53 protein-coding genes and 3 tRNA genes (1 of these 56 only partly in view) are annotated in these 56,916 nt (G+C 59.5%); 26 read left to right on the top strand and 30 right to left on the bottom strand.

Annotated features, from left to right (window positions below; all coding sequences use genetic code 11):
• The 6 genes from H7688_RS17455 to H7688_RS17430 all read left to right on the top strand — a co-directional run.
• Positions 1-1,459: the 3' portion of an AMP-dependent synthetase/ligase gene (locus H7688_RS17455; RefSeq protein WP_183362477.1), read on the top strand. It extends 344 nt beyond the left edge of the window; 1,459 of the gene's 1,803 nt are visible here — the last part of the coding sequence; its start codon lies off the left edge, out of view; its stop codon occupies positions 1,457-1,459.
• 30 nt (positions 1,460-1,489) lie between these two features.
• Positions 1,490-3,877, top strand: a complete 2,388-nt coding sequence (locus tag H7688_RS17450) for a 3-hydroxyacyl-CoA dehydrogenase/enoyl-CoA hydratase family protein (protein ID WP_183362476.1) — start codon at positions 1,490-1,492, stop codon at positions 3,875-3,877.
• A gap of 137 nt (positions 3,878-4,014) precedes the next feature.
• A complete protein-coding gene (locus H7688_RS17445) occupies positions 4,015-5,190 on the top strand; it encodes a thiolase family protein (protein ID WP_183362475.1) in 1,176 nt (391 codons plus the stop codon).
• Between the two features lie 89 nt (positions 5,191-5,279).
• Positions 5,280-7,058, top strand: a complete 1,779-nt coding sequence (locus H7688_RS17440) for an acyl-CoA dehydrogenase FadE (protein WP_183362474.1) — start codon at positions 5,280-5,282, stop codon at positions 7,056-7,058.
• 79 nt (positions 7,059-7,137) lie between these two features.
• The gene (locus tag H7688_RS17435) at positions 7,138-8,064 is read left to right on the top strand and encodes an MBL fold metallo-hydrolase (protein ID WP_246329864.1); all 927 of its coding nucleotides are present in this window, start codon (positions 7,138-7,140) and stop codon (positions 8,062-8,064) included.
• A 134-nt stretch (positions 8,065-8,198) separates the two neighbouring features.
• Entirely contained in the window at positions 8,199-9,506 is a 1,308-nt protein-coding gene (locus H7688_RS17430; RefSeq protein ID WP_183362472.1) for a response regulator, read from the top strand.
• Here H7688_RS17430 and H7688_RS17425 read toward each other — a convergent pair.
• Complete coding sequence (locus tag H7688_RS17425) at positions 9,479-9,910, bottom strand: MerR family transcriptional regulator (protein ID WP_183362471.1); 432 nt, start codon at positions 9,908-9,910, stop codon at positions 9,479-9,481. The two genes, H7688_RS17430 and H7688_RS17425, sit on opposite strands and share 28 nt — an antisense overlap.
• 215 nt (positions 9,911-10,125) lie before the next feature.
• Positions 10,126-10,824 carry a GntR family transcriptional regulator gene (locus H7688_RS17420; protein ID WP_183362470.1) on the bottom strand — a complete coding sequence of 233 codons (699 nt, stop codon included), beginning with the start codon at positions 10,822-10,824 and terminating at the stop codon, positions 10,126-10,128.
• 461 nt (positions 10,825-11,285) lie between these two features.
• Here H7688_RS17420 and H7688_RS17415 point away from each other — a divergent pair, with 461 nt between their 5' ends.
• The 4 genes from H7688_RS17415 (at position 11,286) to H7688_RS17400 (ending at position 15,584) form a co-directional block, all read left to right on the top strand.
• Positions 11,286-13,274 carry a heterodisulfide reductase-related iron-sulfur binding cluster gene (locus H7688_RS17415; protein WP_183362469.1) on the top strand — a complete coding sequence of 663 codons (1,989 nt, stop codon included), beginning with the start codon at positions 11,286-11,288 and terminating at the stop codon, positions 13,272-13,274.
• Between the two features lie 42 nt (positions 13,275-13,316).
• Complete coding sequence (locus tag H7688_RS17410) at positions 13,317-13,499, top strand: hypothetical protein (protein WP_183362468.1); 183 nt, start codon at positions 13,317-13,319, stop codon at positions 13,497-13,499.
• Positions 13,500-13,583: 84 nt separating this feature from the next.
• Positions 13,584-14,402, top strand: coding sequence for a bifunctional DNA-formamidopyrimidine glycosylase/DNA-(apurinic or apyrimidinic site) lyase (mutM, locus tag H7688_RS17405; RefSeq protein ID WP_183362467.1), 819 nt, complete (start codon positions 13,584-13,586; stop codon positions 14,400-14,402).
• A gap of 114 nt (positions 14,403-14,516) precedes the next feature.
• Complete coding sequence (locus tag H7688_RS17400) at positions 14,517-15,584, top strand: NADH:flavin oxidoreductase/NADH oxidase (protein WP_183362466.1); 1,068 nt, start codon at positions 14,517-14,519, stop codon at positions 15,582-15,584.
• 8 nt (positions 15,585-15,592) lie between these two features.
• Here H7688_RS17400 and H7688_RS17395 read toward each other — a convergent pair whose 3' ends face one another.
• The gene (locus H7688_RS17395; protein WP_183362465.1) at positions 15,593-15,949 is read right to left on the bottom strand and encodes a hypothetical protein; all 357 of its coding nucleotides are present in this window, start codon (positions 15,947-15,949) and stop codon (positions 15,593-15,595) included.
• A 141-nt stretch (positions 15,950-16,090) separates the two neighbouring features.
• Between H7688_RS17395 and H7688_RS17390 the strand changes: the two genes are divergently transcribed.
• Positions 16,091-16,765, top strand: coding sequence for a Bax inhibitor-1/YccA family protein (locus H7688_RS17390; RefSeq protein ID WP_183362464.1), 675 nt, complete (start codon positions 16,091-16,093; stop codon positions 16,763-16,765).
• A 72-nt stretch (positions 16,766-16,837) separates the two neighbouring features.
• On the opposite strand, the gene H7688_RS17385 is transcribed toward H7688_RS17390, so the two are convergent.
• Complete coding sequence (locus tag H7688_RS17385) at positions 16,838-17,662, bottom strand: CvfB family protein (RefSeq protein WP_183362463.1); 825 nt, start codon at positions 17,660-17,662, stop codon at positions 16,838-16,840.
• Between the two features lie 239 nt (positions 17,663-17,901).
• Between H7688_RS17385 and H7688_RS17380 the strand changes: the two genes are divergently transcribed.
• Together H7688_RS17380 and H7688_RS17375 are read left to right on the top strand one after the other, a co-directional pair.
• Positions 17,902-21,261 carry a PAS domain S-box protein gene (locus tag H7688_RS17380; protein WP_183362462.1) on the top strand — a complete coding sequence of 1,120 codons (3,360 nt, stop codon included), beginning with the start codon at positions 17,902-17,904 and terminating at the stop codon, positions 21,259-21,261.
• A gap of 106 nt (positions 21,262-21,367) precedes the next feature.
• Entirely contained in the window at positions 21,368-22,087 is a 720-nt protein-coding gene (locus H7688_RS17375) for a creatininase family protein (protein ID WP_183362461.1), read from the top strand.
• Between the two features lie 532 nt (positions 22,088-22,619).
• On the opposite strand, the gene H7688_RS17370 is transcribed toward H7688_RS17375, so the two are convergent.
• Both H7688_RS17370 and H7688_RS17365 read right to left on the bottom strand, forming a co-directional pair.
• Positions 22,620-23,054 carry a hypothetical protein gene (locus H7688_RS17370; protein WP_183362460.1) on the bottom strand — a complete coding sequence of 145 codons (435 nt, stop codon included), beginning with the start codon at positions 23,052-23,054 and terminating at the stop codon, positions 22,620-22,622.
• Positions 23,051-23,455 (bottom strand): hypothetical protein, encoded by a 405-nt coding sequence (locus H7688_RS17365; RefSeq protein WP_183362459.1) that lies wholly within the window; start codon positions 23,453-23,455, stop codon positions 23,051-23,053. The genes H7688_RS17370 and H7688_RS17365 overlap by 4 nt, the downstream gene beginning before the upstream one ends.
• A gap of 244 nt (positions 23,456-23,699) precedes the next feature.
• On the opposite strand from H7688_RS17365, the gene H7688_RS17360 reads away from it, so the two are divergent.
• A complete protein-coding gene (locus tag H7688_RS17360) occupies positions 23,700-24,401 on the top strand; it encodes an FRG domain-containing protein (protein ID WP_183362458.1) in 702 nt (233 codons plus the stop codon).
• A gap of 11 nt (positions 24,402-24,412) precedes the next feature.
• On the opposite strand, the gene H7688_RS17355 is transcribed toward H7688_RS17360, so the two are convergent.
• Positions 24,413-25,174 (bottom strand): rolling circle replication-associated protein, encoded by a 762-nt coding sequence (locus H7688_RS17355; RefSeq protein ID WP_183362457.1) that lies wholly within the window; start codon positions 25,172-25,174, stop codon positions 24,413-24,415.
• Between the two features lie 317 nt (positions 25,175-25,491).
• Positions 25,492-25,701 carry a hypothetical protein gene (locus H7688_RS17350; protein WP_183362456.1) on the bottom strand — a complete coding sequence of 70 codons (210 nt, stop codon included), beginning with the start codon at positions 25,699-25,701 and terminating at the stop codon, positions 25,492-25,494.
• A 744-nt stretch (positions 25,702-26,445) separates the two neighbouring features.
• Between H7688_RS17350 and H7688_RS17345 the strand changes: the two genes are divergently transcribed.
• Complete coding sequence (locus H7688_RS17345; RefSeq protein WP_183362455.1) at positions 26,446-27,666, top strand: MFS transporter; 1,221 nt, start codon at positions 26,446-26,448, stop codon at positions 27,664-27,666.
• Between the two features lie 10 nt (positions 27,667-27,676).
• Positions 27,677-28,060, top strand: coding sequence for a VOC family protein (locus H7688_RS17340; protein ID WP_183362454.1), 384 nt, complete (start codon positions 27,677-27,679; stop codon positions 28,058-28,060).
• Between the two features lie 132 nt (positions 28,061-28,192).
• On the opposite strand, the gene H7688_RS17335 is transcribed toward H7688_RS17340, so the two are convergent.
• The 12 genes from H7688_RS17335 to iorA form a co-directional block, all read right to left on the bottom strand.
• A complete protein-coding gene (locus H7688_RS17335) occupies positions 28,193-28,507 on the bottom strand; it encodes a c-type cytochrome (protein ID WP_183362453.1) in 315 nt (104 codons plus the stop codon).
• Between the two features lie 74 nt (positions 28,508-28,581).
• Positions 28,582-29,883 (bottom strand): phenylacetate--CoA ligase family protein, encoded by a 1,302-nt coding sequence (locus tag H7688_RS17330; RefSeq protein WP_183362452.1) that lies wholly within the window; start codon positions 29,881-29,883, stop codon positions 28,582-28,584.
• An 8-nt stretch (positions 29,884-29,891) separates the two neighbouring features.
• Positions 29,892-30,635, bottom strand: coding sequence for an ABC transporter ATP-binding protein (locus H7688_RS17325; protein ID WP_183362451.1), 744 nt, complete (start codon positions 30,633-30,635; stop codon positions 29,892-29,894).
• Between the two features lie 33 nt (positions 30,636-30,668).
• Positions 30,669-31,421, bottom strand: a complete 753-nt coding sequence (locus H7688_RS17320; RefSeq protein ID WP_183362450.1) for an ABC transporter ATP-binding protein — start codon at positions 31,419-31,421, stop codon at positions 30,669-30,671.
• On the bottom strand, positions 31,414-32,367 hold the full coding sequence (locus H7688_RS17315) for a branched-chain amino acid ABC transporter permease (protein ID WP_183362449.1): 954 nt from the start codon (positions 32,365-32,367) through the stop codon (positions 31,414-31,416). Before H7688_RS17315 ends, H7688_RS17320 begins: the two co-directional genes overlap by 8 nt.
• Before the next feature lie 182 nt (positions 32,368-32,549).
• The gene (locus H7688_RS17310) at positions 32,550-33,434 is read right to left on the bottom strand and encodes a branched-chain amino acid ABC transporter permease (protein WP_183362448.1); all 885 of its coding nucleotides are present in this window, start codon (positions 33,432-33,434) and stop codon (positions 32,550-32,552) included.
• 6 nt (positions 33,435-33,440) lie between these two features.
• On the bottom strand, positions 33,441-34,580 hold the full coding sequence (locus H7688_RS17305) for an ABC transporter substrate-binding protein (RefSeq protein ID WP_183362447.1): 1,140 nt from the start codon (positions 34,578-34,580) through the stop codon (positions 33,441-33,443).
• Positions 34,581-34,604: 24 nt separating this feature from the next.
• Entirely contained in the window at positions 34,605-35,741 is a 1,137-nt protein-coding gene (locus H7688_RS17300) for an ABC transporter substrate-binding protein (RefSeq protein ID WP_183362446.1), read from the bottom strand.
• Positions 35,742-35,921: 180 nt separating this feature from the next.
• Positions 35,922-36,353: an ACT domain-containing protein gene (locus tag H7688_RS17295; protein ID WP_183362445.1), complete on the bottom strand. Its 432-nt coding sequence runs from the start codon at positions 36,351-36,353 to the stop codon at positions 35,922-35,924.
• A gap of 13 nt (positions 36,354-36,366) precedes the next feature.
• Entirely contained in the window at positions 36,367-37,671 is a 1,305-nt protein-coding gene (locus tag H7688_RS17290; protein ID WP_183362444.1) for a phenylacetate--CoA ligase family protein, read from the bottom strand.
• Between the two features lie 46 nt (positions 37,672-37,717).
• Entirely contained in the window at positions 37,718-38,299 is a 582-nt protein-coding gene (locus tag H7688_RS17285) for an indolepyruvate oxidoreductase subunit beta (RefSeq protein ID WP_183362443.1), read from the bottom strand.
• On the bottom strand, positions 38,296-40,059 hold the full coding sequence (gene iorA / locus H7688_RS17280; protein WP_183362442.1) for an indolepyruvate ferredoxin oxidoreductase subunit alpha: 1,764 nt from the start codon (positions 40,057-40,059) through the stop codon (positions 38,296-38,298). The genes H7688_RS17285 and iorA overlap by 4 nt, the downstream gene beginning before the upstream one ends.
• A 426-nt stretch (positions 40,060-40,485) precedes the next feature.
• Here iorA and H7688_RS17275 point away from each other — a divergent pair, with 426 nt between their 5' ends.
• A complete protein-coding gene (locus tag H7688_RS17275) occupies positions 40,486-40,818 on the top strand; it encodes a phage holin family protein (RefSeq protein WP_183362441.1) in 333 nt (110 codons plus the stop codon).
• Here H7688_RS17275 and H7688_RS17270 read toward each other — a convergent pair.
• On the bottom strand, positions 40,815-41,555 hold the full coding sequence (locus tag H7688_RS17270; RefSeq protein WP_281379507.1) for a methyltransferase: 741 nt from the start codon (positions 41,553-41,555) through the stop codon (positions 40,815-40,817). The genes H7688_RS17275 and H7688_RS17270 overlap by 4 nt on opposite strands.
• A 111-nt stretch (positions 41,556-41,666) precedes the next feature.
• On the opposite strand from H7688_RS17270, the gene H7688_RS17265 reads away from it, so the two are divergent.
• The 3 genes from H7688_RS17265 (at position 41,667) to H7688_RS17255 (ending at position 44,294) form a co-directional block, all read left to right on the top strand.
• Positions 41,667-42,614, top strand: a complete 948-nt coding sequence (locus H7688_RS17265; protein WP_183362440.1) for a DUF72 domain-containing protein — start codon at positions 41,667-41,669, stop codon at positions 42,612-42,614.
• Positions 42,615-42,759: 145 nt separating this feature from the next.
• On the top strand, positions 42,760-43,290 hold the full coding sequence (locus tag H7688_RS17260) for a type II secretion system protein (protein WP_371873203.1): 531 nt from the start codon (positions 42,760-42,762) through the stop codon (positions 43,288-43,290).
• Between the two features lie 92 nt (positions 43,291-43,382).
• Positions 43,383-44,294, top strand: coding sequence for a hypothetical protein (locus H7688_RS17255; RefSeq protein ID WP_183362438.1), 912 nt, complete (start codon positions 43,383-43,385; stop codon positions 44,292-44,294).
• 95 nt (positions 44,295-44,389) lie between these two features.
• Here the strand turns inward: H7688_RS17255 and H7688_RS17250 are convergent, their stop codons facing one another.
• The 6 genes from H7688_RS17250 to H7688_RS17225 all read right to left on the bottom strand — a co-directional run bounded on the left by H7688_RS17250 (position 44,390) and on the right by H7688_RS17225 (position 50,625).
• Positions 44,390-45,178 carry a tRNA threonylcarbamoyladenosine dehydratase gene (locus H7688_RS17250; RefSeq protein ID WP_183362437.1) on the bottom strand — a complete coding sequence of 263 codons (789 nt, stop codon included), beginning with the start codon at positions 45,176-45,178 and terminating at the stop codon, positions 44,390-44,392.
• Between the two features lie 321 nt (positions 45,179-45,499).
• A complete protein-coding gene (locus H7688_RS17245) occupies positions 45,500-45,757 on the bottom strand; it encodes a hypothetical protein (RefSeq protein WP_183362436.1) in 258 nt (85 codons plus the stop codon).
• 165 nt (positions 45,758-45,922) lie between these two features.
• Complete coding sequence (locus H7688_RS17240) at positions 45,923-47,410, bottom strand: TolC family protein (protein ID WP_246329862.1); 1,488 nt, start codon at positions 47,408-47,410, stop codon at positions 45,923-45,925.
• A gap of 21 nt (positions 47,411-47,431) precedes the next feature.
• Positions 47,432-48,661, bottom strand: coding sequence for an ABC transporter permease (locus H7688_RS17235; protein WP_183362435.1), 1,230 nt, complete (start codon positions 48,659-48,661; stop codon positions 47,432-47,434).
• A complete protein-coding gene (locus H7688_RS17230) occupies positions 48,658-49,383 on the bottom strand; it encodes an ABC transporter ATP-binding protein (RefSeq protein ID WP_281379506.1) in 726 nt (241 codons plus the stop codon). The genes H7688_RS17235 and H7688_RS17230 overlap by 4 nt, the downstream gene beginning before the upstream one ends.
• On the bottom strand, positions 49,384-50,625 hold the full coding sequence (locus H7688_RS17225; RefSeq protein ID WP_183362434.1) for an efflux RND transporter periplasmic adaptor subunit: 1,242 nt from the start codon (positions 50,623-50,625) through the stop codon (positions 49,384-49,386).
• A 729-nt stretch (positions 50,626-51,354) separates the two neighbouring features.
• Between H7688_RS17225 and H7688_RS17220 the strand changes: the two genes are divergently transcribed.
• The 3 genes from H7688_RS17220 to H7688_RS17210 all read left to right on the top strand — a co-directional run bounded on the left by H7688_RS17220 (position 51,355) and on the right by H7688_RS17210 (position 53,970).
• On the top strand, positions 51,355-52,035 hold the full coding sequence (locus tag H7688_RS17220; RefSeq protein ID WP_183362433.1) for a phosphatase PAP2 family protein: 681 nt from the start codon (positions 51,355-51,357) through the stop codon (positions 52,033-52,035).
• 269 nt (positions 52,036-52,304) lie between these two features.
• Positions 52,305-52,895: a superoxide dismutase gene (locus H7688_RS17215; protein ID WP_183362432.1), complete on the top strand. Its 591-nt coding sequence runs from the start codon at positions 52,305-52,307 to the stop codon at positions 52,893-52,895.
• 106 nt (positions 52,896-53,001) lie between these two features.
• Entirely contained in the window at positions 53,002-53,970 is a 969-nt protein-coding gene (locus tag H7688_RS17210; RefSeq protein WP_183362431.1) for a hypothetical protein, read from the top strand.
• A gap of 46 nt (positions 53,971-54,016) precedes the next feature.
• Here the strand turns inward: H7688_RS17210 and H7688_RS17205 are convergent.
• Positions 54,017-54,101 (bottom strand) — tRNA-Leu (locus H7688_RS17205).
• A 119-nt stretch (positions 54,102-54,220) separates the two neighbouring features.
• Here H7688_RS17205 and H7688_RS17200 point away from each other — a divergent pair.
• The 3 genes from H7688_RS17200 (at position 54,221) to H7688_RS17190 (ending at position 55,565) form a co-directional block, all read left to right on the top strand.
• A tRNA-Ala gene (locus H7688_RS17200) sits at positions 54,221-54,296 on the top strand.
• A gap of 124 nt (positions 54,297-54,420) precedes the next feature.
• Positions 54,421-54,496 (top strand) — tRNA-Ala (locus H7688_RS17195).
• Positions 54,497-54,707: 211 nt separating this feature from the next.
• Positions 54,708-55,565 carry a sensor histidine kinase gene (locus H7688_RS17190; protein WP_183362430.1) on the top strand — a complete coding sequence of 286 codons (858 nt, stop codon included), beginning with the start codon at positions 54,708-54,710 and terminating at the stop codon, positions 55,563-55,565.
• 9 nt (positions 55,566-55,574) lie between these two features.
• Here the strand turns inward: H7688_RS17190 and H7688_RS17185 are convergent, their stop codons facing one another.
• Both H7688_RS17185 and H7688_RS17180 read right to left on the bottom strand, forming a co-directional pair.
• Complete coding sequence (locus H7688_RS17185; RefSeq protein WP_183362429.1) at positions 55,575-55,862, bottom strand: hypothetical protein; 288 nt, start codon at positions 55,860-55,862, stop codon at positions 55,575-55,577.
• A 12-nt stretch (positions 55,863-55,874) separates the two neighbouring features.
• Positions 55,875-56,843 carry a hypothetical protein gene (locus H7688_RS17180; protein ID WP_183362428.1) on the bottom strand — a complete coding sequence of 323 codons (969 nt, stop codon included), beginning with the start codon at positions 56,841-56,843 and terminating at the stop codon, positions 55,875-55,877.
• Positions 56,844-56,916: the final 73 nt, after the last annotated feature.

Below are 56,916 nucleotides of genomic sequence, written 5' to 3'. Positions count from 1 at the left end.
GAGCCGCGCCCAGTACCGCAAGCTCCTGAAGTATCACGACGCCTTCCCCCAGGTGAAACTGGTGGTCTCCTTCGAGCGATTCCTTGGCGAGCCGGGGCTGCCGGTCACCACCTTCTACCAGCTCTCCGAAATCGACGATCCTATCCTCGATGCGGAACGTCGCGAGATCGAGGCCATGATGGACGGCATCCGGCCGGATGACCTCGCCACCATCATCTACACCTCCGGAACTACCGGAATTCCCAAGGGGGCCATGCTGAGCCACGGCAACCTCCTCTTCGACGCCTGGTACACCATCAAGAAGGCCGGGGTTCTCGGCGACCACGAGGTGCTCCTGAGCTTTCTCCCTTTGAGCCACGTGCTGGAGCGCACGGTAGGCTACTACCTGCCGGTCCTCCAGGGCGGCCTCATCGCCTTCGCCGAGAGTTTCGAGAAGATCGCCGAGAACATGGTCGAGGTGAAACCTTCCCTCATCGTCAGCGTGCCGCGTCTTTTCGAGAAGATCTACTCGCGCATCTTCGAGAGCGTGCACCAGCTCTCCCTGTTCAAACGGACCATGTTCCGGCGGGCCCTGGCCATCGGCAGGCGCTATATCTACGCCCGCTACATCGAGCACAACGTCGGCTTTCTGCTGCAGGCCCAGTACCTCCTGGCGGACCGGATCATCTTCGCCAAGCTGCGTCGTCGTTTCGGCGGCAACCTGAAACTCTGCTGCTGCGGCGGGGCCCCGCTGGACAAGGAGATCGACGAGTTCTTCTGGATCATCGGGATCCCGATCATCGAGGGGTACGGGCTCACCGAAACCAGCCCGGTCATCTGCATCAACACCTTCCAGCAGTTGCGCTTCGGGTCGGTGGGGACTGCGCTGGAACAGACCGAGATAGCGATCGCGCCGGACGGCGAGGTGCTGGTGCGCGGTCCCCAGGTGATGCAGGGGTACTACAAAGACCCGGAGGGGACCCGGGATTCGCTCGAGGACGGCTGGTTCAAGACCGGGGACATCGGTTACCTCGAAAACAGTTTCCTGTTCATCACCGACCGCAAGAAGGAGCTGATCATCACCGCCGGCGGCAAGAACATCGCGCCTCAGCCGATCGAAAACCTCCTGAAGCGCGACAAGTACATCTCCCAGGCCATCGTATTTGGCGACCGCAAGCCGTACCTGACCGCGCTGGTGGTGCCGACGCTCGAGCGGCTCATCGAGTTCGCCCTGGAAAACAAGATCGCCTACAACGACGTGGCCGACCTGGTGGTCCACGAACCGGTGCGCAAACTCTACGAGCAGCGGGTCGCGGCAGTGAACGAGAGCCTGGCTCACTACGAGACCATCAAGAAATTCCAGTTGTTGCCGCGTGATTTCAGCATCGACGCCGGTGAATTGACCCCGACCTTGAAGCTGAAACGCAAGGTGATCGCCGAAGCCTACCATGACAAGATCGAGGAGATGTACGCGGAATAGCCGCGGCCTGGGTGCCGCTTGGGGGATTACATGAGACAGATCAACAAGGTAGCAGTTTTGGGGTCGGGCGTCATGGGGGCGACCATCGCCGCCCACCTGGCCAATGCCGGTCTCCAGGTACTTTTGCTCGATATCGTACCCGCGCAGGCAAGCGATGCCGAACTGGCACGGGGGGTGGGGCTTTCGGACCGGGCGGTTCGTAACCGTCTGGCGGATCAGGCGATCGCGGGGCTCCCCGCGCTGAAGCCTGCGCCGCTCTACCTACCCGAGTATGCTGCCAACCTCGAGGCGGGAAACCTGGAGGACGACCTGGCGCGGCTTGGTGAGTGCGACTGGGTGGTCGAGGTGGTGCTGGAGAATATGGAGGTAAAAAAACGCCTCTTCGCCGAGAAGGTGGTGCCCAACCTGAAGGAGGGGGCCATCCTCAGCAGCAACACGAGCGGCCTGTCGGTGAACGCCCTGGCACAGTCCCTCCCCGAGACGGTGCGCCGCAACTTCCTGGTGACCCACTTCTTCAACCCGCCGCGCTACATGCGGCTCATGGAAATGGTCCCCTGCCGGGAAACCGATCCTGCCGTCACCGCTTTCCTGGCCGGATTCCTGGCTGAGAAACTCGGCAAGGGGGTGGTCTACGCGAAGGATACCCCCAACTTCATCGCCAACCGGATTGGGACCTACGCCGGCGCCATCACCGGGCAGCACATGGTGGAGATGGGGCTTAGCGTCGAGGAAGTCGATGCGATCACCGGTCCCGCACTGGCGCGCCCCAAGACGGCGACCTTCGCGCTGTGGGACCTGGTAGGTATCGACACCGTGGCGCGGGTACTCGCCAACAGCTACGAGGCGCTGCCGGAGGACGACGAGCGCGAGGTGTTCCGGGTCCCCGAGAACATCTCGAAAATGGTCGCCGCCGGGCTTACCGGGAAAAAGGCCGGCCGGGGCTTCTACAAGCGGGAGACGGTAAACGGCGAGAGCGTCAAGTTTTACTTCGACTACCAAAGTGACAGCTACCTTCAGGCGACTTCGCCCAAGTTTGCCTCGGTGCAGGCGACCAAGCAGATCGACGACCCGGCGCAGCGCATCCGGACCCTGCTCGAGGGAAACGACAAGGCGGCGCAGTTTGCCTGGAAAACCCTGCGCGACACCTTGATCTACACGGTCAAGCGGATCCCGGAAATAGCGGACGACGTGGTCAACGTCGACAACGCCATGAAGTGGGGCTACAACTGGGAACTCGGTCCCTTCGAGACCCTGGACGCCATTGGGGTTGCCGCCTTCGTTGCCCGCGCCACAGCCGACGGGGTGGCGGTACCCGAACTTCTGCAGGGCGTTGAGCGTTTCTACCGGCGCGAGGCCGGCAAGGATTACTTCTTCGACGTGGCGAGCAAATCCTTCAGGGAGATCGAACGCCCGGCGACCAGCGTCTCGCTGACCCTGTTGAAGGATGCCGGCAGCGTCGTCGAGAAAAACAGTTCCGCCTCGCTGGTCGATCTCAAGGACGGGGTATTCTGCCTCGAGTTCCATTCCAAGATGAACACCATTGGCGGGGACACCCTCTCCATGATCCAGAAGGGTATCCGGCGCACCGAACAGGACGGCGTGGGACTCGTCATCGCCAACCAGGGTGGGATGTTCTCCGCCGGCGCCAACCTGATGCTCCTCTCCATGGGGATCGCCGAGGGTGCCTTCGACGAGATCGCCGTGCTGGTGAAGAACTTCCAGAAGGCGATGATGGCCATCAAGTACGCCAGGATCCCGGTCGTGGCCGCTCCGCACAACCTTGTCATGGGGGGGGGCTGCGAAACCTGCCTGCACTCCGACGCCATCGTCGCCCAGGCCGAGACCTACATGGGGCTCGTCGAGATTGGGGTGGGGATCCTTCCGGCCGGAGGTGGTACCAAGGAGATGGCGTTGCGTGCCATCAAGCTTTCCGACGAGTACGAGACCGACGTGACGCCGTTTCTTCTCAAGAACTACCGCAACATAGCCATGGGGAAGGTGAGCGCTTCGGCCGCCGAACTCTTCGGTATGGGCTTTATGCGCCACGGTGACGGCATTACACTCGACCCGGACAAGCGGATCCACGACGCGAAACTGAAGGCGCTGGCGCTGGCCGCCAACTACCGCCCCAGCCGCCCGCTTACCGGCCTAAAGGCGCCCGGGCGGAGCATCGCCGCCAGTATCAAGACCCAGCTCTGGAACCTGAAAGAGGGTGGTTTCATCTCGGAATACGACAAGTACCTCGCCTCGGGAATCGCCGACGTGATTACCGGCGGTGACGTCCCCGGCGGAACCCTGATCAGCGAAGAATACCTGCTGGACCTGGAGCGGGAGATGTTTCTCAAGTTCTGCGGCCAGAAGAAAACCGCCGAACGGATCCAGCACATGCTGAAGAAGGGGAGGGCGCTGCGGAATTAACCAATGGACAATTGACAGTGGACAATTGACAATGATGTGTCGGTCTCCAGGGCTGACAGCATCAGGTTCGGGCCACTGGACTCGCGTTACCGAAAGCTTCGGAAGAGCGGGTCCACGCTGTAGCACCGGAGGAAGTTATGTCACACGCAGCATACATTCTGGCCGCTTTCCGTACCGCCGGTACCAAGGCCAATAAGGGAAAACTGAAGGACGTCCGGCCGGACGACCTGGCCACTGCCGCCATTCGCGGGCTTTTGGAGCGGACCGGCATCGACCCGGCCGGCATCGATGACGTTATCATGGGGTGCGCCTTTCCGGAGGCCGAACAGGGAATGAACCTGGCCCGACTGGCCGCGCTCAAGGCGGGGATCCCCTACCAGGTCCCGGCCCAGACCATCAACCGTTTCTGCTCATCGGGACTGCAGGCCATCGCCTCGGCGGCTGAGCGGATCATGGCCGGATTTGCCGACTGCATCGTGGCAGGGGGCGCCGAGAGCATGACCATGATCCCCATGGGTGGCAACAAGTACAGCGCCAACCCCGGCCTGGTCTCCTCCTGGCCCGAATCCTACGCCTCGATGGGGATCACCGCGGAACTGCTGGCCGCCAAGTACGGGGTATCCCGCGAGGACCAGGACGCCTTTGCTGCGGCGAGCCACCAGAAGGCTGCCCGAGCCTGGGCCGAGGGGCGCTTCGAAGCGGAGATCGTTCCGGTCGAGGCCGAATCCTGCCAGATCGTTAAGGGGAAACCGGTCTGCGCCCGGGAGTTGGTGACCCGTGACGACGGCCTGCGCGCCGACACGACCGCCCAGGTGCTCGCCCAGCTGAAGCCGGCCTTCAAGGCTGACGGCACGGTAACCGCCGGCAATTCTTCCCAGATGACCGACGGTGCCGCCGCAGTCCTGGTCGTTTCCGAGGAGTTCCTGAAACGGACCGGGGCGACGCCGCTGGCGCGGTTCTGCGGCTTTGCGGTACGCGGGGTACCGCCCGAAATCATGGGGATCGGTCCCATCGAGGCAGTACCCGCCGCGCTCAAGTTCGCGGGGCTCAACCAGCAGGACCTCGGTCTCATCGAGCTGAACGAGGCCTTTGCCTGCCAGTCGCTCGCCTGCATCAACGAGTTGGGGCTCGACCCGGAACGCGTCAACGTGAACGGCGGGGCCATCGCCCTCGGACATCCGCTCGGCTGCACCGGCGCCAAACTCACCGCGACGCTGCTGCACCAGATGCAGCGCTCCCAGGTCCGCTACGGCTGCGTGACCATGTGCATCGGCGGGGGCATGGGGGCTGCCGGCATTTTCGAAAGGGTGTAGCGGCGACCTGTACCTTTTGATGACTTCAATGTGGGGATTACGCCCGAATGGGTTCATGCAGTTGACAATGAAAAATCGCGAGGTGTGTCATGGCGAGCAAGATATTTAAGGGTGCGGAATTCCTGATAGGCGAGACCTCCAAGGACGACGTGTTCACCCCGGAGGATTTCAGCGACGAGCAGCGCGAGATTGGGCGTACCACTGAGATGTTCGTGAACAACGAGGTGATGCCGGTGCGCGAGGAGATCGAACACCAGAACTTCGAGCACGTGGTAAGTCTGATGCAGAAATGCGGCGAACTGGGGCTCTTGATGATCGATGCCCCGGAGGAGTACGGTGGACTCGAACTGGACAAGGCAACCAGCATGCTCGCGGCCGAAAAGATAGCGAGCGCCGGATCCTTCTCGGTGGCCTACTCGGCACACACCGGGATCGGCACCCTGCCGCTGGTCTACTACGGAACGGCCGCCCAAAAAGAAAAGTACCTGGAAAAGATCATCAGTGGCGAGTGGATCGCCGCCTATTGCCTCACCGAACCGGATTCCGGCAGTGACGCGCTGGGGGCCAAGGCGACCGCGACGCTTTCCGAGGACGGAAAATACTACCTTTTGAACGGGACCAAGCAGTTCACCACCAACGGCGCCATCGCGAACCTCTACACCATCTTCGCGAAGATCGACAAGGAGCACTTCACTGCGTTTCTGGTGGAACGCACCACCGAGGGGCTGAGCGTCGGGCCGGAGGAGAAAAAGCTCGGCATCAAGGGTTCCTCGACCACCCAGATCATCCTGGACAACGCCAGGGTGCCGGTGGAAAATCTCCTCGGCGAGATCGGGAAGGGGCACAAGATTGCCTTCAACGTGCTCAACGTGGGACGCTTCAAGCTGGGTGCCGCGGTGACCGGTGCCGCCAAGCGCGCCCTGGAGGTGGGAATCAAGTACGCCAACCTGCGCAAGCAGTTCTCCCAGCCGATCAGTTCCTTCGGTGCGATCCGGGAGAAGATCGCCGACCTCAACGCCGAGATCTTCGCCTCGGAATCCCTGGTGTACCGCCTGGCCGGTCTCATCGACGACCGGTTGGCCACCATCCCCAAAGATACGCCCAACTACTACGACGCCTACCAGCGCGGCATCGAGGAATACGCCATAGAGTGCGCCATCGCCAAGGTCTTCTGCTCCGAGGTGCTGGCCCACGTGGCCGACGAGGTGGTCCAGATTCACGGCGGTTACGGTTTCATCCAGGAGTACCCGGCCGAGGGGTTCTACCGGGACGAACGGATCAACCGCATTTTTGAAGGAACCAACGAGATCAACCGCTTGCTGATCCCCGGCATCCTGTTGACCCGGGCCCTGAAAGGGGAGATACCGCTGCAGCGCGAGGCGATGAAGGCCTTTGAAGGCCTTATGACGCCGAGTTTCGAGGAATTGGACGACAGCGTTCCGTACGCTGCGGAAAAGGCGCTGGTGGTGAATCTCAAACAGGCGTTCCTGGTGCTCTCCGGTTCCGCCGTGCAGAAGTTCCAGGCGAAGATCAAGGACGAGCAGGAGGTGCTCCTCGCGGTCGCCGACGTCGCCATCAACATCTTCGCCCTGGAAAGCACGGTGCTGCGAGCCGAGAAGATGCTCCCCAAACTCAGCGCGGCGCGCCGTGCCGCCCTTGATGGTGCCGTCAAGACCTTTGCCTTTACCGCCAGCGAAAGGGCTGCCAGCGCGGCGCGCAAGGGGGCCTTCTACGTCGCGGAGGGAGACACACTCACCATGCTGCTCGCGGGCATCCGGCGTTTCACCAAGTACGATGCAGCCGGGCTTTTACAGGCCAAACGCGAGGTCGCCGAAGCGGCCATCGCCGCCGAAAAATACCTCTTCTAACGCACCGCAACAAGGAGCGCCGCGCCTGCCGTTGTACCACGGCGGCGCGGCTTTTTTCGTTATGAAACAACACACCGTCATGACGCCGTATATGGTCGGCGAGGTCCATTTTTATTCCACCGAGATTGCCGGCGAACTGGTGCTCTTCGACACCGGTCCCCCCACACCCGAAGGACGACACGTCCTCGAACAAGCGGTCGACCTCAAGCGTGTGCGGCACGTCTTTGTCACCCATTGCCATGTCGACCACTACGGGCAGGCAGCCTTTCTGCAGGAACAGAGCGACGCGGAGATCTACTTCCCGCGCCGGGACGTCCTGCGTCTGCGCAGGCTCGAGGATTGGATTGCCGGTGTGCATCGTCTGTTGCGCGAGGCCGGCTTCTCCGAGGAATACTGCCTGAAGCTCCAGCGGCTCTTTCTCTCCCAGGACATGCTGGCGCCCAGTCCCCGGCGCTACCAGGTACTGGAGGAGTCGAACGTACCGGACCGGCTCGGACTTGAGGTCCTCTCCTGTCCGGGGCACTCGCAAAGCGATGTGGTCTACCGCTACCAGGGGGAGGCGGTCACCGGGGATATCCTGCTGCGCGAGATCTTTCAGTCGCCGTCCCTCGATCTCGATGTGGAAACCTTTTCCGGCCGGTTCCGCAACTACGAGTCGTATTGCGACAGCCTTGTGAAACTGGCCACCCTGGAAGGGGACCTTATTCTGCCGTCCCACCGCCAGTACCTTCTCAGCGTCAAGGAGGCGCTGCTCTTTTACGTCAGAAAGTTGATCGACAGGGCAGGGCAGGTAAAGCGCTATGCAGAGATCGACCTGGTGAGCGAAGTGGTGCAGCAGATCTTCGGACCGACCTTGACCAACCCCTTCGTAATCTACCTGAAGGCCTCGGAAATCTACTTCATGCGGGATTTCCTTGCGGATCCCGACCGGTTGCGGCGGGCACTGGGAGATACCGGCCTCTTTGGCCAGGTTGCCGATCTCTTCAACGAGGTGGTTGAAGGGTGAAGTGGCTCCGCCCCATCAAGACTCTCCACGAGTTGTAAGATTTTTTCGGATAAATGTTGGAGCCGGACCTTGGTTTGTGGCACAATGGTCCCTGATTTTTACGGGGTTCATGGTAACCGATAGGGGAACTGAACATGGAAGCTTTGCCTGGCAGACCCAAAGTACTCATCGTCGATGACGCGCCGGAAAATGTCCAGTTGCTCACCGAGATGCTGCATGATGACTGTCAAACCATCTCTGCATCGAACGGGCTTCAGGCAATCAAACTGGCCAATACCGATCCGGCCCCCGACCTCATCTTGCTGGACATCATGATGCCGGGGATGAACGGGTACGAGGTCTGTACCCGCTTGAAGGCCGAGCCGAAAACGTGCGAGATCCCCATCATCTTCGTCACTGCGCTCACCGACAAAAGCGAGGAGCACAAGGGCCTCGAACTGGGCGGCGCCGACTTCATCACTCGTCCCTTCAACTCGAGGCTGGTCAGGACCCGGATCCGCTATCAGCTCGAAATCAAACGTTTTCGCGCCACCCACGATCCGGTTCCCAGCGGCAAGGTGCTGCCGCACGCCACCATCCAGCTCGAACTTGCCGAGCGCAGGCGCCTGAACGAGGAGAGTTCCGCGTTGAACCAGGAACTCGAGGCACAACTGACGGCAGCACGGGCCGACCTGAGCCAGTTGACCCGGCAACACCAGGAAGATCAGCAACAGATCGCAGAATTAAGCCGGCTCTGCGAGCGACGCAAGAAGGACCTGGAACTGGTGCACCGCGAGCTGGAGAGCTTCAGCTATTCCATCTCGCACGACTTGAGAGCACCCCTGAGGCACCTGCTCGGGTTCAGCAGCGCACTGGTCGAGGACTACAGCACCCAGTTGGATGAGACCGCCCAGAGTTACCTCGGCTGCATCACCAAGGCCGGGCACCGCCTGGAACAGCAGGTCGAGGCCCTGACCATGCTCTACCGCATTGCGCGCCAACCGCTCAACCCGGGAAAAGTCGATCTCAGCCGCATGGCGCATGAGATTGCTGCCTCCCTTAGCGAGCAGTCACCCGATCGTCAGGTGGAGTGGGTCATCGAGGAGCGCCTGGAGGAGCATGGCGACGGGAATCTTTTGCGGGTAGCGCTCGAGCATTTGCTAAGTAACGCCTTTAAATTTTCCGGAAAATTGTCGCATGCCCGGATCGAAGTGGGCAGGGGGAGCTACCAGGGGAAGGACGTCATCTTCGTTCGTGATAACGGTGCCGGTTTCGACATGCGCTATGCGGAACGTCTCTTCGGAGCATTTCAGAGGATGCACAAGGAAGGGGAGTTCGACGGGGTCGGGATCGGGCTCACGACGGTACAGAGGATCGTGCACCGACTCGGGGGCGAGGTCTGGGCCGAGGCGGCGGTCGATGGCGGAGCAACCTTTTACTTTACGCTCTCTGCCTCCGACTGAGGTCCCGCGGGAAAACCGTGTGGGTAGGCGTCGAGGATGCGCTGCCGGTAGGCGACGATGTCCTTTTCCAGGGACTGAAGTTGTGTGACCTTGTGCCGGATGCCCGCCAGGTGAAATTCGAGAAGCTCGACCAGACGCGGCATGATCTTGTCGGGTTCGCGGTGCTCCTTGTAGATCTGGGCCAACTCCTGCATCTCCGCCAGCGAGAGGCCGAGTTCCTTCACCTTCAGGATGAACTTGAAGCGCAGCACGTCGTCCTGGTCGTAGACCCTGATCCCGCCATCGGTGCGCCGCGGCGGATCCACCAACCCCATCTGTTCATACAGCCTGATGGTCCGGGCGGTAATCCCCAGTTTCTTCGCCAGATCGCTGATCTGCAGACAATCCTGAACATTAAGTCTCATACTTCACCTCTGCGTTAACTACTGATATACGCGCCAGTTGCACTCCTGTCAAGACGCGTCTTGTTTATGACTACTCTGTGAGTGTGTCGGCGAGGCGAGCAGCTATAACGTGCCAGGTGCCGATACTGAGGCAAATGTTCTGCTTCATGAGGCCAAAGGTCAGCTTAGTTGATTCGAGGTGGGAGATACTGCGACGGGTGTAACGAGGGGGGCGGTCAGGATGACGAGGTGGAACCGGATTCGGCGGCATGGTGCCTGAAGGTATCGAGTCTTTGCTGCATCGCGCTGCGGGTGATCGCTTCTGCTGCAGCGGCGTCATGAACCAGGGTCGCCTGGAGCAGCGCACGGTAAAACTCGCGCGCTGCGCTGCGGTGCTCCTCCCTGGCAAAGAACTCACCCCTCAGTTTGAAATAGAGGTCGGCGAAACTGTTCATGATGAGGGGGTAAATCTTGTTCCCGGACCAGATCGCCATCTTGAGGTGCAGCTCCCAGTCGTAGCGCGAAATGGCCCCGGGCCCGCTGCTAAGTCGCTTGGAGCGCACCAGATGCTCCTGAAGCTGTTCCGGCTCGTTCTGAACGGCACGGCGGGCATAGTCGGGGGCAAACTGCAGACGAAGCTCGAGAAGGTTCGAGGCCAGGTCCGCGGGAAAGTGCTCGCTGTTTCTGATGATGGAAGAGAGGAGTTCCAGGTCCCCCTGGGACCAGAAATTGTTGACCACCGTGGCATGCCGCTGTTGCACCGAAATCCAGCCGGACTGCTGTAGCTTTAAGAGCGCTTCGCGTACCGTGGCACGGCTTACCGAAAACTGCGCAGCCAGGTCCCGTTCACTCGCCAGGTGACAGCCGGGCTGCGGATTGCCTTTCAAAAACGCGTCTACCAGAGCCTTTTCCACAACCTCATACGATTTTTTCATCGGGATACCTCAGGGAAACGGTTCACGAGTCGATAGACCGGATTCGAGCCGGATTAATTATAAAACATAGTTCTGCAAAAGTGTAAATCTTTTTTTGCGAGTTACTTGCCAACTATTCGCTGAATTGCCCCATATCTGCCTGCACCAGAACTGACGTTACACCGATTGGAAGTCTGCACAGGGTATGCGCAACCGGTTTTTTGCAGCCCCGGCCACCGTCGATCCGATCCAGGTAAGCCCCTCAACGGAGGACATGTTTTAACACGGTTTTACTGCCGGCAGATAAGGGGGAGTAAAGCACCTGTCCGACCGGGTTGAACGAACCGGAAAACCGGTCAACGGGGTGCGCCGGCTGTCAGACAAATATCAAACTGCATGGTAGAATTGGGTCCGGCGTTGTCGTTAATGCTTGACGCGCAGGTTAAACAGAAATATACACGTGGAAAAAACGAGGTGAATGAATGGAAGCAACCCGAGAAATCTACTGGAACGTCGGCCACGGTGTTGTCCTTCCTATGTATCTCTTCACCGCAGTCTGTTTTGCCATCTTCGCCTACGGTTTCTACCAGCGTTTTCCCATGTACCGACTGGGTAAAGAGCTGAACCGACTGGATCAACTCCCCAAAAGAATCTACCTGTACCTGCGCGGGGTCTTCACACAGTCCAAAGTGTTGCGCATTCCCGAACCGGGGACCTACCACGGCCTCTTTTTCTGGGGTTTTTTCCTCCTCTTCATAGGTACCCTGCTGATCATGGTCCAGGCCGACTTCAGCGACCCACTCATGGGGATCCGGTTTCTGAAGGGGACCTTCTACAAGGGGTATTCCCTGGTTCTCGACATCGCCGGGATCGTCGCCATCGTCATGTTGGCCGGTTTAGCGGTGCGTCGTTTCGTCAAGCCCCCGGAGGGGCTGGAAACCATAATCGACGACTACCTGATCCACGTGCTGCTCTTCGCCATCCTGGTCACCGGTTTCTTCATCGAGGCGGCTCGCATGGCGGTGACCGAGGTGAAGGTGAACCCGGACCTGGCCCGGTTTTCGCCGATCGGTCTCTTCCTTGCCGGCAGTTTCGCCGGACAGAGCGCAGCGACCGTAGAACAGACGCACCGCATCCTCTGGTGGGTCCACTTTTTCCTGGCCATCAGTTTCATCGCCGCCATTCCCTTCACCAAACTGCGCCACATTTTCACCACCTCCACGAACTACCTCCTGGTGGATTTGAGAACCAAGGGGAGCATCACCACCCTGGACCTCGAGGACGAGAACGCCGAGCAGTTCGGTGTCGCCAAGGTAACGGATCTGGCCTGGAAAGACGTTTTCGACGCCGATGCCTGCACCACCTGCAAACGCTGCCAGGACCGCTGTCCCGCCTACGCCACCGGTAAGCCGCTCTCGCCCATGAAGGTGATCCACCAGGTCGGACACCTGGCGCAAACCGATCCCGCGGGGAGCCTGGTCAAGGAGGTGACCGAGGAGGTGCTCTGGGATTGCACCACCTGCCGTGCCTGCCAGGACATCTGCCCCGCGGATATCGAGCACGTCAACAAGATCCTCGACATGCGGCGCAGTCTGAGCCTCATGGATGGCGCCTTCCCGGGCGACGAGGTGCGCACCGCGATCAACCACCTCGAGGTGAACGGCAATCCCTTCGGATCCGCCTATGCCACCCGCGGCGACTGGACCGCTGGGCTCGACGTCAAGATCATGGCCGAGGACAGCGACGTTGACGTGCTCTACTTCGTCGGCTGCTACGCATCCTTCGACAAACGTAACCGCAACGTCGCGAGAAACTTCGTGACCATCCTGAACGCCGCCGGCATCAAGGTGGGCATCCTCGGCAAGGAAGAGAAGTGCTGCGGCGAACCGCCCCGCAAGTTGGGGAACGAATACCTCTACCAGAGCACCGCCAACGAGAACATCGAGCGGATCCGCCATTACGGCGTGAAGCGGATCGTCACCACCTGTCCGCACTGCTACAACACCCTCCTGCGCGACTACCGCGATCTGGGGCTCGAGAGCGACTTCACCGTCGAGCATCATTCGACCCTGATTCAGGAACTTCTGGAACAGAAGCGGATCGCTCTGAAGCCCGAGTCCTTCCTCTTCACCTACCACGACTCCTGCTACATCGGGCGCTATATGGACATCTTCGACCAGCCGCGCAGCGTCCTGGACGCCTGCGGTGGGAGCCTCGCCGAAATGGAAGCGGCACGCAAGGACAGCTTCTGCTGCGGGGCGGGCGGCGGCCGGATCCTCGCCGAAGAGAAGATCGGCACCAGGATCAACGTGGCGCGGGTCAAGATGGCAAAGGAGGCCGGAGCGCCGCTTCTGGTCTCCAACTGCCCGTTCTGCCTCACCATGTTCGAGGACGGCATAAAGACCGGCGGGCTGGAAGGCGAGATGGCCTCCCGGGACCTGGCCGAGATCGTTGCGGAGCGGCTTGTCTGAACCAAACGTCTCTTGGAGACGAATCCACACACGAGGTGATCTATGGGATCCAACGATGTCTGCAGCTGCGGCGCCAAACACACCGGGCACATCTGTATGCTGAAGAGCAAGGGACTGAATGAGGAAGTAGCGCACCTGACAGAGCACCCGACCGTTGCCTGTTTTACCTGTGGCGTCGAGGCCAACTCCCCGGACAATGTCTGCATGCCGGTCCCCCTTGACTAACCGGGTCGCAGTGGTTAGCTTCTCCGACAACAGCTGAGTCACTGAGGCAACCGGCCGTACCAAAGATGTTGGAAGGAGAAGTTGATGCCCGAATTACCTGAGGTCGAAGTAACCCGCCTCGGCATTACCCCGCACGTCGTCGGCAAATCGGTAGCCGGTGTCCTGGTACACAGCCCCAAACTTCGCGCCATGGTTCCGCCCGAACTCGCGGACCTGCTCACCGGGCAGCACATCGATTCGGTGCAGCGCCGCGGTAAGTACCTGATATTTAACTGCCGCACCGGATCTTTGCTCCTGCACCTCGGCATGACCGGGCACCTGCGCATCCTGCCGGGTGATCGCAGCCCGGGCCCCCACGACCATCTCGATATCCTCTTGAGCTCCGGTGTCATCCTGCGGCTGAACGACGTACGCCGCTTCGGCTCCATTCACTGGACCACCGCGAATCCCCTGCAGCACAAACTGCTGTCCGGCATCGGTCCGGAACCGCTCACCGAAGCCTTCACCGGCCGCTACCTCTTCGAGAGGACCCGGGGGCGCCGCGTTGCCATTCAGAGGTTCATCATGGATGCTTCGGTGGTTGCCGGGGTAGGGAACATCTACGCTGCGGAGTCGCTGTTTCGCTGCGGCCTGCTCCCGACCACGCTGGCCGCGGAGTTGAGCGAACCGGAATGCGAGCGCCTGGCGCGTTGCATCAAGGAGACCCTGGCAACGTCCATCGCCACGGGAAGCACCATGGATTTTGCCCGGGAAGAGGAGAAACTTGCCTACTTCCCGCAACAGCTCTACGTCTACGACCGCTCCGGACAGCCCTGCAGGCGCTGCGGCAACACGGTCCAGCGTGGTCGCCTGGGCACCCGTTCCACCTTTTTCTGCCCGGTCTGCCAGCGCCAGCCCAACTGACGCAGCAGGAGCCGGGAATGGCGCCCGGCGGCCACCTGCCGCGGTCCCTGGCCCGAGAGTACCGGAGACCGCAGCCAGAAGGGACCGCTTCCCGCGCCGCTTTCAGGAGGTTATATGAGTCGCCTGTTCAGTCCGCTCACCCTGCGTGAGCTTACCTTCAAAAACCGCATCTTCGTCTCGCCGATGTGCCAGTACTCCAGCAAAAACGGCATGCCGAGCAACTGGCACCTGGTGCACCTGGGAAGCCGCGCCGTGGGTGGCGCCGCGCTGGTGATGGTCGAAGCGAGCGCCGTCACCCCGCAGGGAAGGATCAGTCCGGACGACAGCGGAATCTGGAGCAGCGAGCATGCCGACGCCTTTGCCCCTATCGCCGCCTTCATCAAGGAGCAGGGAGCCGTTCCGGCTATCCAGTTGGCCCACGCCGGGCGCAAGGCGTCGACGGATCTCCCCTGGAAAGGGGGCGGGCCGCTCGATGCCAAGCACCGCGGCTGGCAGCCTATTGCGCCCAGTGCGATCCCCTTTGCTCCCGGGCACCCGGTCCCCCAGGAGGCTACGGCGCAGGACCTCGAGAATATCCTCGGGCAGTTCGCCCTGGCCGCGCGGCGCAGTGCCGAGGCGGGTTTCGAAGTGGCCGAAGTCCATATGGCGCACGGCTACCTGCTGCACGAATTCCTCTCTCCGCTCACTAACCGGCGCAACGACGAGTTGGGCGGCAGCCTCGAGAACCGGATGCGCTTTCCGCTGCGGGTCGCCAAGGTGGTGCGGGATACCTGGCCCGAGCACCTCCCGGTGTTCGTTCGGATTTCCGCTTCGGATTGGGTGGAAGGGGGGTGGGGGCTGGAAGACTCGCTGGAACTGGCCCGGCACTTGAAGGCGCTCGGCATCGACCTGATCGATTGCTCCAGCGCCGGCCTGGTGGCTGACGCCAAGCTTCCGGTCGGTCCGGGATTCCAGACCCCCTTTGCCAGCGCCATCCGCAAGGAGGCAGGCATTGCGACCGGCGCCGTCGGACTCATCACCGACCCGGCCCAGGCAGAACAGATTGTCGCTACCGGTTTGGCGGACGCCGTGTTTCTGGCTCGCCAACTGTTGCGGGACCCGTACTGGCCGCTGCACGCGGCCAAGGCGCTCAATGTGGACCTGCCTTGGCCGGTGCAGTACGACCGGGCGAAAAAGGGGTAGGGGAGGGGTCAGTCGGCGGCGGCCACGTGGATCGCCACCAGGACGGCTGCGGCACCAGCCCACCAGACCCAGCGGTAGTCGCCGAAATGGACGTCGACGAACTCCTGGAAGGTGAGGCCCGTATGGGTCTTCCGGGGCCGTTCCGGTTCGGCCAACTGCGAGCCGCGTGCTTCGTTGGCCGCGAGCACCGTCGCCTTCTGCAGTGCAACGGGAATCGAGAGATCTACTTCCCGTGCCGGCTGATCCGTGCTAGTCTGGGCGACAGCGGCAGGCAGGGACTCTTTGAGCGGCGCAAGATCCTGGGCGCCGACTGCTGCAGGGCAGAACGACACGAGGCAGAGCAGGACGATCAATCGCTTGAACATGGTTCTTCTCCTTGTGGTACATTGAAATGTCAGTGTGGATACGAAAACAGAGCCAGTAGGGCGCTGCAGTGAAATGTCGTACGAGTATAGCAGCGTTTATTTGACAGTAAACCTTCATAAAGATTTATCAAAGGAGTGAGTATGGAAAGATATCAGACGAGATACGGCACGGTGGTCAACGTGCAAAGCGGCGTGATGCGGGGAGTCTACGGCTGGATGGGTGGCGGGCTGGCTCTGACGGCATTTGCCGCCATGTACGTTGCTTCGTCTCCGGCCCTGCTGCAGGCGATCCTGGGGAACAGGATCCTTATGTACGCACTTCTTTTCGGTGAGTTGGGGCTGGTGATTGCAGTGAGTGCGGCGATCAACCGGATCAGCGCCGCCACGGCGAGCGCTCTCTTCCTGCTCTACGCGGCGCTCAACGGCGTCACCATGTCCACCATCTTCGTGGTCTACACCTCCACCTCGATAGCCTCGACCTTCCTGGTAACGGCCGGGATGTTCGGCGCCATGAGCCTCTACGGCGCGCTCACCAAGAGCGATCTCTCCTCGTGGGGGAGCTTTCTCTTCATGGGGCTTATCGGGGTCGTCATCGCCTCCTTGGTGAACATATTCCTGCACAGCCCGATGATTTCCTGGGTACTCAGCGTATGCGGCGTCATCGTCTTCACCGGGCTTACCGCCTACGACACCCAGCGCATCAAGAGCCAAGGGTACACCGGCCAAAAGGGGGCTATCCTGGGTGCGCTCACCCTGTACCTCGATTTCATCAACATGTTCCTGAGCATGCTGCGCCTCTTCGGAGACCGCAGGTAATAAGCGGCTCCCGGGCAAGAAAAAAGGCCGGCTGGATGTTCCAGTCGGCCTTTTCTGTGTGAGGAAGGAGGCTTAGCGCAACCTGATGCCATCGGGAAGGATCTCGATCACGCCGTCCTTGTAGAGGTTGCCGATGGTGGCCTTGAAGGACTTCTTGCTCATGCGGAACAGTTCCGCGATCCGCTCCGGCGAACTCTTGTCCCCCACGGCGAGAAAGCCCCCGTTGTCCCGCAGGGCGCCCAGCACCGACTCCTTGCCGGCTGCCACGTCCTGTACGCCACCTTTACGCAGCGTAACGTCGATCTTGCCGTCGTCGCGGATCTTGGCAACGTACCCCTTTTCTGTGGCTCCTACCTGGTAGGTACCGAACAACTCGCTTTTAAACAGCAGGCCGGCCCAGCGTCCGTTGATAATCACCTTGGCGCCCAGGTCGCTGAAGTCGTAGAAGAGCAGGTCCACCTCGTCACCGGGTTTGAGACCGGTGGCACGCGGTTCCAGGAATTTGGAGACCTTGGCGGAGGCGGCTATGCGTTCGGAACGGTCCAGGTAAACCCTGACCACATGATCCTCTCCGACCCGCATCGGGCGCACCTGTTCACTGAACGGGACCAGGAGATCCTTTTCCAGCCCCCAATCCAGAAAAGCACCCACCTCATTGGTGTCCTTGACACGCAACAGGGCAAAATCACCCACCTGCGCCTTCGGTTTCAGCGTGGTGGCGAGCAGGCGGTCTTCGGAATCGAGGTAGACAAAGGCCTGGACCTCGGCGCCGGGGTAGACCCCTTCGGGCACATACTTGGTCGGCATCAGGATTTCCCCGTATTCCGACGCGAGATAGATGCCGATCGCGCTTAGTTTCTTCACTTCCAGAATATTTACTCTTCCAACTTGAAGCATGTGCAGGTTCTCTCCAGTCAACACCGTGATCTCTGACAGGTGGTAAGATACATCTTACTTTAGTTCCTTTTTAAAATTGGCGAAAAGCAACTAGTAAAATCGGATTTATCTTACCGACTAATATCCGTTTTTACAAATCCTTTTATGGTACAGTAGCCGTTATATTTTGTTGGGTCGAACTTCTTTCTGGATCAATTAAGACATTTCCAATCTAAAAGCATTTCCACAGGAGCCGGACTGTGGCTTTTGTCAGTCTCAAAACTAAAATAACCGTGGCCGTGTCGGTACTGGCGGCAGTTCTCCTGTCGATGCTCGCCCTCTCGGCGCAGGTATATTTCGGGAACCAGGTCACCTCCCTCATCTCAAATCAGCAAGATACCCTGCTGACAGCCCTTGGGAACCAGATCGACGACAAGCTCGGCGCTGCGAAGTCGGAGGTGCGGGGTGCCGCCAACACCCTCGGGCCCGTGCTCGGGCAGGGGCGCGCACGGCTCTCGCGTTTTTTCAGCGAACGTCCCGACACCCTCGCCCTGTTCGACAACGGGATCTTCCTGTTCTCGCCGCAGGGGAGGCTTCTTTATACCACGGCGCCGGAAGCGGTCCTGTACGACAAAAACTACTCCGGGGAGGACTTCTTCAGGCAGGCGAGCGTTACCCGCACCCCGCTGGTCTCCGAGCCTTTCCTTTCTGCGCAGTACCATCGCCACCCTATCGTCATGGTCACCGCGCCGGTCCTCGACCCCAACGGGGCGTTGCTGGGGGTACTCGCCGGCAGTCTCGACCTTACCCGGAACAACTTCCTCTCCACCTTGACATCGATCCGCCTGGGGCAGCACGGTTACCTGTACCTCTTCAACACCCAGCGCACCATGATCATGCACCCCGACAAGGAGCGACTGCTCAAAAGAGATGTGCCGCCCGGGGCGAACCCGCTCTTCGACCGGGCCCTTGCCGGCTATGAGGGTACCGGAACCACGGTAACTTCTCGCAACCATAAGGTAGTAAGCGGGTTCAAGCGGCTCAGAACCAACGGCTGGATCCTGGCGAGCCACGTTCCCTGGGCCGAATCCGGTGGCCTGGCACAAGGCGCGCGCCATTATCTCCTGTGGGCCCTGCTGGTCATTTTCCTGATCACTTTCGTTGTGGTGTGGGTGTCGATGAAGCACCTTACCGGGCCGCTTTTGAGCTTTACCCGCCAAGTCAGGGAAATGAGTGGCCCGGGGAAAGGGCACTTTCGAGTCAGCATCCAGACCGGCGACGAGATAGGTGTATTGGCCGATGCCTTCAATCAGCTGCTCGGTGAGTTGGACGCACGGAAGACGGCGATAGAAAAACAGCTCGAATTTTCTCAGGTGCTCATCGACAGCATCCCGATCCCGGTCTACTACCAGGATGTAGAAGGACGCTACCTCGGGTGCAACAAGGCGTTCGAGGCGGTTGCCGGTGCGGCCAAACGTCAGCTCATCGGCAGGAGCGAACCCGACCCGGCACTGCCTCGCCTCCCGCTCTGCGACCGGGATCTCGAGAAGACCTCGCCACCCGGCAGCCACACCGCAGTCTGCGAGAGCGAGGTGGTCTACGCCGATGGCAGGCGGCATAACGTCATCATCTTCCAGACCGCCTTCCCGGCTGCAGATGGCAGCCGAGGGGGGATCGTCGCAGCTTTGCTGGATATCACCGATCTCAAGGGAGCCCAGGAAGCCCACGATAAAGCCATGCGCAAGCTGCAGTTGATCCTCGATGCTGCCGGGGAAGGGATTTACGGGATCGACTTGGCCGGCAACATCACCTTTGCCAATCCGGCTGCCGGCAATATGACGGGTTGGCCGGAGGAAACGCTCCTCGGCAAGCACCATTCGCTGGTGCACCACGGCTCGGCAGCGGCGTCACACTGCCTGGCCTCCGGATGCCCGCTGCACCAGGCGCTCAACGAGGGGCTCACCTGCCAGGCTGCGGACTACCTTTTCTGGCGCCAGGATAGCACCAGTTTCCCCGTCGAGTACATCAGTACCCCGATCCTTGAGAACGGTACCCTGGTGGGTGCCGTCGTTATCTTCAAGGACACCACCGAGCGCAAACAGACCGAGGCACAGCTGACCAGGTTGTCGCAAGCGGTCATGCAGAGTCCGGTGCCGATCGTCATCACCGAAACCTCCGGCTGCATCGAGTTCGTGAACCCCATGTTTACCGCCCTGAGCGGGTACACGCCCGAGGAAATCCTGGGCGGGAACACCAACAGGTTGCGTTCGGGCAAGACGCGGCTCGAGGTGTACCAGAGCCTGTGGAACACCATACAATCGGGGAGCGTCTGGACTGGCGACCTGCAGAACCGGCACAAGTGCGGGGATCTCTACTGGGTGCACTGCACGATCTCCCCGATCAGGGATCGAGCAGGTGCCATTACGCACTACATGGCGTTCATGGAGAGCATGACGGAGCGCCGGCAACTCGAGGAACAGTTGCGCCAGGCCCAGAAGATGGAGGCGATCGGACAGCTGGCAGGCGGTGTCGCGCACGACTTCAACAACATACTTACCGTCATCATGGGATTTGGACAGCTGTTGCAGCACTCCTTGAGTGGCGACCCCGTAAAATCTGGAAATCTCAAGCAGATTCTCGATGCCGCCAACCGCGCCTCGCATCTGACCAGCAGCCTTTTGGCCTTCAGCCGCAAGCAAGTCATGCTTCTGGAGCTGGTGGAACTGAATGGACTGGCCCGCAATCACACGAAATTTTTATCCCGGATCATCGGCGAAGATGTAAAACTCGAGACCGAACTGGGTACGGAGCGCCTGGTTGTCAACGCCGACGCCGGCCAGATCGAGCAGGTGCTGATGAACCTGGCAGCCAACGCGCGGGACGCCATGCCCAACGGCGGTCGACTGCGCATATCCACCGACTCGGTACATCTGGATCAGGAATTCTGCCGGCAGCACGGTTATGGTGTCGTCGGGCGCTACGCCTTGATCACGATCAGTGATACCGGAACCGGGATGGACCCCGAGGTACAGGAAAAGATTTTCGAACCGTTCTATACCACCAAGCCATCCGGGCGCGGCACCGGTCTCGGGTTGTCCATTGTGTACGGCATTATCAAGCAGCATGGCGGTTACATCACGATCGACAGCACCTGTGGCCTCGGGACGACCTTCAAGATCTACCTGCCGCTGACCGGAACCGAAGCAGGGGAGGGGGGGAGCCCCGGCTCGTCAGCTGCGCCGCGAGGCGGGAAAGAGACCATCCTCGTTGTCGAAGACGATCCCATGGTGCGCAACATGGTCGACTCGGTATTGCAGAGCTATGGATATACCGTGGTACTCGCCGAGAATGGCGAAGCCGCGATAAAGATCTTCGAGAACAGCTGGCAGGACATCTCGCTCGCGCTTCTGGACGTGGTGATGCCGGGAATGAACGGAAGACAGGTCTGTGAGGCGCTTAGAGCTCTGAAGCCGCAACTTAAAGTTCTCTTTTTGACAGGCTACACGGCAGATGTTATTAAGGACAGGGGCATTTTGGTAGATGGTATTGACCTGCTGCCGAAACCTGCCCAATCTGACGTGCTGGCCAAGAAGATCCGCGACATGCTGGATGCCCGCTAGTACCAGGAGTCGCTGCCTGGTCCAGAAATCATCGCATCCATTCCCCCGTCGATGTTTGCGCCTGCCGGCTTGTAAATCTCATTAGAATTTCCATGGAGGTTCCGCGATGATCATCGAGGAGATGACGATGCCCGAGTTCGAGGCAGGTCTGGCGAGGTGCAAAACGGCGTATATTCCTTTTGGTTCCGTCGAAGAGCACGGCTCTCATCTGCCGTTGTCCACGGACACCATCGAAGCCTACGAGGTCGGCAAGCGCGCCGCGCGCCAGATCCCGCTGTTCGTCGCACCGCCAGTCCATTATGGATCCTGCCGATCCACGGCGTGTCATCCCGGGACCATCAGCATCGGTACGGCAACCCTGAAGGCGCTTCTTAAGGACATCGTGCGTTCGCTGCACGCACATGGCGTGGAAAATTTCGTGGTCTTGACCGGGCATGCCGGCGGTTCTCACCGAATGGCACTCCAGGATGCCGGCGAAGAACTGCTTTCAGAGCTTCCTGGCGTCAACATCGCAGTGGTCACCGAGTTCGATCTTGCCAAGGATCTGGGAGCGCACCTCATCGAGACCCGGGGCGACGCCCATGCCGGCGAAATCGAAACCTCTCGAATCATGCACTCGCATCCGCACCTGGTCAAAGGAACGGCTCCCGAAGAGTACCCCCGTTTTCCCACCGGGATACTGGTTCGCGACAAGAGAAGCTTCTGGCCCGGAGGGGTTTGGGGAAACCCGGCCAAGGCGAGCGCCGAGAAAGGAGAAAAAATCGAAGGACTCGTCGCCGAACGGGTCGTTGAGCTGGTAAAGGCCCTGGAAAGCCGGCGCTGGTAAAAGTCGGCAAAATTGCCTAAAAAAACGGCTTACAAATTTGCCCTTTAAACGGGACTTTTCCCTTCGGCCCAGGGGTAGGTATGGGGTGCTTTTTAAGCTGTGCTGATATCATTGGGTAATCAGCCATTTTAGACTTGTCCCACCAGTCGGGTAAGTCCGTGTCGTGTGGCTCCTGCAGAAGAGGGTGGTCAGTCTTCTTGCCTGTTACTGCGATTAGCCCTGCAGCATCAGGAAGCCAACCCGGCAGCAGCACCCCGAACGGATCGGTTATTGTGAGCGGGGGCAAAGACCTTCCCGTGGTGCTTCAGGAGACGTACCAGAAAGGCGGGTACCCTGAAGTTGTGGGGTGGGATAATGGGAATGGCGCATTCCCACCAGAACCGACGCTCGTCACTCAGCACTCATGCCAGCGTGGTGATGCCAGGTGGATATCGGCAGGTGTCTAATGCCGAATCCTGATATCGTACTTGACATAATATATCTTCTCCCGAAGGTTCTGGGCGCAGGTTGCTATTATTGCTAGTTTTATTCTTCATTTTTCACGTCCCAGTTTTCTTCGGTGACTGATCATAATCTCGATCTCTTGACAGGTTATTGGTTGACCTTCCCCGATGTGGTATTTTTTGGTTTCCCTTATTGCCTCGCGCTTCGCCATCCCTGATTTGATCAGGTGGTCATACTTCTTCAGAATACGGTTGCAGTAGGCGAGGGACTCCTGGAGCCTTTTTTCTCTTTCGACAGGGTCCTGTGCTCTCGCCTGAGCCTTCTTAACACGATTCTGAGTTTCTACCCACCGGACAAGGGAAAGTCCACTCTCCAAAAGATTCCTGATCATGGGGAAAATTTCTTCAGGAACAGACATTGTAAATTGGGTACGCCCGCCTGTATGCTCAACAGACAGCACCGAAAGCACTGCTTCCTCTGCAGTTGCAGCTTCTGAGGAGTGACGGGCGACCGCGGTTGTCATCTCTTTCCCGACTTCCGAGCAGCAGCATCTTTTTTCAGTTCGGCCAGAGTGTTTACGACCTCAGCATTTACCGCTTCCTCGTCATAGGCCATAATGGCTTCTTGTTCTTCGCTTTCCGCTCTTTCAGCTTCTTCTTTTGCCTTCTTGTACTCCAGCAACAGCGACGAAATTTCGCCCAAGCCGCGTTCGATGCAGATGCGGGTTATAACGGCTTGGGAAACACCTCCAATCTCAGAAAATTGCTGAAGAAGGCTCTTTGCTTTTGGTGAAATGCGGGTCGTGATCCCGACAACCCCGTCATCTTCTGGGCCGAATTTCAGCCCAGTATGACCTGTCATAGAACTAACTAAAAGTCCAATAATTCCGTTACCTAAGTCTATCTTAGAAAGATCAATCTTCATCTGAAGCCTCCATGATTCATCAGTGAATTTCCCATAAATTATTGTCGATATACAGCTAATTTCTTTATGAGTCAACCAAAAAGGTAGGTGGGATGCTGGCTGCCCACAGGCAAAGGAGCCAGAGCACGCGAAAGCAGGCCGACGTGCGCGCCACAGGGCGCTCGGCCTTCGCATTGGCTCTTGCCTATGGACAGGCACTGATATACAGTAACGCCCAGAAATAAATGATGTGGAGGACTTAAGGATGGAAGAAAAAATAATTAAATCGCCTGAAGATCTGCATCGACTAGCTTCAACGTTTAGCAGTGGGCACCCTATCTTTAGGGGGGTAAGCGATGCGACATTCCAATTAATATCGCGTTTTGGACGCAGCATTATCACCAATCGAGAAATACGTAAATCTAACCCCTCACTTACGTATGTTGTTCATTCCGGTAAAGAAAAAGCGGTGCTAAAGGCTTTTAAACGATTATCAGCACCCTATATCAATTACGAGCCCAAAAATGAATGGGAATGGCTTGCTACTGCTCAACATCATGGTTTACCTACTAGGATGATGGATTGGACAACTAATCCTCTTGTCGCTGCTTATTTCGCGACCGCCTACACACCAGTGAATAAATCCGATGCCGCTATTTATACTTTTCATGATCACTATGACATTCCTGACGCCACAGTTGATAAGTCTCCATTCGACTTAACATCTCCTGTTATTTATAGACCTAGACATACGACCCAGAGAATAGCTGCCCAGTCAGGGCTTTTTATTGTCCAACCGAAGGCTGATGAACCCTTTTCAAAGGAAGGAATCCAAAAGTGGGTAATTAAAGAAAAATGCTGTGTTGAAATAAGAATAATGCTTAAAAGATATGGAATAACGCATAACTCAATGTTTCCTGGCCTAGATGGAATCGCAAAATCACTAGTATTTGACTACGGACTCTAATTTTATCCAAGTTAGAAGGGAACTAGAAAACGCTCGAGCTGCCAGAAGATAGGAGCTGCGCAAGGCAGGGTATATGAGGTTGGTCGTTTACGCGCGGAGGACTTCCAAGGTGACCTTTTAAGTAGCTTTTCATGATGTCGGCAAAGCGTACGAACAATAAATATTGAGGCCCGGAAACCTTCTTTAGTTATCTCACCAGTGCTAGGATTCACTACATCTGAGCTGTTAAAGGCAGCATCAATTTCTTCCGTTGAAATCTCCTGGGCAGGTGGAACGATTCCCCGAGAGTTTCCCCAGAAACGACCGACACCTGAGAACCCCACTGGGACAGCTTTCTGGTGTTCTTTATCTAAATACTTGCAGAGATATGCACCGCTTCCCATTTCCCATGCTATGAAATTATTGGGATGCTGATGAAACCTAAGGAGTTCGGGGCTGTCAGGCTCCGCGATTTTGTGCCATTTCTCAGCCATGAATCCTTGCAGATTGGGCGTGGTGTGGGGAAGTGAAAGAAACAGGTGAAAGTGTGCAGTGCCTCGCGTCTGAAACTCCAAAATCCAAAGGTAACGCACCTCAGGGTATTTTCTGCGTAGTGATGTTAGAAAAGTGTTCAGATGCGCTTTAACGGTCCGTCCCTCAGGTTGCCTGTTGTGGTAGGTAAGAGCAAATTGACTTACGAGCTCGGGAAAGGCATTGGAGGCAGTGAACCTTAGCCGTCGCTTTGAAGCAGCAGAGAATGAACTGATTTCACTACGATCAGCGCCGATGGGCACCTGACTATCCCTCTTGAACTCCCTTTCTAGCTTTACCACACGGGGCCAGATATGGAGAGCCTTTACGGGGTTTCCTCTCCTTGCCTGTTGAGATATGCACTTATTAACAAGCGGAGAAGCCTCCCCCCCAACGCTGGGCGCCGGGGGGGAGGGGATGCCTGATCGTTGATGCCCGCTTGACGTGGGGCCAGATTTGGGATAATTTCGCATGTGTCGCACCTTTCTTTTCCCGGCCAGGGGAGGGAGGTAGATTTTCAAAGGGTTTCCGGTTGCCGCCGGGGACCCTTTCGTTTTTGAATCCAGTGGCTACAAAGGGCTCACGTAACCTTCCTTTTCTGCCACTCTTTACCGCCATCGAACTGTCTCCATTTCCTGCCCTTGAGGTGGGAGGGCCACTTACCAGTGTTCTGGTAAAAAAGCATCTCCCGTAGCAGAGCTATTCCTGCGTTGCGACCGCCATTTGTGTTGTTATGGAATGTGTCGAAAATGTCATCTAGCGACACAGATGATTTCTTTCTGGTTGCCATCTCTAATCCCTCCTTGCACTTTTTCTTAGACGTCCAGCTTCCCTCACAATCAGTTCAATCGTGGCGCAAGTGTAATGGCAGCCACCTCTGTTTAGATGGTCGCGGCACTTCCGAATTGCCTGTTGAGAAGTAATCCCTGTTGCAAAGAAAGAGTCATATGTCCGGATGACACTATTCCGGACGCGTTTGGAATCGTCCTTAAGACATTGCTGGTAGTCCTGAGATTCTGCCTTGGCTAAAGCTTTTTGGACGCGAACACGGGTTTGGATGTAGCGGGAGATTGAGATTGTGGAGGTAAGGAAATCCTGAAAGGGTTTAAGAAGAGCTTCTGGGATAGCGAGGGTAAGATAGGCGATACCCTCCCTGTATTCGATTGCCTCTACAGAGTAAGGTTCGCATAAACTGTCAAGTTCAACTTTACATAATATATCTTATGGGACGTATCGGGTAAGAAGCGGGATGGGGAGCTGCAGGAAAATCGGAACCTCGGCCAAATCCCTTTACACGGTGTTTCTGTCATGCCATTATCGGCGGTCAACGGTTCACCTTCGATCTAGAGCTGAGTAATGTCGCCCTCTTGGTATCTGTGGTTCATCCGGGCGTGCCACGCGTGTTGGCTTTGGTTACTGCCCAAGATGGTCGTATCAGACTTTCGCGTCGCAACGTACCCATCACGGCGAAATTACCTGCGCTCTCTATCCGATTTTTTGAAGCCCCCTACCTGATTCAACTTCCGGTGCATAGATGAAAAGACTCCTCGGCAAACTCGACCCCAAGGCAATCAGCTCGGAGCAGCGCCCCATGCTCCGTTTCCTGGTAATCCTTACCGCTGCCTCCTCCATCGGCCTCCAGGGCTATACCATCCTCTTTAACAACTTTGCCGCCGAAATGGTTCACCTTGACGGCAGCAAAGTCGGAATAATTCAATCAATACGGGAGGTTCCAGGACTTTTAACCCTGCTTTTGGTCTTTGTCCTGCTCCTGGTGCGCGAACACAAGCTTGCGGCCCTCTCGGTGGCTCTGCTGGGCCTTGGCACTGGCATCACCGGGCTGTTTCCCAGCTACGAATGGCTCATCTGCACGACCATCATCATGAGCTTTGGGTTTCACTACTACGAGAGCACCAACCAGTCGCTAACCCTGCAATACTTTTCCACCGCGTTGTCCCCTCTCGTCTTTGGCAGATTGCGGGCTCTCGGAGCACTATCCAGCGTGGCGGCTGGTTTACTGGTCTATGTACTCGGAGCGTTTGCACAATATCGCGAGATGTACCTGGTCATAGGAAGCCTCGTGCTGGCTGCAGGACTGTGGGGACTCTTCCAAAATCCCACCCATGCCGGCGTAATCCCTCAAAAGAAGAAGATGTTCCTGCGCAGGAAGTACTTCCTCTTTTACCTTTTGACCTTTCTCTCCGGAGCTCGTCGGCAGATCTTCGTCGTCTTCTCCATTCTTCTCCTGGTGCAGGTCTTTCACTTTTCCGTTCGTGACATGACGCTGCTCTTTGTCGTGAACAACATCGTGGGCTACCTGCTCAACTCGGTAATCGGCAAAGCGATCAACCGTTTCGGTGAGCGTTTCATCTCCTCCATCGAGTACACCGGTGTCATCGTGGTCTTCCTGGTCTATGCTTTCAGCACCTCCAAAAACGTGGTGATGTTCATGTACATCATCGACAACATCCTTTACAATTTCGATGTTTCCATTCGCACCTACTTCCAGAAAGTTGCCGATCCTGCAGATATCGCCTCGTCGATGTCCGTAGGTTTCACCATAAATCACATTGCGGCGGTATTTCTCCCGGCCCTTGGCGGATATTTCTGGATGATCGACTACCGCATTCCCTTTGTTGCGGGCAGCATCCTGGGTGTCGTATCGTTAATCACAGCGCAGTGGATGCGTGTGCCTCAGGAAACTGCCAATTCCGCTGCTGCCGCCAAGCTAAATGTAGCTCCCGAGCCAGACTAAGGAGGTTGTCATGTTCAAAAGGATCGACCACATAGAGATAATCCCCGGCGATTTCGATAAATCCCTCGCCTTCTACACCGACGTCCTCGGCTTTGTCCTTAAACAGCGCATGCCGGTGAACCATGCACCGATGGAGGAAATCGCCTATCTGAAACTGGGAGATACCGTGCTGGAGTTGATGCGGGTTCCGACCGCTGCGTGTGCTACCTCTGAACCGTGGAGCGTCGGCTACCGGATGATGGCACTTCAGGTGGAGAACATGGCGGAGGCGTTGGAACATCTTGAATTGCAGGGGGTCCCGGTGACCTGGGGCCCCATCGACCTGGGCGACTCCGTTCGGGCTGAAATTCGCGATATCGATGGACTCTCGATCGAGTTGAGACAGTGGAAGTGAGGCGAGGACGTGGGAAGGTTTGACGAGCTGGCGATCCAGGACCAGAAATAGCAAAGGGGACTAAGAACCTGGAAGCATGTGCTTCAACCAGTCCCTAGCCCCCAATCCCTCATTCCTGCAGTTACCCCTACCCTATTTGAAGGTCTTCAGGATGTAATCCGCAATGGCTTTCGCCTCTTTCTGCGGCAGGGTCTTCTCGTCGAACTTGGTCATCCCCGGGCCCGGGTTGCGCATCTTGGCAATGATGTCCTTGTCGGTCTTGATACCGTGTGCAGCCAGGGACTTCTTGCTCAGGGTCTTGTCGGCTTTCATGATGTTGCCGCCCTTGGGATGGCAAGCGCCGCAGTGCTTATCGAATTCTGCCTTTGCATCTTCCTTTGCGAAACCCGGTGCGGCAAATACAGTAAGCGACAACATAGCTGCGGTGGCGATAAGAACCTTTTTCATGCTAATCCTCCTTGTGGTCAGGTAAGTAGTACGTACCTGTCGATTGAGACAAAGTACGGCGGAGAAAGAGTAGTCTAGATTTTTCTTTTGTCAATGACACGGGAAGCTTTTCCTTCCGCACGCGGCAGGCTGTTCGGCTCAACCAGCTTAACCACAGCTCCCACCCCCAGCACCGAATCTATCTTCTTCTCGACCTTGTCCAGGAAGGCCTTCTGCATCTTCATTTCGTCGAAGAAGATGTTCTCGGTCACCTCGATTCTCACCTCCAAGGTATCCAGGGCCCCCTGCCGGTCGACCACCAGCTGGTAGTGCGGCTCGCACCCTTCTACCGCGAACAGCACGTCCTCGATCTGCGAGGGATAGACGTTGACCCCCTTGATGATGAGCATGTCGTCGGAGCGTCCCATGGTCTTCTTCATCCGGACCGTGGTCCTGCCGCAGGCGCAAGGGGCAAAATCGAGCGAGGTGATGTCGCGGGTGCGGTAGCGCACCATCGGGAAGGCTTCCTTGGTAAGCGAGGTCAGCACCAGTTCGCCGACGCTCCCCGGCGGCAGGGTCACGCCGGTGTCAGGGTCGATGATCTCGGCGATGAAGGCATCCTCCGAGATGTGCATGCCGCATTTGTGGCCGCACTCCCCCGCCACCCCCGGTCCGATCACCTCGGAAAGCCCGTAGTTGTCGGTGGCCGAGATGCCGAGACGGTTCTCGATCTCGCGGCGCATCGACTCGGACCAGGGCTCGCCGCCGAACAGGCCGACCTTGAGCGACAGGCTTTTGGGATCGATCCCCATCTTCTCCATACGCTCGGCGATGGTTACCGCGTAGCTGGGAGTCGAGACCAGCGCCGTGGTCTTGTAATCCTGCATGATCATGATCTGTTTTTCGGTATTGCCGGCCCCCATCGGGATGACCGAGGCGCCGATCAATTCGGAACCGTAGTGCAGGCCGAAGGCGCCGGTGAAAAGGCCGTAGCCGAAGGCGATCTGGACGACGTCGTCGCTGTTGACCCCGGCGCCGGTCATGAAGCGCGCCACCAGGTTGGACCAGACCTTGATGTCGTGCTTGGTGTAGCCGACGACGGTCGGTTTCCCGGTGGTACCGCTCGAGGAGTGGATGCGCACGACCTCGCGCAGCGGCACGGCGAACATGCCGTAGGGATAGTTGAGGCGCAGATCCTCTTTGGTGGTAAAGGGGAGCTTGGAGAGGTCGGCAAGCGACTGAACGTCTTCCGGTACGATTCCCTGTTCCTTGAACTTGGTGCGGTAGCAGGTGACGTTTTTATAGACGCGATTCAAGGTTGCCTGGAGTCGCTCCAACTGGAGCTGCTCGATCTCCTCGCGCGGCATGCATTCGTATTCAGGATCAAAAATCTGCATAGGTTCTCCTACCTTTCCCAGATCTCTTTCTTGTCACGTCCCAGGTAGGCACGCTGTACGTCCTTATTTTCAAGCAGTTCGGCTGCCTTTCCTTCGAGTATTACCTTGCCGGTTTCCAGCACGTAGCCGCGGTCGGCGATCTTGAGGGCCGCACGGGCGTTCTGCTCGACCAAGAGGATGGTGGTCCCCTCCTCGCTGCGCAAGCGCTGGATGACCTTGAAAATATCCTGCACGACCAACGGCGCGAGTCCCATGGAAGGCTCGTCCAAAAGGAGCAACTTGGGTCGCGCCATGAGCGCCCGCCCGATGGCCAGCATCTGCTGCTCACCGCCGGAAAGGGTACCGGCCGCCTGGCGCCGGCGCTCCTTGAGCCGGGGAAACACCTGGAACATGCGCTCCAGGTCGCCGGCTATCTCCTCTTTCTGGCCGCCGCTGCGGTAGCGCAGATAGGCGCCCAATTCGAGGTTCTCTTCCACGGTGAGCGGGTTGAACACCTGGCGCCCCTCGGGGACCTGGGAAAGGCCGAGCGAAACGACACGGTCCGCCGCCAGCCCGACGATCCCCTTCCCTTCCAGGAGGATCTCGCCGCCGGCTGCCGGAATGATCCCGGAAAGCGTGTTCAAAAGGGTCGTTTTGCCGGCGCCGTTGGCCCCGATGAGCGTAACGATCTCCCCGCGATTGAGGTGCAGGGAGACGTTCTTCAGGGCGTGAACCTTGCCATAATAGGCGTTGATGTTCTTGATCTTCAGCATAGTGTCGTCAGTTCCTGTGGCTCCCCTGCCCTGCTACTCCTCGCCAAGATAAGCCGTGATCACCGCCTGGTTTTCCTGGATCTCGCGCGGCGTTCCCTCGGCGAGCATGGTCCCCAGGTTCAGCACTACCAGCGCGTCGCAGATGTCCATCACCAGGTCCATGTCGTGCTCCACCAACGCGACGGTCACTCCGCGGTCCCGGATCCGCTTTATCAGTTCGGCAAGTTCCGCCGTCTCCCGGCTGTTCAACCCGGCCGCAGGCTCATCCATGAGGAGCAACTTGGGCTCCAGGGCCATGGCGCGGGCGATTTCGAGAAGTCTTCCCTTGCCGAAAGAAAGCGTCCCCGCCTCGACATCGGCAAGCTCGGTTATCCCGGCAAACTCCAGCCATTCGAGAGCTTTCTCGCGTATCCGGCGCTCCTCGCTCATCTGCCAGGGCATGCGGAAAGAACAGGCGAAAAGACCGCTGGAGCTCTGGGTGTGCAGGCCCACCATGACGTTCTCCAGCACGGTCATCTTGCCGAAGAGTTCGATGTTCTGGAAGGTGCGCACCAGCCCCAGCCGTGCGCGACGCTCGGGAGGAAACTGCGATATGTCGGTCCCCTCGAGGAGCACCTTCCCCTCGGAAGGGGGATAGATCCCGGTGGCAATGTTGAAGAGCGTAGTCTTGCCGGCGCCGTTGGGACCGATGATGCCGGTGATAGAGCCCTTGGTCACCGAGAATTCGATCCCCTGCAGCGCGGTAAGTCCGCCGAAGCGCTTGCCGATCCCCTCGAGTCTAAGCATTGCCGCTCCTTGCCGGCACCAGGCGCCGCACCAGTGCCGGAATGCCGCGCACCATCCCGCCGGGAAGGTAGATCGTCATGCAGACCAACAACAGGCCGTACACCACGATGTCGTAGTCCTGGAAGGTGCGCAGCAGTTCGGGGAGCAGGGTCAAGAGAAGCGCGCCCAGGATCGAGCCATATACGCTTCCCAACCCGCCGATCACCACCATGGTCAGCAGTTCCACCGAGATGTTGAAACCGAACGAGGTGGGGGAGATAAAGGTCATCACGTGGCAGTAGAGGCTGCCGGCAATGGCGGAGATGAACGCGGACAGGGTGAAGATCTGGACCTTCATGAGCCGGGCGTTCACTCCCATGACCCGGGCGGCGACCTCGGAGTCGTGGATGGCGCGCAGACCGCGGCCGTAGCGCGAGTTGACCAGGTTGAGGCAGAGCAGGATGACCACCAGGGCGAAACTCCAGACCAGGTAGTAGTTCTTGAGGTCGGAGTCGAAGCTGAAGCCCGCGATGGAAAGGTTGGGAATCCCGGAGAGGCCGGAGGGACCGCCGGTCAGGTCGATGGTCTCGTTGAAGGCGATATGGGCGATTACGCCGACGCCGAGGGTCGCCATGGCGAGGTAATGCCCTTTGAGGCGCAGCACGGGGAAGCCGATGGCAAAGGCGAAGCCGGCAACGACCAGCGCCACGAGGACCATGGAGAGCCAGGGGTCGAGCGCGTACTTGGTGGTGAGGACCCCGGAGCCGTAGGCGCCCAGGCCGAAGAAGGCCGCCTGGCCCAGCGAGATCTGGCCGGCGTAGCCCAACAGCAGATTGAGCCCGAGCGCGAGCATGCTGTTGATCCCGACGAAGATGAGCACGTTGGTGAGGTACCCCTTGGCGAGCGGCAAAGGAAGCACCAGGACCACCAGGCAGAAAATCAGGAATTTGAGTTTATCGGATTTCATGCAACCCCAGAGAGCCAAAAAATCAGTTCTACGTATCATGTTCCAGGTTCTACGGTAGCTTCTGAAAACTACGGTCCAGGTCCCGGTTTCTTGCTAACTAACAGCAGCCGATGGAACTGCACCTGAGGAGCTCCACCTTGTTCAACCCGGAACGTAGTACTAAGAACCTGGAACGGCCGTTGTTACACCCTCTCCGTCTCGCCTTTCTTGAAGAGACCTTGGGGGCGCAGAAACAGGATGAGCAGCAGAATCAAAAAGGCGATGGCGTCCTTGTACCCGGAGGAAATAAGGCCCGCGCCCAGCGATTCCAGGGTCCCCAGGATGAGCCCGCCGAGGACCGTCCCTAAACCGCTCCCCATGCCACCCATGATGGCCGCACAGAACCCCTTGAGTCCCAGCATGACGCCGACGTCATAGGCGGTCATGGTGAGCGGCGCGATGATGACGCCTGCCAGGGAGCCCAGGGCGGAACTGATGACAAACGACAAGAGCACCATGCGCCCGACGCTGATCCCGACCAGGTTGGCGGCCTTGCGGTTGAAGGAACAGGCCCGCATCGCCTTGCCGCTTATGGTGTGGTGGAAGAAGATCCGGCACCCGACGATCACCAGCACCGTGACACCGAAGATCCAGAGGTGCTGCGGCAGCAAGGTGGCACCGGCAATCTCGAGCGGAGTGTTGCCGGAGAAAGGGGGCAACACCTGGGTGTCCTTGCCCCACAAGAGCATCACCACGCCGCGGATCAGGATGCTGGCGCCGATGGTGATGATGATGAGGCTCAACGGGGTAGCGTTTTTCAGGGGACGGATGGCAAGGCGCTCGAAGGCCAACCCGACCGCCGTCGTTGCCACTACGGCGACAACGATGGCGAGCAGGATGGGAAGTTTCAAGACGTTGAGCGCGAAGATGGTGAAGACCCCGCCCAGCATGACGAACTCACCCTGGGCAAAGTTGATGATGCCGGTGGAGTTGAAGATGATGGCGAAGCTCAGGCCGATCAGGGCGTAGATGGCCCCCGTGGCAAGCCCCGAAATCACGAACTGCGTTATCTGGTTGAGAAGCTCCATGGGACCCTATTTCACCAGCGCCCAGTCTTTTTTCTTCACCTCGACCAGCACGAAGGCGTCCTTGGTAAGGCCGGCGTGGTCGTGGGACGAGTAGCTGAAGACACCACCGATGCCGGCAAAGCCGTGGGTGGCCTCCAGCTGGTTACGAATCCCGTCGGGGGTGTCCCCTCCCCTTTCAATGGCCCCCTTCAAGAGCATGACGGCATCCCAGGCGTGGCCGCCGAAGTGGTCGCCTTCTGCCCTGTAATGGCGCTGGTAGTCCTTCACGAAGGCGAGCAGCGAGGCCTTCTGCTTGTCGCTTTTGGGAAGCAGGTCGGCAACCAGGACCTTGCCGGAGGGGAGCCGGATCCCTTCGGCGGCATCGCCTGCCAGATCGATGAACTTCTTGGAGGAGACGCCGTGGCTCATGTAGAGCGGCAGGGTAAGCCCGAGCTGCTTGGCGTTACGCGCGATCACCGCCGGCCCGGGGTTGGTTCCCCAGCAGATGACAGCCTGGGCCTTCGAGCCGCGTATCTTGGTGAGCTGGGCCGTCATGTCGGTGTCCTTGGGGCCGTAGGTGTCGTCAGCGACGATCTCGATCCCGTAGTGGGATGCCTGGCCCTTCAGCTGCTCACGACCGGAAGAACCGAAGGAATCGGACACGGTCAAAATGGCGACCTTGGACTTGTGCTCCTTTTTGAGCTGTTCATAGATGCGCGCCACGGCAAGGGTGTCGTTCTGCGCGGTCTTGAACACGTACTTCTTGACCGGTTCGGTGATCTTGATCCCCGCGGAGCAGGAGACCATCGGGATGTGCGCCTTCTCCACGACCGGGATCACCGCCATGGTGTCGCCGGTGGTGCTGGGGCCGACGATGGCGACCACGTTGTCGTTCTTGATGAGCTTGTTGGCAAGCTGCACGGCTTTGGTGGCGTCCCCGCCGGTATCGTAGACGATGAGCTCGAGCTTGCGCCCCTTGATGCCGCCGGCCTTGTTGATCTCGTCGACGACCATCTGGGCGGCGTTACGCTCGGGTTCTCCGAGGAAGGAGGCGGGGCCGGTTACGGCAAAGAGAGCGCCAATTTTGATCGGAGCTGCTGCCAGGGCCGCAGAGGCAAAGCTCAGCAGGGCAGCGATCGCCAGTGCAGCAGAAATCAGACGTTTCATCGGTTCCTCCTTGAAGACCAACAATTAATGTAACAGTGCCCAGTCGCCCTTCTGGATGCGCACCATCTCGAAGGCGGAGAGGTCGAGGCCGTTGTGATCGGCCGGGGTGATGTTGAAGACACCGGAGATGCCGACCATTTTCCCGTTTTTCTCGATGCCGTCGCGGATCTGCGCAGGGGTGACTGCCCCCTTCTTCAACGCCCCCGCAACCAGCTGGAAGCCGTCATAGGCGTAACCACCGAAGGTGGAAGCCTCCACGCCGTAGGCCTTTTTGTAGCTATCGGCGTACTCTTTCAGGAGCTTCGCCTGCGGATCGTTCTTCTTCAGAAGGTGGTAGACCGCCAGTTTCCCCGCAGGAAGTACGGTTCCTTCCGCAGCGTCGGGGCCGGCCAGTTCGATGAACTTCTTGGAAGCCACACCGTGGCTCTGGTAGACCTGCACCTTGAGACCCAGTTGCTGCACGTTACGGGTGATGACCGCCGGGCCGGGATTGGTCCCCCAGCAGATGATCGCGTCCGGCTTGGCCGCCTTGATCTTGTAGAGCTGCGGGGTCATGTCGCTGTCCTTCGGGGAGTACACCTCGTCGGCCACGATCTTGAAGCCACGCTTGCCCGCCATCTGTTTCAACTGCTCACGTCCCGAAGCACCGAAGGAATCGGAAACGGTCAAGAGGGCTAAGTTCTTCTGTTTCAGCTTCTCGGCCTGGAGCAGGATCTTCTCGGCGGCCACGTGGTCGTTGGCGGGGGTCTTGAAGACCCATTTTTTCACCGGTTCGGTGATCTTGATGCCGGCTGCGCAGGAGATGAGCGGCACCTGCTCTTTCTCTGCGATGGGGAGCACGGCCATGGTCTCGCCGGTGGTACTGGGGCCGATGATGGCAACCACGTGGTCGTTCTTGATCAGCTTGTTGGCAAGCTGCACGGCCTTGGTGACATCGCCGCCGGTATCGTAGGAGACCAGCTCGATCCTGGCACCCTTGATCCCACCCTTGGCGTTCACCTCCTTCACCAGGAGTTCCAGGGTGTTCTTCTCCGGCTCACCCAGGAAGGCAGCAGGACCGGTTACCGCGAAAAGGGCGCCGATTTTGATGGGACCTGCAGCACAGGCAGGACCGGCAACGCACAGCACAATGACACTGATCAGCCAAAGACACTTTTTCAAAAATACCCCCTGGTACAGCCAGTAAAATGAGCAATCCGGAGCTGGAAGAAAAAAGTGGAGCTTGACGACGGTACCTTGCGGGCGCCTGCTGACATGACAGTTACCACAATTCAAAGACCACATGCCCTTCAGATTCAGAGAATCGTGACGGCAAAAAAAGCACGGCACACGCGGTGTCGCTTAGATGTTATAGAGTCGCTCACCCGGAAGGATCTGGAATCCCCTGCCGGTCAGGGTGGTGATTGCCTTCGCGGTCTCGTCGAACCGGAAGATCATCACCGCGTTCTGCCCGCAGCGCTCCACGAAGGCGTACATGTACTCGACGTTGATGCCGTCGGCGTCGAGCGCCTGCAGGATGTCGGCGAGCCCGCCGGGACGGTCCGGGATCTCCACGGCGACCACCTCGGTTTTGCTGACCGTGAAACCGCGCTCCTTGAGGACAGTTCTGGCCTTTTCGGTGTCGTTCACGATGAGGCGCAGGATGCCGAAATCCGAGGTATCGGCCAGGGACAGGGTGCGGATGTTGATGCCGGCGTCCCCCAGGATGCGGGTTACCTCGGCGAGCCTGCCGAACTTGTTTTCGATGAAAATGGAGATCTGCTCAACATGCATATGATTATCCCCCTTAGGCTTTTTTCCTGTTGTCGATGACCCGCTTGGCTTTCCCTTCGCTGCGGGCGATGCTCTTGGGCTCCACCAGGCGTACCCGGCTCGTGACGCCGAGCATCTCCTTGATCTGCTTCTCGATCCGCTGGGAGAGCGCCTGGAGGTGCTTGATCTCGTCCGAGAACAGGTGCTCGCCCACCTCGACCTGGACCTCGAGGGTGTCGAGGTTCTCCTTGCGGTCCACGATGAGCAGGTAGTGCGGCTCGACCCCTTCCACACTCATGAGGATCGATTCGATCTGGGACGGGAAGACGTTGACGCCGCGGATGATCAGCATGTCGTCGCTGCGCCCGCTCATCCGGGCGATCCGGGCGTGGGTGCGGCCACAGACGCACGGCTCGTAGGTGAGCGAGGTGATGTCGCGGGTCCGGTAGCGGATCAGGGGAATCCCCTCTTTGGTGATGGTCGTGATGACCAACTCCCCTTCTTCCCCCTCGCCGAGGACCGCGCCGGTCTCGGGGTTGATGATCTCGGGAATGAAGTGATCCTCCCAGATGTGCAGCCCCTTCTTGGCCTGGTGACACTCGATGGCGACGCCGGGGCCCATGATCTCGGAAAGGCCGTAGATGTCGACCGCGGAGAGGTTCAGCTTCCCTTCGATGTCGGCGCGCATCTCCTCGGACCAGGGCTCCGCGCCGAAGATGCCGACCTTGAGCTTCAACTCGCGGAAATCGATCCCCTCTTCCTTGGCGGCCTCGGCCATGAAGAGCGAGTAGGACGGCGTGCAGGTAAGTACCGTTGAGCCGAAATCCTGCATGATCATGATCTGCTTCTTGGTGTTCCCCCCGGACATCGGGATGACCGACGCTCCCAGCCGCTCGGCGCCGTAGTGGGCGCCCAGACCGCCGGTGAAAAGCCCGTAGCCGTAGGCGTTGTGGATGATGTCGCCGCGGTGCACGCCGGCCGCCACGAAGGAGCGCGCCATGAGCTCGCTCCAGTTTTCGATGTCCTTCTTGGTGTAGCCGACCACCGTGGGTTTACCGGTGGTGCCGGAGGAGGCGTGGATGCGCACGATCTCCTCCATGGGTACCGCGAACATCCGGTAGGGGTAGGAATCGCGCATGTCCTGTTTGTAGGTAAAGGGGAGCCGCGCCAGATCCTCGAGAGAGTTGATGGAATCGGCGTTGACGCCGGCCTTTTTCAGGGCTTCCTGGTAGAAGGGAACCGACTCCTGCACCCGTGCCACCATCGCCTTGAGTCTCTTCAGTTGCAGGGCGCGCAAAGCCTCCCTGGGCAGCGTCTCGAAATCCTCGTTGAAGAACATAACTTCACTCCTATCTGACTGACTACATCCCGCCGAACGGCGCCCTTTACGCCAGCGCGCGGCCCGCCGCGAACGCCTTCAGGTTAACCTCGAGCGCCTTCTTGGGAACCATGCGCTCGATCGCCTCGAGCCAGTACTTTTCCTCGATGTTGAGCCTCTTGGAGACGGCACCCAGCAGTACCGTGTTGGCGGTCCTGGCGTTCCCCGCCTCGATGGCTACCTTCTGGCCGTCGACCAGGATGAGGTCGGGGAAACGTTCCGCGATCTTCGCCTCGAGGTTCTCCGGGTACGCCTCGTGCCCCATGAGTACCGCAGGAGGTGCGATGCACAGGTCATTGACCACCACGGTGGCACCGGGACGCAAGAGCCCCAGGCAGCGGTAGCTCTCCATCAGCTCGAAGCCGAAAAGGAGGTCCCCCTCCCCTTCCGGAACGATGGGAGAAAAGACCTCTTTGCCGTAGCGCACGTGGGACACTACCGAGCCGCCGCGCTGCGACATGCCGTGGATCTCGCTCTTCTTGACGTCGTAGCCCGCCAGGAGGAAGGTCTCGGAGAGCACCTCGGCAGCCAGCAGGATCCCCTGCCCGCCTACCCCTACCAGGAGGATGTTGGTCACCTTGTCACTCATTTCTTGGCCTCCTGGATCGCAGAAAATTTGCAGAGCTGGCTGCAGACGTCGCAACCGTTGCACAAAAGCGGGTCGATGTGGGCCTGGCCGCGCTTGCCACTGGAGGGGACCCACTCGATGGCGGGGCAACCGATCTTAAGGCAGGCCCGGCACCCGGTGCAGTTTTCGCTGTGCACCTCGAGAACCGCGCCCGGCTCGAAGACCCCATCGCGCTTGATCAGGACGCACGGCTTGTCGGTGATGATGACCGAGGTTTCCGGGCGCTCCATCTCCTCGCGGATCACCTTTTCGCACTCGGCGAGGTCCAGCGGGTTGATGGTGCGCACGTTTTTCACGCCGATCGCCTTGCACAGAAGCGGCAGGTCGATCGCCTCGGAGGGCTGGTTCATCAGGGTGTGACCGGAGGCGGGATTGTCCTGGCGCCCGGTCATGGCGGTGATCCGGTTGTCCAGGATGATGACCGTGGCGGCGCCCTGGTTGTAGACCATGTCCATGAGGCCGTTGACACCGGTGTGCAGGAAGGTCGAGTCACCGATGACGGCCACCACCTTCTTGCGCTCTTCGGGCGGCAGCACCTTGACGGCGCCGGTAGCCATGCCGATGGAGGCACCCATGCAGATGCAGGTGTCCATGGCGGACAAGGGGGGCATGAAGCCCAGGGTATAACAGCCGATGTCGCCGGAGACGTAGGCGCGCAGTTTGTTGAGGGTAAAGAAGACCCCGCGGTGCGGACAGCCCGGGCACATGTTGGGCGGGCGGCCCGGAAGCTTCTCGACCTGGGTTTCCTCCTCTTCGGGAAGACCGAAGCTGCGGCGCAGCCGGCCCGGGGTCAGTTCGCCGCAGATGGGGAGGATCTCCTTGCCGATTACCTTGATCCCCATCGCCTTCACCTGCTCTTCGATGAACGGATCGAGCTCCTCGACAACGTAGAGTGTTTCGACCTGGGCGGCGAAGTCGCGGATCAGCTGGTGCGGCAGCGGGTGGACCATGCCGAGTTTGAGAACGCTCGCCTCGGGGAGCACCTCGCGCACGTACTGGTAACTGACGCCGGCGGTGATCACGCCGATCTTGCGGTCGCGCAGTTCGCTGCGGTTGAGGGGCATGCTGCAACCGTCTTGGGAAAGCTGCACCGTGCGTTCCTCGACCACGTAGTGGCGCCCGCGCGCATTACCGGGGAGCATCACGTACTTGGCGGGATCCTTCACCAGCTTGGGCTCGGGGAGCCCGGTCACCCGCTCACCCAACTCGACCACCGATTTGGAGTGCGAGATGCGGGTGGTGGTGCGCAAAAACACCGGCGTGTCGTAGCGCTCGGATATTTCGAAGGCAAGCTTGGTAAAATCGAGGCACTCCTGGGAATCGGACGGCTCGAGCATGGGGACCTTGGCGAACTTGGCGTAGTTCCGGTTGTCCTGCTCGTTTTGCGAGGAGTGCAGCTCCGGGTCGTCCGCGGTCACCAGCACCAGGCCGCCGTTGGCCCCCACCCCGGTATAGGAAAGGGTGAAGAGCGGATCGGCGGCGACGTTCACGCCGACGTGCTTCATGGTGACGATGGAACGGGCGCCGCCGAAAGAGGCGCCGATCCCCACTTCCAGGGCCACCTTTTCGTTGGTCGCCCAGGAGGAGTTCACCTCGGGGAATTTAACGATGTTTTCCAAAATTTCTGTGGAGGGGGTTCCCGGGTAGGCGCAAGCGACTTTGACACCCGCTTCATAGGCACCACGGGCAATGGCTTCGTTGCCGGAGAGTATTTCCTTCATGGGCACAGGTCCTCGTAATCTCAAATAATAAGTCGGCGAAATATACTAGAGTATCGGGTGGGCTGTCAACTGCTTTATAGCACGTCGTTTACGATGCTAAACCCAGTATCGATGCGGCTTGGTCACCATCTAAAAGTATATCCGGGAGTGTCGTTTGCACCGATAAACTATCTCGCATCGACGAAGCTGTTTCCTTGATGACCTAACAATGTTTTAGGCATATCAAACATAGAGTGACGCCAGGATAGGAACGCTGTTGTGAGCTGTGGTGAGTACGGCAAGAAGGTGTGGTGGGATCAAAATGGGGAGCGTCGTGGCCGGGCTCCCTTGCTATTTTTGCTTCCTGGCTATACTGTGGGAGGAGTTGCCCGCCCCTACCTCTCATGGGCAACACCTATCAATGTCCGGTACCTGTCGGAGGAAAATATGAGTTACCTGATCCATTGGCTGCTGTACGCCATCGCCATCATCATCACCGCCTACCTCTTGCCCGGGGTAAGGCTCGTCGGCCCGGGTGCCGCGCTGATCGCCGCACTGGTATTGGGGATCGTGAACACCATCATAAAGCCGGTACTTCTGCTGTTGACCCTGCCGCTCAACATCCTGACCCTGGGACTGTTCACCTTCGTCATCAACGCCCTGATGATCCTTTTGACCAGCACCCTGGTCCCGGGTTTCGTAGTTACCGGGTTCTTCTGGGCGCTCATCTTCAGCCTGGTGCTCTCGGTAATAAACTACCTGCTCGGCGTTATTTTCTAGTCAGGCGGAGTGCCCATCAGCAGGCGATTCTTCGGTGTTATGTCCGAGGGGATGGTCTGGGTAACCACCGCATATCCCGCCGCCTCCAGTCGCACGGCGCGCTGCACATCGATGGCCAGCGCGCCGTCGAGCCACCCCCGTAACCCGCCACTCGCGCAACGTTCCAGATCGTGGCAGCAGGGAAGAACCGCCACACGGGCCCGCGCCGCGAGCGCCTTTTGCAGGACCAGGTCGCTCAGCGCACCGCAGGCGTGCACCGAGACCACCAGGTCGGTGTCTCCCACTGCCACCTGGTCGACATCCCCCTCCTGCAGGGTCAGTCTTCCCGCCAGCCCGGGCCAGGCCTTTTGCAGTTCGTCTGACAGCCGCCGGGCGCTCGGCGGGATGCGCCGGTCCACCGCGAGAACCCCGCTGATCGTGGGATCCATGAGCAAAAGGATCTGTCCCACCAATCCGTGACCGCAGGCGAGATCGACCACCCGCCCGCCACGGAACCGGCGGTGCACCCGCCGGGCAACCTCCCAGGCTTCGTAGAGTTCCTTTCGCGGCAGGCAACCGGTACGGCAGACCGCCCGGGCGATGGCGTCGAAAAGGGTCTCTCCACCAAAGTGCGCCAGCATCCGGTCGTTCAATCGATTGCGCGAGGCCCGGCTGAATCCCTCCTGGGCACCCTGTTGCGCCGCCGTAGCGTTTTGTTCTCCTGCCCCCTGCATCGGCGTCGTGCTTTGCTGTTCCAACCTAAACCTCCTGGAGCCTTTAGCGCTTCTGTTCTGGTGTTTGCCGGTACCACCTTTTATCACAACCCGCTTCCAGATACACTTAAGCTTTGCTGGCTGACAGGAGGCGCCATGGAACACCGGGAAGGAATCCGCCTGGGTACCTGTTCGTGGGTCGAAAAGAGCCTGATCGACAGCGGGGTATTTTACCCGCCGGAGGCGACCACGGCGGAAGCGCGCCTGAGGTACTACGCGGCCCGCTTCGATACCGTCGAGGTCGAGAGCACCTTCTATGCCCTCCCCACGGAAGCCATGGTGCATGCCTGGTGCAACCGCACCCCGCCCGGATTTTTGTTTCACCTGAAGGCCCACGGCATCCTGACCGGGCACCCGGTCGATCCGCGCCTGCTCCCGGTAGAACTCGAGGCACTGTTGCCGCCAGCCGACCGGAACGCGGAGACGGTCCGGGTCACCGATCCCGCACTCGTCAAAAACTTTGCCGAAAAGCTCAAGGAGGTGGTCGCCCCGCTGCGCAGGCTGCACCGCCTCGGCTTCATCGTCTTGCAGTTCCCTCCCTGGTTCGGCTTCCAGAAGAGGAACCTTGCCTACCTGGCGCACTGCAAGGAACTGCTGTCGGGACTGCCGATCGCCGTCGAGTTCCGGCACGGCAGCTGGCTGACCCGGCACCATGTCGACTACCTCTTCGCGTTTTTGAAGGAACACGGCATCACCTACATCACCTGCGACGAACCGCAGTTCGGCACGCTGGCCACCGCCCCCTTTGTGCCGGCCGCCACTACCGCGATAGCCTACCTGCGCCTGCACGGCCGCAACGCCGAGAACTGGCTGGACCACGCCACCCCGCGCTACGCATACCGTTACAGCCAGGATGAGCTGGCTTCATTTGCCAATGTCGCCGCTCACTTGCGGCAGAGTTGCCGCCTTGTGTTCGTCATGTTCAACAACTGCCACCAGGGGCACTCACTCGTCAATGCAGGTTCCCTTCAACAGATACTCGCCGGAAATCCACACACTGCCAGCGATAATGCCGGTTCCCTCCTTCATAAAACTTCATGTTAAATATTGCAACGTATTGAAAGCTGATATATAGTGCGGGCCGGCACTACTGGATACAGCGTGTTTTTTGCTGTTTCCGTAACCTCGTTGGCACCGAAACTATCTTGGGCAGCGCTGACCTCGTAGAGAAGGATGGAACTGAGACCTTATGACCGATCCTAACATCAGCACAGCAGCTGAATCGGCAAGAAGAGTGAGCTGGGCAGTTAGTGACCAACGCGGTTTTACGCTAGTTGAGTTGCTGATGGTCTGTATCATCCTGGCCGCACTCGCCATCATGATCTTTCCAGCCTATGCCCAGATAAAGATTAAGGTACAAAACGTCCGGGCCATGGAGGAGATCCGCAGCATCGAGAAGAGTATCAGTGCCTACACGCTCGATCATGCAGGTACCTACCCCACCGACCTTCAGGCTCTGAACCTGGGGACCATGAAGGATCCCTGGGGTACCCTGTATGTCTATCACCCGCCCCTCGCCCCCTACCCCGACCCCAACGACGCGGAGGTTACCGGGCCGTTCAACATCGCAGGGAAATCCCTCAGCGACGACTTTGACCTCTACAGCAAGGGTCCGGACGGACACACCAGCCCCGATGCAACGGACCTGGTTTCCCTGGACAACATCGTGCGCGTCAGCGAGGGGGGCTGGGTAGGTGTGGCAAGCGACTTTGTCCCCTAACCTGCTCTTGGTCTACACGTTCAAACAGATCCTTTTGACAAAAGGTACCCGATATGAAGTGCACCTGCCCCAAATGCCAAGCTGAAATCGAAATGGACGTCCCGGAGGAAATTCCGGAAGCGGGAACCGTCGCACCCTGCCCCGCTTGCAACGTCAAGTTGAACATCTACCGGGAGTCCTTCGGCAGCAGGGCCCTGCACCGGACCGGTAACGTTTCCTGCGCGGTCTGCGGCGCGGAACTCGGTCCGCACCTGCACTGCCAGACCTGCGGTGCCTGCTTCCCCGATTTCCTGGTCGCCCAGGTAGGGAAACGCAAAGCCCGGCGCCAAAGTAAAAAGCTCTCCCTCTCCTTCAGCCCGTTGCCCGCGCGACAAAAACGCGCGGTTCAGCTGCCGAGCCTGGACGCCGCGCTGCACCCCGAAGCCGTCAAGGGTCCCGCCCGCAAAGGGGCCGGCATGCCGAAGACGCTGCAGCTTGCCATCGCCCTGGCGGTCATCATCGCGCTGGGAGTCGGGGGGACCTTCTACTACTTCAAGATGGAAGCTGAGAAGAAATACGCCAAGAACTACGCCCTGGCCGCCTTCTGCCTGCAGGCAGGCATCGAGCGCGCCCAGAAGACCGGCGTCAGGATGGCTACCGAATGGAAACAGCGCCAGGATGCCGGGCAGTCCTACACGCCACGGCTGAGCATCGATGACGAGCGGGGCTTTGGGCTTGTGGAAAGTAAACTCGACCAGGCCATGGGCAAGCTTGGCAAGGCGCCGGAATCCTTCGGCGACTGCACCCCGGCTCTCGGCAAGTTAAGGACGGTGTACGACAAGTGGCACGGCCAGGTGCAGACACCAGGCAATTCGCTGCAGGCCTTCAACGACAACAGCGCCAAGATCGAACAGGAATACAACAAGGCGATCCGGGATTTCAAAACCAGCCTGCCGGGTAAAATGCGGGAGGAGCTGACCAGCGCGAGCGTCAAGCTGAAACTCCTGCGCCCCCTGGTGATGTAGCCCACACCACACCCCAATTGCGACAAAAAAAGGGGATCCCCGTCAGGAGATCCCCTTTTTTCGTGTGCGCTGCCCCAGGACCGGTGCGGCGACGGTTATTTCCCGCCGCTGCTCGCCCCGCCGGCCAAAAGATCGTTCACCACCACACCTGCCATGGTAAGCCCGAAGATAGACGGGATGAACGAGACGCTCCCCAGGATTACCCGGCGGTGCTCGCAGGAAAACCGCTGGTCGTCCTTGTTCGGGCAGATGCAGTTCCCCTTGCAGCCGCCATCCTTGATCTGCTGTTCCCGGTACTCTTCCGTCGAGTAAACCACTTTGACATCCTGGGTGATCCCCTGTTTTTTGAGCAGCTTCCGGACCGAACGCGCCATCCGGCACTTGGTGGTCTGGGAGATGTCGGCGACCTTGATCTGGGTCGGGTCGAGCTTGGCTGCTGCTCCCATGCTGGAGATGATCGGAATCTCCCGCTCACGGCAGGTTTTTATCAGGTGCAGCTTGCTGGTGATGTGGTCGATGGCGTCCACCACGTAGTCGTAGCGGTCCCCCAGGAGGAACTCGCTGTTCTCCGCGGCGTAGAAGTCCTGAAACGGCACGATTTCGGCCTGCGGGTTGATGAGTCTCAGCCGCTCGGCCATGACCTGCACCTTGGCCTTGCCGACCGTACCATCCATGGCGTGCAACTGGCGATTGACGTTGGTGAGGCAGATGTCGTCGAAGTCGACGAGGACCAGGCGACCGATACCGGCCCTGCAGAGGGCCTCGGCGGCGTAGCTGCCGACTCCTCCCAAGCCGAAAATGGCGACGCTGGCTGCCTGCAGCTGGTTGAGGCCGGCCGTGCCGACCAGAAGTTCGGTTCGTGAAAAACGGTGCAACGTTGACATGTCGATCCTTTGTAGAAGTGGCAGTTGACGGGCCGGTACGCTCCAGCCTAGGGCCAGGGTCGCTCGGCAGCAGAAAGTATGGCACAGCGGCCCCTCACATTAAAAGTAAAAGTTTTCCCCGTCCTCGCCCCCATGCAGAGGCCCCACCGGAAGGGAGGTGGCCCGGCAGTTGACCGCCGCACCGGAACCTGCTGCCGTAGAGACGGCACAGCTCAAAAGGAGGCTACAGTATCGCTTTGATGGTGGTTTTACGGGAAACTTCCGCAGGTAATTAAGGGCTGACTCGGCAGGACCCGCGACTCGATCAGGAGAGTCGGGGCGTCAACGGCGGGGGAGCGGGTTCCCCGATTCGGTGCGGATTCTCTCGAAGCCTTCCTCCCGGGCTACCTGCTCGTCGTAGGTATAAAAGATCGCGTAGCTGCTGCCGATGCCGTGGGCATCCAACTGTACCCCCTTGGCCTCCCAGCGCTTGAACAGGGCGACGGCAGCCTCAAAGATGGTGATGCAGTCGTCGATGGATTTGGCCTGGCTCAGGTCGATCTTGTACTGGTGGACGTGCTCGTAACGAATGACTGACATATCCCCTCCCTCTCACCAGCATTGCGCCGCGCTAATTGTAGCGTGGTTCGGGAGGGAGGCAAAGGTGTGCCTCGTTTTTTCGCCGTCTGTCAGCGCGGCAGGAAGTTATGACAGGGAAACAACGCGCCCTATCATGAGGTACCGCAGGCGACCCGGCGCATCAACCTAGCGCGCGCTGTCGTAGAGTTCCTCTGCCTGGGCTGCGCTTACCTTGATCCCTTGGCGCTCCAACAACTCCCCGGTCACCCGCCACAAGGTAGTCAGGGCATTGTTGTAATCGACCAGCGCCTGGATCTGGCTCGCCTTCGCATTGACCAGGTCGTTCTCCACGTCGAAGACGTCCTTGGTGGTGGCGAGCCCCACGGCGTTCTTGGTCCGGAAGGCCCGCAGGCGTTCTTCGGCGTAGGCGGTACCGCGCGAGGTGACCTCGATCTGCCGGAAGCTGGTATCGACCAGGCGCAGGGCAGCCCGGACCTCGTTCACCACCCCCGATTCGAGGTTGCGCAACTGGGTCTGGGCCTGTTCGAGCGCGAGCTTACTCTTGATGTAGTCGTTCTCCGCGGCACGGTTGCCGATCGGATAGCTGAACTGCAGCCCGATCCCCCAGGTGGGGAAGTCGGCCTTGGCGGTTCTCTCGTAGGCGCCGAGGAAACGGGGATCGTACCCCTGGAAGCCGAAGTTGGCGTTCACCGAAAGGTCCGGCAGGGTGCGGTTCCTGGCGACCCGGCGCTGCAGCTCGTCAACCTGCAGGGTCACCCGCTGGGCGGCGAGTTCGGGACGGCTGGCAAGTGCCCGGGTAAGCGCCTCCCCCTCGGCTATGGTGATGAACTCCCGGATGGGGGGCTCGGAAGTCTCGATGTCGCCGCCACCCTCCAGTTGCAGGCTCTGGCGCAGCACGTCGACCTGGTCCCGCACCGCCCGCTCGGCATCGATGACGTCCTTTTCCCGGGCCGCTGCGCTGAACTCGGCGTTGAGGATCTCCATGGCCGGCAGCACACCGGCCTTCACCCTCCCCCGGGTCTCCTCGAGAATCTTGTTGGCGAGGGCGAGCGAGGTCCGCTTGACCTGCAAAACCTCGCGCAGGTTGTAGAGCCTGAAATAGTCATTACGGACCTGGGCCACGGTGTCGGTGAGCTTGGTCTGGTAACGGGCCAAGGACCCCTCTTTGCCGAACCGGGCGACCTGGATAGTGAGTTCGGTGTTCTCGCGGCCGAAGTTGCGCAGCAGGGGCTGGCTGGCGTTCAGCGTGAGCCCGTTGTTGTAGTAACTGTTCGAGTTGCTGATCCAGCCGGAACTGGCGTTCACCCCGAGCGTGCCGCCGGTGGGGAGCAGCTCGCTCACGCCGGCGCTGGCGGTGAAGGTGTCGATGTTGATCGGCGTGAAGAAAAAGGTCTCGGTCGTGGAGGACCGGCTGTAGTTCACCGAGAGGTTCAGCGCAGGGTCGTAGATCCCGAGGGCACGGTAGATGTCGGCCTGGGCCTGGGCGGGATTGTAGAGCTCGACCTTGAGGTCGAGGTTACGCTGGAAGCTCAGACGGACGGCGTCGTTCAGGGTAAGCCGGACCGGTGCGGGTTCGGCGCAGACCGGCAGGGCCAGCCCCATGAAGAGTGAGCCTGCCAGTACCCCCGCCGCGATGCGTGTCATGGTCATCATGGATCCTTTCCTCAAAAGCCCCTACTCGTAGCGCAGGGCCTCGATAGGGTTGAGCGACGCTGCCTTGCGTGCCGGATAAAAACCGAAGAAAACCCCGACGCCGGCGGAAAAAGCGAAGGCGATAGCGATGGTCTGTACCGAGATGAGGGTCGGCCAGCCGACGATGGAGGCCACCAGTTGGGCGCCCCCCACCCCCAGCAGCATGCCGATGATCCCGCCACAGGTGGTCAGGAGCACCGCCTCGGTGAGAAACTGCAGCATGATGTCCCGCTCCTTGGCGCCGATCGCGATCCTGATCCCGATTTCCCGGGTCCGCTCCGTGACCGATACCAGCATGATGTTCATGATGCCGATGCCGCCCACTACCAGGGAGATGGAGGCCACCGCGCCGAGTAAGAGTGACATGACCCGGGTGGACTGCTCGGACACCGCCAGGAGCTCGGAGAGGTTCCGGATGCTGTAGTCGACTTCCCGGCCGGGACCCACCCGGTGCCGCTGGTTCAAAAGCGCCACCACCTCTTCCTCGGCCTTTTTGAGCGTATCGGCGCTGCGCGCCTCGATCATGATGGCCCCGACCGCGTTCGGGAACTGGCTCCCCAAAAGCTTGCGCTGCGCCGTGCGCAACGGTACGTAGATGACGTCGTCCTGGTCCTGCCCCTGCGGGGACTGCCCCTTGCGCCCCAGGAGGCCGACCACCGTGAAGGGGATCTTCTTGATCCGGATGATCTTTCCGATCGGGTCGGCGGAACCGAACAGGTTATCCGCAACGGTCTGTCCGACCAGGCAGTTCTTCGAGGCGCCGTCCACGTCGGACTGGGAGATGTTGCGACCGGCGACCAGGGTCCAGTCCCGGACCGCGATGATTTCCGGAGTGACGCCGAGTACCACGGTGGACCAGTTCTGGTTGCCGTAGACCACCTGGGCGGAGCCGCGCACGGTCGGTGCCACCTCGGCCACCGAGGGGCACTCGGTGCGGATCGCCTTGGCGTCGTCGTAGGTGAGGCTCTGGGCGCCGCCGGTGCCGCTGCGCATGCCACCGCTGGTCAGGGACCCCGGGAGCACCAGGAGCAGGTTGCTGCCGATACTGGAGATCTGGTCCGAGATCATCTTGCTGGCACCCGAGCCGATGGCGACCATGATGATGACCGCCGCAATGCCGATGATGATCCCCAGCATGGTGAGCAGGGCACGCATCTTGTTGACCCGGAGCGCCCGAAGCGCGATGAGGAGGCTCTGCAGGAAGGTGCTCATGATCCCTCGCCCTCCCCTGACCCGGGACGGGTCGCCCTGTCGCTGCGGGTGTCGGACACGATTAAGCCGTCCCGGAAGACGATCTGCCGACCGGTGAACGCGGCCACCTCGGGTTCGTGGGTCACCATGACGATGGTTATCCCCTGGCGGTTCAGTTCCTGGAAGATCCCCATGATCTCGACCGTGGTCGTGGAATCGAGGTTGCCGGTCGGCTCGTCGGCCAGGATGATGGACGGCTGGTTCACCAGGGCCCGGGCGATGGCCACCCGCTGTTGCTGGCCACCCGAGAGCTGGTTCGGAAAGTGCCCCTCGCGCCCGGCAAGCCCCACCCTGGCCAGGGCCTCCTGGGCGAGCGCGCGGCGCCGACCGGCCGGCACCTGGGCGTAGACCAGCGGCAACTCGACGTTCTCACGCGCCGTGGTGCGCGCCAGCAGGTTGAACCCCTGGAAAACGAAGCCGAGCTTCTTGTTGCGCACCTCGGCCAGCTGGTTCCCCGACAGCTCTCCCACGTTCACCCCGTCCAGAAGGTAAGCCCCGCTCGTCGGTACGTCGAGGCACCCAAGGATGTTCATGCAGGTCGACTTGCCGCTCCCCGAGGCCCCCATGATCGAGACGAACTCCCCGGGAGCCACGCTGAAGGAGACCCCCCTGAGCGCTTCGACCTTCTCCTCGCCCATGGTGTAGACCTTGGCGACCTCCTCGAGACGGACCACCTCGGCCATCTAAAACCTCGGTCCCATGGGCGGCCCCATGCCGGACTTCTTGGCGGTGCTCACCTGCTCGACGACCACCTCGTCACCCTCTTTGAGAGATCCCGATACCAATTCGACGAAGCTGCCATCGGAGATCCCGGTTGACACGAAAACCGGCTCCGGTTGCTGCCCCTTGAGGATATAGACCTTCTGGGTGGGCCTTTTTTGGGCGTCGCGACTGGAACTGGCGGCGGCCGGACCCTGCTTGGAACCGGCTGCGGCTCCGGTGAAAGGGGCTTGCCCCGCGCTGGGCTTCTCGTCCTTCCCCAGTTTCGGTTTGAAGCGCAAGGCCGCACTGGGGAGCTTCAGCACCCCCTCTTTTTTCTGGGTCTGTACCGACACGTTCGCGGTCATGCCGGGCTTGAGACGCAGGTCGCGGTTGTCCACGGCGATCACCGTGACGTAGGTCACCACGTTTTGGTTCACGACCGGGGCGTTTCTGATCTGCACCACGGTCCCGGCGAACTGCTGGTCGGGATAGGCATCGACTGAGAAGGTGGCCTGCTGACCGACCTTGACGCGGCTTATGTCCGACTCGTCGACGCTGGTATCGATCTGCATCTTGGTGAGGTCCTGGGCGATGGTGAAGAGTGTCGGCGTCTGAAAGGAGGCGGCGACCGTCTGGCCCACGTCGACGCTGCGGGATACCACGATGCCGTCCACCGGCGACCGTATGGTCGAATAGGTGAGGTTGGTCTGCGCCTGCTTCAGCGCCCCCTTAGTCTGGACGAGAGAGGCCTGGGCCGCGCTCACCCCGGCCTGCGCCGCATCGTAGGCGGTCTGGGCGGCATCCAGGTCGCTTTGGGCGACGATCCCCTGCTCGAGCAGTTGCTTGTTACGGGACAAGGTACGCTGGGCATCGGCCAGGGTAACCCGGGCCTTGGCCAGATTGGCCTCCGCGCTCAGGACGTTGCCGGTCGCCTGCTGCACCGCGGCACCGAGCAACGCGGGGTCGATCTGGGCAATAGGCTGCCCCTTTTTGACCGGCGAGTTGTAGTCCACGTACAGCTTAGCGAGGGTCCCCGAGACCTGGGTGCCGACCTGGACGGTAACCACGGCATTGAGGGTACCGGTCGCCGAAACGGCGGAGAGGATGCTTCCCCGCTCGATCCTGAGGGTCTTGTACTGCGGTTTGGGGGGCTGCTTCAGGAAGAAGTATCCGGCGCCGCTCAGGACCGCCAGCGCCACCACGATGGCCACGATTTTTTTCACGTGCGACCTCGGCACAGCCAGCAAGGGTCCTGACGCGCTGGCTTGCAAGAAGATAACGATTGCCGACGGCTCCGCTCGCCATGCTTCCCGTTCAGGAAGTCGGCAACGGCGGGCCGGGAGGAGCCTCAGAGAACCTGCGGATACTAGCACAGCGGGTCTCGATTATAAAGGGCGTTTTGCTCCCGGCTGCGCGCCCCTGGTGGCCTTCTGCTTGCCAGTTGCACACTCTGGGCGCCGCCGGCGCTCCCAAATAGAGCCCCGCTCCCCCTTTCCCCTACCGCATCCTCCGTCCCGACATCCTCCGCACGCCTACAAACTCCGGGAAAAAGCTCTCAGGTCTTACAGAAATGTTCATGCATCACATAAATGATTAGGTGTAAATAACTGTATTTGTGTTGTTTTTATATTTTCACTGAAGTAGTATGCCGCAACATTAAAACAAGAGACGGTGGAACGTTACTACGAAGAGAAAGTGAATCCTAATCATTGGAGTAGATCTGCATGCTGAAGAAACTCATAGCCGGACTCGTCTTACTCAGCAGTACCGTATCTTGTCTATCAGCACATGCAGCATCACAAGATGATCCTGTTCCGGTAACTAGTTCAGCACCCCTTCCAGCATCGGAGCCACAGGAAGAAAATCCGGATCTCAGTGTAGCTGACGGTTCCAGCAACCTCGACCTGAAATACATCAAGAGCTATCTGACAGACTCTGCCCAAATTGTCACGATGCCATTTAATTGGGACAAAAAAGACTGGCTTAAATTGGGTCTCGTGGTAGGTGCCACCGGCAGTTTGATGCTGCTGGACCAGAAGATAAAGAACTTTTCCCAGAATAACCAAAGCCAGGTAGCGTCAAAATTTGCCATACTCGGCAACGACCTGGGGAACGGCGCCTACACCCTGCCCGCCGTCGGTTCGTTTTACCTCTACGGGTACCTGGCTGACGACAGCAAGGCACGCAAGACCTCGCTGCTCGCCCTGGAAAGCTTCGCCCTTTCGGGACTCCTCACCTCCGGCCTCAAGGTGTTGGCCGAGCGCCACCGTCCGAGCACCGGCGATCTTCCCACCACCTGGGACGGTCCCCGCATCAGCATGAAAAACCTTTCCTTCAGCTCGGGACACACGGCTTCCTCGTTCTCCATAGCCACCGTTTTCGCGGAACAGTACAAGGACCACGCCTGGGTCCCGCCGGTTGCCTACAGCCTTGCCGCCTTGACCGGGCTCTCCCGGATCTACTCCAATGCCCACTGGAGCTCGGACGTCTTCTTCGGCGGCGCCATCGGGTACTTCATGAGCAAGGCCATCCTGAAACTCCACAAGGATGACGGCAAGGCCGCCAATCACCTGATGATCCTTCCCTCGGTCAGCAAAGAGATGACCGGGGTACGCGTCAAGTACGACTTCTAGCACTCAGGGTGCCGCTGCCTCCCGTACCGCAGCGGCGCCTTTCCCCCTCCCCCCCCTCGCAGTATCTTCATGTGTTCCCCGCAAAACCACCAACCGCTCCCGTTAGTGCCAAGTCGCTGCTGACGCCGCTTGAGCAGGTACCACGCAACGCTCGCCACTCGGTAAGACACAGGCAGTCCTTAGTATTATTAATTGACACCAATTGTTAGCCGGGTAAAATTTCCGAGTCATCGAAAACATCCCAAATACTCGACAAGAAGGAGATAGCTATGGCGTACGAGACCAAAGACTACTCGAAGCTGATCGGCATGACGGGATTCAGCGAAACGCTGCTGCGTAATCACTTCACCCTCTACCAAGGGTACGTGAACAACACGAATACCCTGTGTGATGCGTTGGTCCGCCTGCGCAATGAGGGGAAAGGGGCGACTGCAGAGTTTTCCGAATTAAAGCGGCGCTTTGGTTGGGAATTCAACGGCATGAGGTTGCACGAGTACTACTTCGAGAACCTGGGCGGAAACGGTCAGCTCGGCACCGGCGGCACCCTGGCGACCAAACTCAACGAACAGTTCGGCAGCTACGAGGAGTGGATGCAGGATTTCAAGGCGACCGGCGCCATGCGGGGGATCGGCTGGGCCATCCTGTACCTCGATATCCAGGCGAACAAGCTCCTCAACGTCTGGATCAACGAGCACGACGTGGGGCACCCCGCCGGCTGCGTTCCGATACTCGTTCTGGACGTGTTCGAACACGCCTTCCTTACCGATTACGGACTGAAACGCGCCGACTATATCTCCGCCTATTTCCAGAACATCGACTGGGAGGCGGCCGAAAGCCGGCTTGCCCAGGCCCGCAGTTGACCTGACCTCCCACAAGACCAGCCACGGGCGACTTATTCAAGATTCCGCGCCTTCCGGGGGGAGCGAAAAACTCCCCTGCCATCCTCCAGACTCAGGACGAGACCACATGAAACAGCCGGTTCCCCTGATCCTTATCGCAATCCTGCTGCTCATCGCCACCCCAGTTTCAGCGAGTGAGATCTACGGACTGGGGGGAGTGGTACATTCCACGGCTCCCGACGACCTCTCCTACTCGTGGCAGCTCGAATACCGCCAGGACCTGCACCGGCACTTCGCTGCCGGTGTTTCCTACCTCAACGAGGGGCACTTCAAGGGGCATCATCGGGACGGCTATACCGCACAGTTGTGGACCAGGGCCGAACTCCTCGACTACCGGCTCACCGTGGCGGCCGGCATCGGTCCCTACTTTTTCCTCGATACCACCACGAACACCTCTCCCGGCGGATTCACCGACGACCACGGTTGGAAAGCGATGCTGAGCGGAGCCGCCACCTGGCACCTGGAGAACAACCTCTTGCTGGAATTGCGCAGTAACTGGGTGAAGGGGCACAGCGGATTCAATACGGTGTCGGCACTGGCCGGTATCGGCTACCACTTCGAACCTGCCCTCGAGCCGCTGGACCGCAGAATTGAGCAGCGTCTCGACAACGAGATCACCCTGCTGTTGGGGCAGACCATCGTGAACAGCTTCGATTCGCCGCGTTCGATAGCCGCAGAATTGGAGTACCGGCGTCACCTGTCGCGACACCTGGAATGGACGGTGGCAGGGCTTTACGAGTGGGATAACCGGCTGGTGCGGCGCGACGGGCTACAAACCCAGCTGTGGCTGGCGCAGGAACTTTTGGACGATACCTTGAGCGTGGGTGCTGGGGTGGGGCTCTACTGCAACCTGGGGCACTACGACAGCCCGTTCCAGGGGACGGGGGCGAAACGCTTCCTCTCGGGGGTCCTCGGGCTGACCGGAAGCTACCGGATGACGCCGCACTGGTCGCTGCGCACCACCTGGAGCAGGATCATCACCAGTTACGCACGGGATACCGACGTCATCCTGGGAGGGGTGGGATATCGCTTCTGAAAAAGCAAAAGGGCCCAGCCTGATGGCTGAACCCTTTATAAAACGTTGGTACCGGAGGCCGGGGTCGAACCGGCACGGGTTACCCCGCTGGATTTTGAGTCCAGTGCGTCTACCAATTTCACCACTCCGGCGAGTGTCTGCGGAGTATACCCAATGGTTCTGCCAAGGTCAAGAATGAAATTGGCACTGACTACGGCAAAAAAACATTGACACCACCACCACCCGATGTTATAAACGGTGCTCCTTTGATGGGGCTGTAGCTCAGTTGGGAGAGCGCTTGAATGGCATTCAAGAGGTCGTCAGTTCGATCCTGATCAGCTCCACCATCATACACAACAAGCATCCAAGACCTAAACCTTGGATGCTTTTTTATTGAAAGCAGCAAACCCGCCTCTCATCCAATTGGTATTGACAACGAGATGAGCAGATGGTATAAGATGGAACTTCGATGGGGCTGTAGCTCAGTTGGGAGAGCGCTTGAATGGCATTCAAGAGGTCGTCAGTTCGATCCTGATCAGCTCCACCATCGTCCACCACAAAGCACCCAGTACCCAGGTACTGGGTGCTTTTTTCTTTACTAGTTCCCTTCCCCGCTCCGTATCCGACGAATAACCTCTGGCAGCCAGAAAAATTCCCCAATTGCACTAGAATTAGATGCAGTGCGCCAGCATTGACCTATCCAGCGCGCTTGGTGCCTCTCCCCACGTTCGATGTTCACCCGCACAGCCGGAGGGACTATGAACCAGACTCCCCGAAATGCCTCTACCTGTACCACCACCCTGATCGCCCTGGTGCGCGACTCCCTAAACCAGGTTCGCGCCGTCCTGGACTCCGGCGTCCAGAATGAAACCACCCGGTACCAGATCCTGCAGCTGGAGTTGCTCGAGCAACTGCTGCTCGACCAGGAAGCCCGGCTCAACGCGATCAACCGGGTGCTCGACGAGTTCAACTACACGGTAGCCCACGAGTTGTGTGCCCCCCTGCGCCGCATCAGCGGGTTCACCCGCGAGATCAAGCAGCGCTGGAGCAGCGTGCTCGAAACAGAGGGTACTGTACGACTCGACCAGATACTCGAGTCAGCCCAAAAGATGAACGAACTGATCGATGCCCTTTTGCAGATCTCGCGGCTCTCCCACGTGGAACTGCAGGCTGTAAACCTCGACCTGAGCACCCTGGCCGAGGAGGTCGCCGAAGAGTTCCGGCAGGGCACCCCGCAGCGCCAGGTCACCTTCAGCATCCAGCCGGCCCTGACGGCAACCGGCGATCCGAGCCTGCTCAAGATCGCAATCCGCAAGCTGTTCGGCAACGCCTGGAAGTACACCGCCGGTCGGTCCCCTGCCGTCATCGAGTTCGCAGCGTGCCCCGACGGCAATGGTTTCATGGTGCGTGACAACGGCGTCGGTTTCGACCCCGCCGACGCCGCCAAGCTTTTCCACCCCTTCCAGCACCTGCACGACCAGGACCGGCTGGCCGGCCACGGCATCGGCCTCACCTGTGTGCGGCGCATCATCGAGAGGCACTGCGGCAAAATCTGGGCCTGGGGAGTTCCGGGTAAAGGGGCGATCTTCTATTTCACACTGCAGCAATCCGGCTAAACCAGCCTGTTACTCTCCCTTCACCGTCTCCTTGGTCTTTTCACCTGCTCTTTTCATGGTCTGGCCGGTTGCAGTGCCCGCTTTTTTCAAGGCTTTACCGGTCTTCTTGGCAGCTTTCTTGATCTCATGTCCGGTTTTCTGGCCGGCTTTTTTTATCTCGTGTCCGACACCCTGGTCGGTCCGTTTTACGTCCCGACCGGTGTCCTGGTTTTGTTCGGTTGCGGTCTCTGCACCGCAGGTGAGGGCTCCGGCAAGCACGACGGCCGGAACCAGGGCGATCACTGATTTTACACGCATCGGTACACCTCCTCAGGTATCCTCGTCAGGTTTCCCTCCCCCGGGAAGCAAGGCAGCTTCCCCCTGCAGCGTCAACTGATTTTGCTGCTCCCGCCGCTTGTTGGCGAGATACTCGTTTTTCTCCAGTTCCTTCAGCTGACGCGGATAGCGCGCGGTCAGATCGTACCACTCGCCGATTCTGCGCTCGAAGCGTTCCTTCTCCGGCGTCTTGAGCGCATCCAGAAAACACTCCAGTGCCAGGTAGTAGCGCACCGCGTTTCGCTCCACCGCCCCCCGCACCCCGGTTACCAGGACCCGGTTCCCGTTCGGGCCGGCTACCGTACTGAACCCGACCTTGTCCCGGGCCACCGTGGCGAAGTAACTTTTGATGGCCATGGTGGCAATCGTGCCGGTGCGGTAGGAATAGCTGAAATGGACGAAACTCTTGCCACCGTCGAGCGGCACCGCTTCCAGCCTGATCCGGTGATCCTTGGTTCTCAGCGGCCCCTGGTCTCCCTGGAGGGTCACGTTGAGGTAGTCCGGTTGCTGCGCAACCACGCGAAAGGTGAGCTTGAGCGGGTAGGCATCGCCCGGCGGCTGGTAGTACTTCCTGCCGCTGTACAAGGTCACCAGCCAGGTGCTCCCCGTTTTTTTCGCGGTACAGGCCTTGATGTTGATGTGCAGCGAGGTTATGTCGCACCAGTTTGCCGGTACCGCCAAGGTGTCTTTCACCTGGTGGAACGTGTGGCCGAACACCCCGTACATGTCGACCTCCGCGGTCCCCTTGTTCTCGAAGGACTCGAGGTAAATCGGCGCGCCGAAGAGGTTTTTCTGAAGTTTGGGGGCAACCGACGGATACTTGGCGAGTAGCGCCCGGGCCGCACCGGTTACCGCTTCCTCGGCCGATGCCGGGCTGCCGGTAACAGCGGCGGCAAGGAGCAGGAACAGCAGCATCCCTCTTCGTAGCCAACCCGGCAGGAGGCGTTCCCTGTTTCCTGTCATAGAACCTCCCGGTAGAGCAGCAGATAACTCTCATTGAAAGGTGTGGTACTACCTGTGAACCATAATACTCCCA

It is taken from the genome of Geomonas limicola, from assembly GCF_014193675.1.
GTDB classification, from domain to species: Bacteria; Desulfobacterota; Desulfuromonadia; order Geobacterales; family Geobacteraceae; genus Geomonas; species Geomonas limicola.
The sequence above is the reverse complement of the archived record's forward strand: the minus strand, read 5'-3'. Positions and strand labels throughout refer to the sequence as shown.

Bases quoted from the DNA above. Each gene is read 5' to 3' on its own strand.
- H7688_RS17450 (WP_183362476.1), top strand. From the start codon at position 1,490: ATGAGACAGATCAACAAGGTAGCAGTTTTGGGGTCGGGCGTCATGGGG.
- H7688_RS17445 (WP_183362475.1), top strand. From the start codon at position 4,015: ATGTCACACGCAGCATACATTCTGGCCGCTTTCCGTACCGCCGGTACC.
- H7688_RS17440 (WP_183362474.1), top strand. From the start codon at position 5,280: ATGGCGAGCAAGATATTTAAGGGTGCGGAATTCCTGATAGGCGAGACC.
- H7688_RS17435 (WP_246329864.1), top strand. From the start codon at position 7,138: ATGACGCCGTATATGGTCGGCGAGGTCCATTTTTATTCCACCGAGATT.
- H7688_RS17430 (WP_183362472.1), top strand. From the start codon at position 8,199: ATGGAAGCTTTGCCTGGCAGACCCAAAGTACTCATCGTCGATGACGCG.
- H7688_RS17425 (WP_183362471.1), bottom strand. From the start codon at position 9,910: ATGAGACTTAATGTTCAGGATTGTCTGCAGATCAGCGATCTGGCGAAG.
- H7688_RS17420 (WP_183362470.1), bottom strand. From the start codon at position 10,824: ATGAAAAAATCGTATGAGGTTGTGGAAAAGGCTCTGGTAGACGCGTTT.
- H7688_RS17415 (WP_183362469.1), top strand. From the start codon at position 11,286: ATGGAAGCAACCCGAGAAATCTACTGGAACGTCGGCCACGGTGTTGTC.
- H7688_RS17410 (WP_183362468.1), top strand. From the start codon at position 13,317: ATGGGATCCAACGATGTCTGCAGCTGCGGCGCCAAACACACCGGGCAC.
- mutM (WP_183362467.1), top strand. From the start codon at position 13,584: ATGCCCGAATTACCTGAGGTCGAAGTAACCCGCCTCGGCATTACCCCG.
- H7688_RS17400 (WP_183362466.1), top strand. From the start codon at position 14,517: ATGAGTCGCCTGTTCAGTCCGCTCACCCTGCGTGAGCTTACCTTCAAA.
- H7688_RS17395 (WP_183362465.1), bottom strand. From the start codon at position 15,949: ATGTTCAAGCGATTGATCGTCCTGCTCTGCCTCGTGTCGTTCTGCCCT.
- H7688_RS17390 (WP_183362464.1), top strand. From the start codon at position 16,091: ATGGAAAGATATCAGACGAGATACGGCACGGTGGTCAACGTGCAAAGC.
- H7688_RS17385 (WP_183362463.1), bottom strand. From the start codon at position 17,662: ATGCTTCAAGTTGGAAGAGTAAATATTCTGGAAGTGAAGAAACTAAGC.
- H7688_RS17375 (WP_183362461.1), top strand. From the start codon at position 21,368: ATGATCATCGAGGAGATGACGATGCCCGAGTTCGAGGCAGGTCTGGCG.
- H7688_RS17370 (WP_183362460.1), bottom strand. From the start codon at position 23,054: ATGACAACCGCGGTCGCCCGTCACTCCTCAGAAGCTGCAACTGCAGAG.
- H7688_RS17365 (WP_183362459.1), bottom strand. From the start codon at position 23,455: ATGAAGATTGATCTTTCTAAGATAGACTTAGGTAACGGAATTATTGGA.
- H7688_RS17360 (WP_183362458.1), top strand. From the start codon at position 23,700: ATGGAAGAAAAAATAATTAAATCGCCTGAAGATCTGCATCGACTAGCT.
- H7688_RS17350 (WP_183362456.1), bottom strand. From the start codon at position 25,701: ATGGCAACCAGAAAGAAATCATCTGTGTCGCTAGATGACATTTTCGAC.
- H7688_RS17345 (WP_183362455.1), top strand. From the start codon at position 26,446: ATGAAAAGACTCCTCGGCAAACTCGACCCCAAGGCAATCAGCTCGGAG.
- H7688_RS17340 (WP_183362454.1), top strand. From the start codon at position 27,677: ATGTTCAAAAGGATCGACCACATAGAGATAATCCCCGGCGATTTCGAT.
- H7688_RS17335 (WP_183362453.1), bottom strand. From the start codon at position 28,507: ATGAAAAAGGTTCTTATCGCCACCGCAGCTATGTTGTCGCTTACTGTA.
- H7688_RS17330 (WP_183362452.1), bottom strand. From the start codon at position 29,883: ATGCAGATTTTTGATCCTGAATACGAATGCATGCCGCGCGAGGAGATC.
- H7688_RS17325 (WP_183362451.1), bottom strand. From the start codon at position 30,635: ATGCTGAAGATCAAGAACATCAACGCCTATTATGGCAAGGTTCACGCC.
- H7688_RS17320 (WP_183362450.1), bottom strand. From the start codon at position 31,421: ATGCTTAGACTCGAGGGGATCGGCAAGCGCTTCGGCGGACTTACCGCG.
- H7688_RS17315 (WP_183362449.1), bottom strand. From the start codon at position 32,367: ATGAAATCCGATAAACTCAAATTCCTGATTTTCTGCCTGGTGGTCCTG.
- H7688_RS17310 (WP_183362448.1), bottom strand. From the start codon at position 33,434: ATGGAGCTTCTCAACCAGATAACGCAGTTCGTGATTTCGGGGCTTGCC.
- H7688_RS17305 (WP_183362447.1), bottom strand. From the start codon at position 34,580: ATGAAACGTCTGATTTCTGCTGCACTGGCGATCGCTGCCCTGCTGAGC.
- H7688_RS17295 (WP_183362445.1), bottom strand. From the start codon at position 36,353: ATGCATGTTGAGCAGATCTCCATTTTCATCGAAAACAAGTTCGGCAGG.
- H7688_RS17290 (WP_183362444.1), bottom strand. From the start codon at position 37,671: ATGTTCTTCAACGAGGATTTCGAGACGCTGCCCAGGGAGGCTTTGCGC.
- H7688_RS17285 (WP_183362443.1), bottom strand. From the start codon at position 38,299: ATGAGTGACAAGGTGACCAACATCCTCCTGGTAGGGGTAGGCGGGCAG.
- iorA (WP_183362442.1), bottom strand. From the start codon at position 40,059: ATGAAGGAAATACTCTCCGGCAACGAAGCCATTGCCCGTGGTGCCTAT.
- H7688_RS17275 (WP_183362441.1), top strand. From the start codon at position 40,486: ATGAGTTACCTGATCCATTGGCTGCTGTACGCCATCGCCATCATCATC.
- H7688_RS17265 (WP_183362440.1), top strand. From the start codon at position 41,667: ATGGAACACCGGGAAGGAATCCGCCTGGGTACCTGTTCGTGGGTCGAA.
- H7688_RS17260 (WP_371873203.1), top strand. From the start codon at position 42,760: ATGACCGATCCTAACATCAGCACAGCAGCTGAATCGGCAAGAAGAGTG.
- H7688_RS17255 (WP_183362438.1), top strand. From the start codon at position 43,383: ATGGACGTCCCGGAGGAAATTCCGGAAGCGGGAACCGTCGCACCCTGC.
- H7688_RS17250 (WP_183362437.1), bottom strand. From the start codon at position 45,178: ATGTCAACGTTGCACCGTTTTTCACGAACCGAACTTCTGGTCGGCACG.
- H7688_RS17245 (WP_183362436.1), bottom strand. From the start codon at position 45,757: ATGTCAGTCATTCGTTACGAGCACGTCCACCAGTACAAGATCGACCTG.
- H7688_RS17240 (WP_246329862.1), bottom strand. From the start codon at position 47,410: ATGATGACCATGACACGCATCGCGGCGGGGGTACTGGCAGGCTCACTC.
- H7688_RS17235 (WP_183362435.1), bottom strand. From the start codon at position 48,661: ATGAGCACCTTCCTGCAGAGCCTCCTCATCGCGCTTCGGGCGCTCCGG.
- H7688_RS17230 (WP_281379506.1), bottom strand. From the start codon at position 49,383: ATGGCCGAGGTGGTCCGTCTCGAGGAGGTCGCCAAGGTCTACACCATG.
- H7688_RS17220 (WP_183362433.1), top strand. From the start codon at position 51,355: ATGCCATTTAATTGGGACAAAAAAGACTGGCTTAAATTGGGTCTCGTG.
- H7688_RS17215 (WP_183362432.1), top strand. From the start codon at position 52,305: ATGGCGTACGAGACCAAAGACTACTCGAAGCTGATCGGCATGACGGGA.
- H7688_RS17210 (WP_183362431.1), top strand. From the start codon at position 53,002: ATGAAACAGCCGGTTCCCCTGATCCTTATCGCAATCCTGCTGCTCATC.
- H7688_RS17190 (WP_183362430.1), top strand. From the start codon at position 54,708: ATGAACCAGACTCCCCGAAATGCCTCTACCTGTACCACCACCCTGATC.
- H7688_RS17185 (WP_183362429.1), bottom strand. From the start codon at position 55,862: ATGCGTGTAAAATCAGTGATCGCCCTGGTTCCGGCCGTCGTGCTTGCC.
- H7688_RS17180 (WP_183362428.1), bottom strand. From the start codon at position 56,843: ATGACAGGAAACAGGGAACGCCTCCTGCCGGGTTGGCTACGAAGAGGG.